Source organism: Streptomyces sp. SYP-A7185, assembly GCF_046103685.1.
In the GTDB taxonomy this organism is placed as follows: domain Bacteria; phylum Actinomycetota; class Actinomycetes; order Streptomycetales; family Streptomycetaceae; genus Streptomyces.
In genome coordinates this window covers 6,321,778-6,377,781 of sequence record NZ_CP122310.1, presented here as the reverse complement: position 1 = coordinate 6,377,781, position 56,004 = coordinate 6,321,778, and the positions used below count along the sequence as shown (strand labels likewise).

Genomic DNA, 56,004 nt, shown 5'->3' with positions numbered 1-56,004 from the left:
TGGACCCCGCCCCCCTGCTGGTACGCCCCCACCTACTCCCCCGCGGAGTTCAAGAAGTACGTCGAGCCGATCTGGCAGGCCGAGTCGACCGGCCACGAGTGGGACTTGAAGCAGCGGAAGCGGTACGTGGAGGGCGAGCCGTACAAGGACTTCAACATGGACAAGACGGGCAAGGGCTTCTGGTGGACGTCCTTCCCCAACAAGACCTATCCGCCCGGCTGGAACAGCTGTGACGAGGAGACCTTCTGGGTCGACAAGGGCGACCCGCCCCCGGCCGACATCCCCGAGGCGATCACTCCGGAGATGCTCGCCAAGCTCGCGTACGCCGAGATCCGCGTACCCGGCACCGAGGTCACCCTCGCCCCCGAAGGCGAGACGAAGGTCAATCTGCCGACCTGGGCCTGGCTGGACGCGACGGAGTTCAAGCCGGTGTCGGTGACGGCCTCCGTCCCCGACATCGGCATCGAGGCGACGACCACGGCCCAACCGGTGTCGCTGAAGATCGACCCCGGGACCAAGGACGCCGAGACCTACCCCGCCTCAGGTGCCTGCCCCATCAAGGACGGCAAGATCGGCGAGCCGTACGCCAAGGGGAAGTCGGAGCAGGACCCGCCCTGCGGCGTGAAGTACCTGCGCTCCTCCGGCAACGGCTCGTACCCGCTCAAGGCGACCGTCACGTGGGAGATCAGCTGGACCGGCACGGGGGTGGACGAACCGGTGGCGCTCCCCGACGGCGAGTTCGGCGCGGACCAGGACGTGGTGGTCGAGGAAGTCCAGTCGATCAACCGATGACAGACACCGCCACAGCCGCCACTGCCGCTACCGCATGAGCCGTCACTGCGACCTGGACCCCAACTACCCGGGGTCCAGGTAGGCGGAGGAGATCAGACCCAGGCGAGCACCCCAAGGCACCCCACCTGGGACACCCCCAGGAAATCCTCGCCCGTTCGGTCTTCGGCCACTCGGCTACCTGCGCGAGCACCCCGTGGAACCGCCGAACCTCCTGCTCTGGTCCTCGAGATACGAGGACGTGCGGGGCCCGCCGGACGCACCCGACGCCGTACGCCGCATGACCCGTCCGGGCGCAGACCTACAGCTGACCCGCCTCCTCCAGGCCTTGGTCAACGCCGCCATCGCCCGTGGACCGGACGTCACGCGGGGCGCCGCGCCGAGCGCCGAGGCACTGCGGATCGCGGTCGGTCTCGTCGGTGCAGCCCTGGACGAAGACCCCGGCTCCCGGCGGGGCGCCCGCACCGTTCTCCGGATGTGGCGCGTCGCCCACCTCGCCGACCTCCATTGCACTACGGGAGTGAACGTCATGATCTCAGTGCTGCTGAACGATGCCGACCGTCTGATCGCCGACATCATCCACGACCCCCGCCAAGGGAACGACCTCCTTTGGGTATGCGTGAGGTCCGGAAGCCGGACAGCGGGGAAGGGCTGGCTGGGCTGCTGGAGCAGCGGACAAGCGGCCCAAGAGGACGCTGGGGTCAGAGAGTTCCTGTCAGCCCTGGGCAGAGACCTGACCGACCACGTGTCGAAGGGCCCCAACGGACCCGTGCTGACTGCTCACTACTTCCACGAGGGTTGGCAGTCCTGGGGTCCGGGCACCCCTGGGCCCCTGCTCGATGTCGCGGGAGAACCGTCCCCGACCGACGATTCTCTTCGTGGTGTCCACGATCTGCGTCTCGACGCGGAAGGGTAGAGCGTGCACGTCCCGGTGTACGACTAGGTGGGGCCTCCTGAAATAAGGGAGGAGGTTGCGTTGCGCGGCGGGAATCCGATTCGGTCCGCGCGAGACCTGGCGGAATTTCTCGCTTCGCGCGATCAGGACGAACTGGATCAGCCGTTCACCTTCGTCGTCGACACGTCGCACACCCTGCTGCTCGCACCACGCCGGTCGGAGCATGTGGCGTGCGCGGGTGGAAGCGCGGTCCTGGCCGCCGGAGAGATCGGCTTCCCCGCCGGCCCCGAGCCCCGCCCCGTAGCTTCGCACCAATACGCAACCTCGTATGAACGCACCGTAGTCGCCAGGGCTTCGCGCCCATACCGTGTGCCCGTGCAACCGAGCCGATCGCCGCACCAGCCCACACCCCCGTTCAACTTCCCCGCCGCCCGGCGTCTCCGCGAGGCCCTGGGGATGGCGCACGGGCACGTCGCCTATGGGATGCGGGCGAGCTATGGGCTCGCCTACATCACCCCGGAGACCATCGCCGCCTGGGAGCGCGGGCTCGCCGCGCCCACCTCCGCCGAGCTCACCGCCCTCGCCGGGACCCTGTGGTGCTCCCCCGGCGAGCTCATGGGCGCCGCGACCACCCTGCGCGAGCACCGGCTGGCCCGAGGGCTCGCCCCGGAGGACGTGGCCCGGGGGTCCGGGGTCGAGATCCAGGCCTATCTGCACATGGAGGAGACCAACAGCTGGCGGGGCAACGAGCGGCAGTCCGCCGCCCTCGCCGAGGTGCTCCAGCTGCCCCTGCCCGACTTCATCAACGTCATCGGGCGCGCCGACGAGCTCGCCGAGCTGCTGCGCAGCGCGGTGACCTCCCGCTGGCAGGGGTACGTGCGGCCGGTCGGCAAGATGCTGCCCGTGCAGAAGCGGCACCTCGAAGACGTGCTCCAGCAGCTCCACGCCGACTACCAGTCACGCATGGTGCGCACGCTCAGCTGGGGCGGCGGGGCCGGGGCCGACGCGTCGGGGAGCGCCGGGAAGGACTTCCTGGACAAGATCCTGGAGCACTTCTGGACCCAGGTCCGGGGCAGCTCGGCGAGGGGCTGACCAGCGTTCAGCCCTGCCGGCGCGCAGCCCTGCCGGCGCGCAGCCCTGCCGGCGCGCCGCCCCGCCGTTCACCGCGCAGCCCTGCCGGCGCGCCGCCCCGCCGGCGTTCAGCCCCCGGCGCGCCGCCCCGCCGTTGACCGGGCAACCCGCCGGGCCCCGGGAACCCGTATCCCCGGAAAACCGACTCCCTAGAAAACCGACTCCGCCTCGTCCATCCGGTCCTTCGGCACCGTCTTCAGCTCCGTGACCGCCTCCGCCAGCGGCACCATCGTGATGTCCGTGCCCCGCAGGGCCGTCATCCGGCCGTACTCCTCGCGGTGCGCCGCCTCCACCGCGTACCAGCCGAAGCGGGTGGCGAGGACGCGGTCGTACGCCGTCGGGGTGCCGCCGCGCTGGACGTGGCCGAGGATGACCGGCTTGGCCTCCTTGCCGAGGCGGGTCTCCAGCTCGTACGCGAGCGCCGTGCCGATGCCCTGGAAGCGCTCGTGGCCGAACTGGTCGATCGCGCCCTTTCCGTAGTTCATGGTGCCCTCGGCCGGGTGCGCGCCCTCCGCCACGCAGATCACGGCGAACTTCTTGCCGCGCGAGAACCGCTCCTCGACCATCTTGACCAGGTCGGCGGGGTCGAAGGCGCGCTCGGGCAGGCAGATGCCGTGGGCGCCGCCCGCCATGCCGGACTCCAGGGCGATCCAGCCCGCGTGGCGGCCCATGACCTCGACGACCATCACGCGCTGGTGGGACTCGGCGGTCGTCTTGAGGCGGTCCATCGCCTCCGTCGCCACACCCACGGCCGTGTCGAAGCCGAAGGTGCGGTCCGTGGAGGAGATGTCGTTGTCGATGGTCTTGGGGACGCCCACCACCGGCAGGCCCGCGTCCGACAGCATCTTCGCGGCCGTGAGCGTGCCCTCGCCGCCGATGGGGATCAGCACGTCGAAGCCGATCTCCTTGGCGAGCGCGGGCGCGTTCTCGCAAGCGGCGCGGAAGCGGTCGCGCTCCAGGCGGGAGGAGCCGAGAATCGTTCCGCCACGGGCCAGGATGCCGCTGACCTCGTTCAGGCCGAGGGAGCGGTAGCGGCCGTCGAGCAGGCCCGCGTAACCGTCCTCGAAGCCGATGACCTCGTCGCCGTAGTGCGTGACGGCTCGGTGCACGACCGACCGGATCACTGCGTTGAGGCCGGGGCAGTCGCCGCCTGCGGTGAGAATTCCGATGCGCATCGTGCTGTGTCTCCTGCTCGCTGTTGATACTTGTGAGCCGGTCCGATTGTTCCACGGCCGCGCGGGGGTCGCTGCTCGCACAGGAACCACCCCCGCCCGACGGCTGCACGGCCAGATCCTGGGGAGGAGGGCTTTGGGCCCGCTCCACAGGGCCTTTCGTCGGCGGGCGACCTAGCCAGCCGCAGAGGTATTGTCAAGAGGGCACGGCAACCATATCGGGTCATTTGTCCGGCCCTGACGGAAGTCGCCCGGTCTCGCCGGTCGGCGAGGGAAACCGCAGCGGAGAAGGGAAGAGCACGCGTGACGCGCAGCGTGTACGTGACCGGGATCGACCGGGGCGACGGCCGCCAGGTCATCGAGCTGGGAGTCATGGAGCTCCTGACCCGCCAGGTCGACCGGGTGGGGGTCTTCCGTCCGCTCGTCCACGACGGGCCCGACCGTCTCTTCGATCTGCTGCGGGCCCGCTACCGCCTCGCGCAGGACGCGGCGTCCGGCTACGGCATGGACTACCACGAGGCCTCCGCGATCCAGGCCGAGCAGGGCACCGACGAGCTGGTCTCCCGGCTCGTCGACCGTTTTCACCGGGTGGCGCGGGACTACGAGATCGTCCTGGTGCTCGGCACGGACTTCGCCGACACCCAGCTCCCGGACGAGCTGTCGCTCAACGCGCGCCTCGCCAACGAGTTCGGCGCCTCGGTGATACCCGTCGTCGGCGGCAAGAACCAGACCGCCGAGTCCGTCCGCTCCGAGACGCGCAACGCCTACCGCGCCTACGAGAGCCTGGGCTGCGACGTCCTGGCGATGGTCACCAACCGGGTGGCGCCCGCCGACCGCGACGAGATTCACGACAGTCTCGCGGCCGGCCTCCCCGTGCCCAGCTACGTCCTGCCGGACGAGCCGGCGCTCGCCGCCCCCACGGTCGCCCAGATCACCCACGCGCTCGGCGGCCGTGTCGTGCTCGGCGACGACGCGGGCCTGGCCCGTGACGCGCTCGACTTCGTCTTCGGCGGCGCGATGCTGCCGAACTTCCTGAACGCCCTGACCCCGGGCTGCCTGGTGGTCACCCCCGGCGACCGCGCCGACCTCGTGGTGGGCTCGCTCGCCGCGCACAGCGCCGGTACGCCGCCCATCGCGGGCGTCCTGCTCACCCTGAACGAGCAGCCGGGCGAGGCGATCCTGAAGCTCGCCGACCGCCTCGCGCCCGGCACCCCGGTCATCGCGGTCTCCGGCGGCTCCTTCCCCACCGCGGGCGAACTCTTCGCCCTGGAGGGGAAGTTGAACGCCGCCACACCCCGCAAGGCGGAGACCGCCCTCGGCCTCTTCGAGCGGTACGTCGACACGGCCGGCCTGCTCAGCCGCGTCCAGGCGCCCAGCAGCGACCGCGTCACGCCGATGATGTTCGAGCACAAGCTCCTGGAGCAGGCCCGCTCCGACAAGCGCCGCGTGGTCCTGCCGGAGGGCACCGAGGAGCGCGTCCTGCGCGCCGCCGACGTGCTCCTTCGCCGCGGCGTCTGCGACCTGACGCTGCTCGGTCCCGTCGAGCAGATCCGCAAGAAGGCCGCGGACCTCGGCGTCGACCTCGCCGACTCGCAGCTCATCGACCCGCAGACCTCCGAGCTGCGGGACGCGTTCGCCGCCAAGTACGCGGAGCTGCGCGCCCACAAGGGCGTCACCGTCGAGCTGGCGCACGACGTCGTCGCCGACGTGAACTACTTCGGCACCCTGATGGTGCAGGAGGGCTTCGCCGACGGCATGGTGTCGGGGTCCGTGCACTCCACGGCGGCCACCATCCGGCCCGCCTTCGAGATCATCAAGACGAAGCCCGACGCCTCGATCGTCAGCTCGGTCTTCTTCATGTGCCTCGCCGACAAGGTGCTCGTCTACGGCGACTGCGCGGTCAACCCGGACCCGGACGCCGAGCAGCTCGCCGACATCGCCGTCCAGGCGGCGGCCACCGCCGAGCAGTTCGGCGTGGAGCCGCGGATCGCGATGCTCTCGTACTCCACGGGCACGTCCGGTTCGGGCGCCGACGTCGACAAGGTGCGCGAGGCGACCGAGCTGGTGCGCCGCAGCCGCAGCGACCTGAAGATCGAGGGCCCGATCCAGTACGACGCCGCCGTGGAGCCCTCGGTCGCGGCGACGAAGCTGCCGGGCTCGGAGGTCGCGGGCCAGGCCAGCGTGCTGATCTTCCCGGACCTGAACACCGGCAACAACACGTACAAGGCGGTCCAGCGCTCGGCCGGCGCGATCGCCGTCGGACCGGTCCTCCAGGGGCTGCGCAAGCCGGTGAACGACCTGTCCCGCGGCGCCCTCGTCCAGGACATCGTCAACACCGTCGCGATCACCGCGATCCAGGCCCAGGGCCGGCCCGCCACCTCCGCATGACCACTACAGAAAGCGCCGCACCCGTGACAGCCACCCGTGTCCTCGTCCTCAACTCCGGCTCGTCGTCGGTGAAGTACCAGCTGCTCGACATGCGCGACAGCTCCCGTCTCGCGGTCGGCCTGGTCGAGCGCATCGGCGAGGAGACCTCGCGGCTCAAGCACACCCCGCTGACGGGCGGCGGCCGGGCGCGCGAGCGCAACGAGCCGATCGCCGACCACGAGGCTGCCCTGCGGGCGGTCTCCGACGAGCTGAGCGCCGACGGTCTTGGCCTGGACTCCCCCGACCTGGCGGCGATCGGCCACCGCGTGGTGCACGGCGGCCTGAAGTTCACCGCGCCGACGGTCGTCACGGACGAGGTGCTCGCGGAGATCCAGCGGCTCGTCCCGGTCGCGCCGCTGCACAACCCGGCCAACGTCACCGGCATCCGCACGGCCCGGGCCCTGCGCCCCGACCTGCCGCAGGTCGCCGTCTTCGACACGGCGTTCCACACGACGATGCCGGAGTCGGCGGCGCGCTACGCGATCGACGTGGCCACCGCGGACGCGCACCGGGTGCGCCGCTACGGCTTCCACGGCACCTCGCACGCGTACGTGTCCCGGGAGACCGCCAAGCTGCTGGGCAGGGCGCCCGAGGACGTGAACGTCATCGTGCTGCACCTGGGCAACGGCGCGTCCGCGAGCGCCGTGCGGGGCGGCAGGTGCGTGGAGACTTCGATGGGGCTCACGCCGCTTGAGGGACTCGTGATGGGTACCCGTTCCGGTGACGTGGACCCGGCGGTCGTCTTCCACCTGGCCCGCGTCGGCGGGATGTCGATCGACGAGGTCGACACCCTGCTCAACAAGAAGAGCGGTCTGGTCGGTCTCTGCGGTGACAACGACATGCGGGAGATCCGTCGGCGGATCGACGAGGGCGACGAGGCCGCCTCGCTCGCCTTCGACATCTACATCCACCGGCTGAAGAAGTACATCGGCGCCTACTACGCCGTGCTCGGCCGGGTGGACGCCATCGCGTTCACGGCGGGGGTCGGCGAGAACGCGGCGCCGGTGCGGGAGGCTGCCGTCGCGGGCCTGGAGGAACTGGGACTCGCGGTCGACGGAGAGCTCAACGTCGTACGTTCCGACGAGGCGCGGCTGATCTCGCCGGAGTACGCGCGGGTCGCGGTCGCCGTCGTCCCCACCGACGAGGAGCTGGAGATCGCGCAGCAGACCTACGCGCTGGTGGCGGCGCTCGGCGACCCGTCGTGACCGCCACGCCTGAGCGCGCTTCCGCCCATTTGTAGATTCCACCAGACGGAATATTCCGAAGCGAAACAAACCGATAGGATCGCCCCCATGCGCCGTTCCAAAATCGTCTGCACGCTGGGCCCCGCCGTCGACTCCGAAGAGCAGCTCGTCTCGCTGATCGAAGCCGGTATGAATGTGGCCCGCTTCAACTTCAGCCACGGCACGCACGCCGAGCACCAGGGGCGGTACGACCGCGTCCGTGCGGCTGCCGACAAGACCGGCCGTGCCGTCGGCGTCCTCGCCGACCTCCAGGGCCCGAAGATCCGTCTGGAGACCTTCGCCGAGGGCCCCGTCGAGCTGGTGCGCGGTGACGAGTTCACCATCACCACCGAGGACGTCCCCGGCGACAAGTCCATCTGCGGCACCACCTACAAGGGTCTGCCCGGTGACGTCTCCAAGGGCGACCAGATCCTGATCAACGACGGCAACGTCGAGCTGCGCGTCGTCGAGGTGGACGGCCCGCGCGTCAAGACGATCGTCGTCGAGGGCGGTGTCATCTCCGACCACAAGGGCATCAACCTGCCCGGCGCGGCCGTGAACGTGCCCGCGCTCTCCGAGAAGGACGTCGAGGACCTGCGCTTCGCCCTGAAGATGGGCTGCGACATGGTCGCCCTGTCCTTCGTGCGCGACGCCGGCGACGTCAAGGACGTGCACAAGGTGATGGACGAGGAGGGCCGCCGGGTCCCCGTCATCGCCAAGGTGGAGAAGCCGCAGGCCGTCGCCAACATGGAGGGCGTCGTCGCGGCCTTCGACGCCGTCATGGTCGCCCGCGGCGACCTGGCCGTCGAGTACCCGCTCGAAAAGGTCCCGATGGTGCAGAAGCGCCTCGTGGAGATGTGCCGCCGCAACGCCAAGCCGGTGATCGTCGCGACCCAGATGATGGAGTCGATGATCACCAACTCGCGCCCCACGCGCGCCGAGGCGTCCGACGTCGCCAACGCGATCCTGGACGGCGCGGACGCGGTCATGCTGTCCGCCGAGTCGTCCGTGGGCGCCTACCCGATCGAGACCGTCAAGACGATGTCGAAGATCGTCGTGGCGGCCGAGGAGGAGCTGCTCTCCAAGGGCCTCCAGCCGCTCGTGCCCGGCAAGAAGCCGCGTACGCAGGGTGGTTCGGTGGCCCGTGCCGCGTGCGAGATCGCGGACTTCCTGGGCGGCGAGGCGCTGATCGCCTTCACGCAGTCCGGTGACACGGCCCGCCGCCTCTCCCGCTACCGCGCGGCCCAGCCGATCCTGGCCTTCACCACCGACCAGGCCACCCGCAACCAGCTCACCCTGAGCTGGGGCGTGGACTCGTACGTGGTCCCGCACGTCGACAACACCGACGCGATGGTCGAGCTCGTCGACGCCGAGCTGGTGAAGCTGAACCGCTTCAACGACGGCGACACCGTGATCATCACGGCCGGTTCGCCCCCCGGCGTCCCCGGCACCACCAACATGGTCCGGGTGCACCACCTGGGCGGCTGACACCGCCTCCCCGCACAGCGCCGAGGGCGCCCCCTGACACAGGGGGCGCCCTCGGCGCTGTGCGGCTCCCGGTGGTCCGTGCTGCCGGGCGGTGGCCGTGAGGTCAGTCGGTGATCGTCTGGCTCAGGCCGGGTACGTGCAGGTTGCCGCCGAACTGGCCCGCCTGCTTGACCTTCACGTCCGTGAAGTAGATCAGCGGGATGTTCAGGGGCGGCGGGTGCTCCGGGTCGAACGTGATCGGGATCAGACCGAAGAGCTTGCCGGAGATCGACTCGGTGTACATCGTCGTCTCGCCGCCACGGATCGTGGAGGTCGAGCCCTTGGCGGCCTGGACGTGGTACTTCTTCCCGGCCGGGCCGTCGACGATCTGGTGCAGGTCGCCGATGTCCGTGTTCTGGATGACGTACTTCAGCGCCTGCTTGCCCTCGCCGTTGGGCATCGTCAGGTTCACGACGCCCTGGTAGTCCGCGCCCTTGAGGGTGAGCGAGCTGGCTTCCAGGTACCACGGCTGGTTCGGGATCGGCGCGGGCGTCTGCTCGGCCTTTCCGTCGACCTTCTTCTCGACCACGCACGGGAACGGCTTCTTGCCGTCCTCGTCCGGTGCCATCGGGTCGGCGGACTCCTCGGCCCCGGCCTTCTCGGCGGCCTCTTCGGCGGCCTTCTCGGCTTCGGCCTTGGCCTTCTCGGCCTCGTCCTTCGCCTTGTCGGCACCGTCCTTGACGCCGTCCGTGACCCCGTCGACGGTGTCCTCGACGGGCTTGGTGACGTCGTCGACCGCGTCCTTCGCCGCGTCCCCGGCCTTGTCGCCGTCCGACTCGGGTGTCTTGCTCTCCTCCGAGGCGGAGGGGGTGGGCGTGGGGCTCTCGGTCTTCTTCTCGTCGGGCGTGAAGATGTCCTTGAGCGCGTCACCGACACCCAGCGGGTCCAGCGGGTTCTTGGTCTCGGAGGGCTCCGGAGCGGGCTCGTCGGCCTTGTCGTCCTCGGATGCGGACGGGGCGGGCTCGGCCTTGCCGGAGTCGTCGGAGTCCTCGGAGCCCGCCTTGTCACCGGCGGACGGCGCGGGCGTCGGCTCGGCGGTGGCCTTGCCGGACTCGTCGTCGCCGCTCGTGCCGGACTTCTCGTCGGCCTTGTCGGCCTTCTCCTGCTCGGCCTTCTCCTTCGCCGCCTTCTGGGCGGCGGCCTCGTCGGCTTCCTTCTCGGTGTCCTTGGAGGCGTCGTCCGGCGCCGTGACGCACGGGCCGTCCTGGAAGGGGTTCTTCGGCAGCGGCTTGGCCTGCGCGAGCTGGGGGGTCAGACCCATGCCCATGAGGACCGCGGTCGGCATGGCCGCGATGGCTATCGCCTTGCCCGCCGGCACGTGCAGGCGGGTGAGGAGCGGCTTTCTGGGTGCCGCGTGGCGCGGCCCGGATCTCGCGCGGGGCTCCCCCGCGGAGTCCTCATGGTGCACCTCGTCAGCCGGCACGGTGCCTCCCGTTCGTCCCGTTGTCCGGGCTCGTTCCTGACAGATCGTCCGTAGTGCCGCTCACCCCGTTCGCGGCCCCCGCGGCCGCGGGCTCCGGCGCCCCGTCGTCGGAGCCTTCGGTCCGCTTCCTCGCGGACTCCTTCACGGGCTTGGCCGCCGCCCAGGAGATGCCGAGGGCACCGCCGAGCAGAGCGAGCAGGAAGCCGATGACGAAGCCGCCGAAGTTGGAGACCACCAGAGAGACCAGGGCGAGCAGAATCGCCGCGACACCCGCGAAGATCCGGGAATGCGGCTGGAACCACATGGTCAGGCCGAGCACGACAAGCAGGACGCCGATGATCAGCGAACCGGCACCGGCGGTCGTCGCCATCCGGATCGTCATCGTGCCGATCGTGAGGTTCGCGTACGGGAAGTACATGATCGGGATGCCGCCGAGCAACGTCAGCAGACCACCCCAGAACGGGCGCTGACCGCGCCACCCTCGGAACGATCGGCGCATCCGGCCGAGCTTGTCGCCCAGCCCCACTTGCGCTTCGGCGCTCATGTCGTACAGCTCCTCGGGGAATGGCGTTGGTTCTGTGTCCTGCGGATTCGGGCACGGGGACGGTTGAGTGGAGATCCGTGCGCCCCCGCGCCCGGCCGTTTCTTCGCGACAAGTACCGCTGCTAAGGCGTCAGTCGCCTCAGTAGCACTCGTGCTTGCCCTTCTTCACCGACATGCCCAGACCAGAGAGCTTGAAGGTGCCGGCGGTGGTCGCCCACGCACGCTGCTTGACGTCGGTGAAACGCACCTTGTCAGCCTGCTGCGCGAACGAGTCGGGGGCGTACTTGTCGCCCTTCGACGGACCCGGGCCCTTGGTGGTCTGGTCGACCGAGACGCCGATGTCGACGTTGGTGAACGTCGCGTCGGCCTTCAGGTCATCGGCGTCGATGTAGAGCTTCTTCGCCTCGACCCTGGGGCCGCCCTTGGCGCCGGCCTTGAGGGTCATCGACACATCGCCGAAGACGGGGACCGGAACGACGACGGACTGACACAGGTTGGTGATCTTGGCCGATTCGAGGCCGACGACGGCGACCGGGTGGTTACCCGACTTACCGCTGTCAAGCGCCCCGTACTGGACGAAACCCGTACCGTCGAGCTGGTCGGCAGTCACCTTGAACTGCTGACCGGACACACTGAACGATGCCGCGAGTGCACCCTGCGAGAGGGCCACGCCTATCGCGGCAGTCGCCGCGACGCTCGGCACCATGACTACGGCGAACCGCTTCCATCTGGTTCCGCCACGAGCCACGGACTCCATGACTTTCCTCCTTCTCGGACGTACATCTCCGGCCCTGACTGGTCCCTTTCGGGCGGCTCAGCCGGGCAGGGATGGGAGAAGCGCTACGTCCTCGGGAAGGAGAGCGCCCGCATGGGAGGCGCGCAACGAACTGCGCCACTCAGCACCGGCGATCACCCCCGAGCGACAACCACTGGTCGCACGCGACACGCACAACCTGCCGGACAGGCCCTGCCGGACTGGCAGAGACCCCCCTGTCCAAGGCCGGCGGCGGGGTGCCTCCGGCCTGCTCGGTGGGGACCCAGAAACCCCGCTCCCGTCTGGCTTGCGGGCTGCGGGTTATTGGACCGAGCGTCGCCGATCGTGGTGCATTCTCGGCCCCCGCACAAGGGGGTTCGTTACTCGCTAGTAACGGCGCGATAACCGAAGCACGACCGCCCGGTATCGACCGGGCACGGACGGTGCACCCATGGGCAGGGGCAGAACGGGATGTTGAAGGGCACACCAGGACAGAAGTCCGACCTGGGCTTACTCCAAGTAACAGTGGCCGCGTTTACCAAGTTTTGGTAAAGCGCGGCCACTGTGACGCCTGAGCGGCAAATTTTCACTCGGGCAACACAAGCCCCGGCGTTTAGGGACTGGTCAGCGAACGGCCCGCGAAGGGGCGAACGGCCGAGTCCGGGTCGAACGTCTGAACAGGGTCGGAAACCGGTCAGAAAAGCACGCGCGCGAGCTGCGTGCGCGCCGCGGTCACCCGCGGATCGTCCGAACCGACCACGTCGAGGAGTTCGAGCAGCCGCACCCGGGCGGCGTCCCGGTCCTCGCCCGCCGTGCGCCGGACCGCGTCGATGAGCCGCCCGAAGGCGTCCTCCACATGACCGCCCACCAGGTCGAGGTCGGCGGCGGCGATCTGCGCGGCCACGTCCGCGGGCCGGTCGGCGGCCTCCTTGCGGACCTGCTGCGGGTCGAGGCCCTGGACGCGCTGGAGCAGTTCGGCCTGGGCCAGGCCGAGCTTGGCCTCGGTGTTGCCCGGGTCGTCGTTCAGGACGTTGCGGTACGCCTGGACCGCGCCGCCCAGGTCACCCGCGTCCAGCGCCTGGACCGCGGCTTCGAGCAGGGCGTCGTACGGGCCTGCCGGGACCTCGGCGACGGGCGCCTCCTGGCCGTCACCGCCGGCGGCCGGGTCGACGGCGAGGCCGGTCAGGCCGAAGCGCTCCTCGCCGACCTGGATCAACTGGTCCAGGGTCTGGCGGATCTGCTCCACCGGGGCCGCGCCCTGGAAGAGCGGCAGGGCCTGCCCGGCCACCACCGCGAAGACCGCCGGGATCCCCTGGACCCCGAACTGCTGCATCAGCATCTGATTGGCGTCCACGTCGATCTTGGCGAGGACGAAACGGCCGTTGTACTCCCGCGCGAGGCCTTCGAGCAGCGGGCTCAGCTGCTTGCACGGCTCGCACCACTCGGCCCAGAAGTCGATGACGACGGGTACTTCGGAGGAGCGCTGAAGGACGTCGCGCTCAAAACCGGCCTCGTCGACGTCGATGACCAGGCTCGACGGGGAGACGCCGGAGGCCACGCCCCCGCCCTGCCGCGCCGCTTCGGCGCGCGCCTGCTCCGCTTTCGCCTTGGCCTCTTGGGCCGCCTTCACGGCGGCGAGGTCGACGACTCCGCTCATGGACATGTTCCGTGGCTGCATGAGTACATCCTCCCCCAAGCCGTGCGGGAACCGCGCCCGTCCGAGGCCCCCCGCCGGATTGCGGGGCCGCGGACGGCCGTGGCGCCAAGGTCCCGAGGAGGACCGATGGTTGTGGCGCGGGGTCCCCACCCCGTGCCGGTGCTTGCCGCTGTGGTTGTCGCTCTGGTTGTCGCTGTTCGTCCGCCGCGAAAGAACGTGGGCGCCGAGGAGTTGCCGTTCGTCTCGCCCACCGCTCTTTCGCTACGAGTCGTAGCGTAACTCCACGGCACGGCCGCGTGGGCGGCGGGCCTGCGCGAATACCGGTGATCTGCCTCACTCGCCGCCGCCCGGAACCGTTCCGTACTGGCCGGTATGGTCACGGGATGCAGAGCCGCACCCCCGCCACCGCCCGCACCGGCGGCCGCCCCCGCAGCGCCGCGGCGGACACCGCGATCCTGGAGTCCACCCGGCAGGCCCTGGTCGAGCTCGGCTGGTCCAAGCTGACCCTGGGCGACGTCGCCACGCGGGCGGGCGTCGCCAAGACGACCCTGTACCGGCGCTGGGCGGGCAAGAGCGAGCTGGTCGTGGACGCGGTGGCGGAGCTGTTCGACCAGCTGGAGCTGCCGGACCGCGGCAGCCTGGCGGCGGACATCGAGGGCGTGGTCCTCCAGTTCGCGGCGCTGCTCTGCCGCCCCGAGACCAAGACCGCCCTCATGGCGGTGGTGGCCGAGTCGACGTCGGACGAGCCGCTGCGGGAGCGGATCCGCACCTCGATCGTGGACCGCCAGAAGCGGCTGGTCCTCGCCGGGCGCAAGCGGGCGCAGGAGCGCGGGGAACTGCCGCCGGAACCCGACCCCGTGGCCGCCGGGCGCACCGCCGACCTCATCTTCGACGTGATCGCCGGTGCCGTGGTGCACCGCGCCCTGGTCAGCGCGGAGCCGGTGGACGAGGACTGGGCCCGCCGCTTCACGCTGCTCCTGCTGGGCGGCCTCGCGGCAGCCGCGGGTCAGACCTGGTAGCGGTCCGGCGCGAACAGCCGGAGGTTGTCGGCGACCCACTCGGACGTGCGCTTCAGGCCCTCGGCCAGACCGACTTCCGGAGTCCAGCCGGACCACGCGCGGGCCCGGGTGTTGTCCGAGAGCAGCCGCTGGACCTCGCTGCCCGAAGGCCGCAGGCGGGACGGGTCGACGACCACCTCCGCCGCCCGTCCTGACGCCTCGATCAACGCCTCCGCCAGGTCGCCGACCGAGATCTCCTGGCCCACCCCGAGGTTCACCGCGTGCCCCAGGGCCGCGTCGCACGTCGCCAGGGCCAGGAACCCCCGTGCGGTGTCCGTGACGTACGTGAAGTCCCGCGTGGGCGTGAGGGAGCCCAGCTTGATCTCGCGGGCGCCGGAGTGCAGTTGGGCCAGGATCGTGGGGATCACCGCGCGGGCGGACTGCCGCGGGCCGTAGGTGTTGAAGGGGCGGACGACCGTCACCGGCAGCTCGAAGGCGTGCCAGTGCGAGAGCGCCATCATGTCGGCGCCGATCTTCGATGCGGAGTACGGGGACTGGGGCTGGAGCGGGTGGTCCTCGGAGATGGGGGCGGTCAGCGCCGTCCCGTACACCTCGCTCGTGGAGGTGTGCACGAGCCGCCGCACGCCGTGCCGCCGGCACGCCTCCGCCACGTTCTGCGTGCCGACGACGTTCGTCTGCACGTACGCCCCCGGGGAATCGTACGAGTACGGGATGCCGATCAGCGCGGCCAGGTGGAAGACCGTGTCGCAGCCCTCGACGGCGTCCGTCACGCGCCCCGCGTCCCGGACGTCGCCCGCGAGCATCTCGACCCGCGGGTCCCCCAGCAGATGCGCGAGGTGCCCCTTCTCCGCGTACGGCTTGTAGTGCACGAAGGCGCGGACCTTCGCCCCCTGTTCCAGGAGCAGGTCGACCAGCGTCGAGCCGATGAAGCCCTCGGCCCCGGTGACCAGGACCGTGCGGCCGGCCCAGCTGAACGTCGTGCCGTCGGTGCTCATGCGTACTCCAGGTGAGAGGTGTGGTGGGTGTGGTGGGCGAGGCGGATGACGTGTTCGGCGAGCAGGTCGGCCGCCCGTGCGTGCGGGCCCGGGTCGGCCGCCCCGCTCATCGCGGCCAGCCGGGCCGGATCGGCGAGCAGCGGTCCGACGAGCTCCGCGAGCCGCGCGGCCGTCGTCTCGCCGTCGGGCAGGAGCAGCCCGGCGCCCGCGTCGGACAGGACCCGCGCGTTGTGCGTCTGGTGGTCGCCGGGGGCGTGCGGGTAGGGGACGAGGACGGCGGGCACGCCGGTGGCGGCGAGTTCGGCGACGGTCGCCGAACCGGCGCGACAGACCACCAGGTCGGCGGCGGCGTACGCGAGGTCCATCCGGTCGAGGTAGGGCACGGCGCGGGCGATCGACTCCACGCCCGCCTCCGTCAGGCGCCGCCGCGTCTCGTCGAGCGCGGCGGGCCCGGTCTTGATCAGCAGCTGGACGTCGCCGCGGTGCCGCCAGCGCTCCGCGAGCCCCACCGCCGCCTCGGTCAGCCGGGCCGCGCCGAGACTGCCGCCGTTGAAGAGCAGCAGCCGGGCCTCGTCCGCGACCCCGTACTCCCTGCGGGCCTCGGCCCGCAGCGCGGCCCGGTCGAGTGCGGCGAGCGGCGCCGCGATGGGCATCCCGGTGGTGTACGCGCGCTCGCCGCCCGGCAGATGCTCCCGGCTGCGGTCGAAGGCGACGGCGATGTTCGGGGTGAGGCGGGCCGCGAACCGGTTGGCCCGGCCCGGCACCGCGTTGGACTCGTGGATCAGGCTGGGCAGGCCCGCCATGCGGGCGCCGACGATGACGGGGGCGCTGGGGTAGCCGCCCATCCCCACGGCGACCCGCGCGCCCTGCTCCCGCAGGATCGCCCGGCACTGGGCGCCGGACTTCACCAGGGCCGCGGGCAGCAGGAACCGCTTGGCGCCGAGCGACGGATCGAACGGGATCATGTCGACGGTGTGCAGGCGGTACCCCGCGTCGGGTATCAGCCGGGTCTCCAGGCCCCGCTCGGTGCCGACGAAGGAGACGACCGCGCCCGGCACGGCACGGCGCAGGGCGTCGGCGAGGGCGAGCCCGGGATAGATGTGCCCCCCGGTGCCGCCCGCGCCGATGACGACGGAGAGAGGGGCGCGCACGTCGGCGCGGGGCCCTGTCCCGGAAGCTCGCATATCGGGTGTTCGCATGGCAATGGAGCATCACGAGCAGGTCTAAGAGGGTTTTAAGAGCCGTGTTTGGCACCTTGGGTCCATGAGCTTCACGAGCAGGCCGGGACCCCCCGCGACCGGCGGCGGTCCGCCGCCGGCCAGGATCCTCGTGGTCGACGACGACCCGGAGGTCCGCGCGGCGGTGCAGGACGGCCTCACGATCGAGGGGCACCTCGTGCGCGGCGCCCCGGACGGGCAGCGCGCGCTGAGCGCCGTCGCCCGGTGGGAGCCTGACCTCGTGGTCCTCGACGTGATGATGCCGGTCATGGACGGCCTGGCCGTCTGCCGTCAGATGCGGGCCCTCGGCGACCGCACCCCGGTCCTGGTGCTCACCGCCCTCGGTTCCGTCAGCGAACGCGTCGACGGCCTCGACGCGGGCGCCGACGACTACCTGGTGAAGCCCTTCGCCCTGGACGAACTCGTCGCCCGCGTCCGCGCCCTCCTGCGCCGCGCCGCCCCCGAGCAGCACTCCCCCGCCGAGGGCGACGGCCTGGCGTACGGCGACCTCGTCCTCGACCCGTCGACCCGCACCGGCCACCGCGGCCACCGCTCGGTCGAGTTCAGCCGCACCGAGGCCGCCCTGCTCGAACTGCTCCTGCGCAACGCGGGGCAGGTGCTGCCCCGCGAGCTCATCCAGGAGTCGGTCTGGGGGCGCGACTTCGGCCCCGACTCCAACTCCCTCGCGGTGTACGTCGGCTATCTGCGCCGCAAGCTGGAAGCGGGCGGCGAACCGCGCCTCGTGCACACCGTGCACGGCGTCGGCTACCGCCTGGGCAGCCCGTGAGCGCCCGGCGCAGGCTCGGCGCGCGGTGGCGGCGCAGGCGTCCGCTGCGCACCCGCCTCGCGCTCGCCGCGGCGGCGGCCGTGGCGCTGGTGGCGGTCGGGGTGTGCGTGGCCGCTTTCCTCGTCATCCGCTTCAAGCTCTACCAGCAGCTCGACCAGAACCTCGCCCAGTCGGCGGGCCTCATCTCCCAGCAGCGGCACTACGACGGCGATCCGGGCGTCGTCACCGGTGAGTGCCGCTTCCTGGGCGCCCCGGCCTGCTCGCAGATCGTCCCCGCCGACCCGGCGGCCGACCCGGCCAAGCCGTACCTGCTCCCGGTGACGGGGTCCACCCGCGAGGTCGCGGCGGGGAAGGCGGGCCCGTACTACACGAGCCTCACGTTCCAGGGGCGGCCGACGCGGATGTACACCACCAGGTTCGACGACGGGAAGGCCGTGCAGGTCGCCCTGCGGGCCGACATCGCCGAGCGCGGGGTGCGGCAGGCCGCCGGGCTGCTGTCCGCGGTGGGCGGCGCCGGAGTGCTCCTTTCCGGGCTTGGCGGCTACTGGGTCTCGCGCACCGGCCTGGCCCCGGTCGCCCGGCTCACCGCCACCGCCGAACGCATCGCGGCCACGCGTGACGCCCGCCACCGCATCGAGCTGCCGCCGGGTCCGCCCGGCCGCGAGGACGAGGTGACCCGCCTCGCCGCGGCGTTCAACGCGATGCTGGCCGAGCTGGAGGAGTCGGTCGCCGCCCGCCGCCGTCTGGTCGCCGACGCCTCGCACGAGCTGCGTACGCCGCTGACCGCGCTGCGCACGAACGCCGAACTCCTCGCCCGGGCCGACCGGTTGAGTCAGGCTCAGCGCGAGCGGGCGTCCGGCGCGCTGGCCCGCCAGCTCCGCGAGGTCACCGGCCTGGTCAACGACCTGATCGAGCTGGCCCGCGACGAGGAGCCGCAGCCTCTCCTGGAGGAGGTGCGGCTCGCTCCCCTGGTCACGCATGTCGTGGACGCGGCATGCGGCCACTGGCCGCAGGTGCCCTTCACGCTCCAGGTGGCGCCGGACGCCGTCGGCGCGAGCGTCCCCGGGGTCCCCGCGCGCCTGGCGCGGCTGGTCACCAACCTCCTGGACAACGCGGCCAAGTTCAGCCCGCCGGGCACGCCCGTGGAGGTCTGCCTGACCCCGGCCGCCCTGACGGTCCGCGATCACGGTCCCGGCATCGCGGAGGAGGACCTGCCGTACGTCTTCGACCGCTTCTACCGCGCCGAGAAGGCCCGCGCCCTGCCGGGTTCGGGCCTCGGTCTCGCGATGGCCCGCCAGATCGCCCGCGCGCACGGAGCCGAGCTCGCGGCCGAGCGGGCGCCCGGCGGGGGCGCGCTGTTCCGGCTGACGCTGCCCGGCTAGTCGTTCTTCCAGGCGCAGCTGCCCAGCGTGGCCTTGCCCTTGGCGAGCAGCCGGTCGGCCTCGTCGGCGGGGAGCACGCGCGTGTGCTTGCCGCGGCAGACGACCGTGCGGTCGCCGTGCCCCGCCAGGTCGACCAGGATCTGGTCCCAGTGGCGGTACTGCACGTCGTGCCCGGAGTCCGCGTACGTACGGACCGTCGCCTTGCCCGGCAGCTCGTCCTGCCAGGTCTTGAGCGTCGCCGGCGGCACGGTGGTGTCCTTCTTGCCGCCGTAGAGGTAGACCGGGGCGTCGAGCCCGGAGAGGTCAGGGCCGGGACGGCCGCAGTACAGCTTCTGCTCGTGCACCTGCGGCGCGGGGTCCGCCTGCTGGCCGCGCTGGTTGTAGGTGCGCGCGCCTTCCTCGTACGCCGTGTCGGCGAAGCCCGGTATCGACTTCACGGGGCTGTCGTCGGGGAACGCCCACCACTTGCGCGGGTCCCTGATGGAGTCCCGCACGGTGTCGGCGAGCTGGTCGTCGGACATCGAGCAGTACGCGGGCTGCGCGCCGTAGGGCGGCAGGGCGGCCGCCAGGTGCAGGGCCGAGATCCGCTCGGGGGCGCGCCCGGCGAGCTCCGCCGCGTAGGGACCGCCGCCCGAGATCGCGATCACGCTCACGTCGTCCACGCCGAGGTGGTCGAGGACCTCCAGGGTGTCCTGCGCGAAGTCGGCCTTGCCGAGCGTCTCGTCGTACTCGGTGTCGCCGAAGCCGTTGCGCTCGACGGAGATGAGGCGCAGGCCCAGGTCTTCGCGGGTCGTGCGGAAGAAGTCCGTCATGTGCGCCGCGCGGGCGCTCGTGCCGGTGCCGCCGATGAACAGGACGGGCTTGCCCTTCTTGTTCCCGGTGTCGGAGTAGTGGGCCGTCCGGCCGTTCGAGAGCTTCGCGGCGTGCACGTCGGGGCCGAGAGAGTCGAAGGTGTCCTGGACCTTCGGCTCGGCGGGCGGGCTCGCGCTGACCTCACCCGAGCCGTACACCGTCAGCGCGCCGAGCAGCGTGAGCGTGGCGGCTCCGATGGCGATCACAGCGGTACGAGTGGGGCCGGGCAGGCTCACGGGTGACACAGGGTGACTCCAGGGGCAGGGCGTCGGGACGGGCGGCGCCTACCCAGCCACTTGCATCTGACACCCACAATTTTCGGCCGGGCTCCGAAGGGAGCCCCGCAAGGGGCGCGGGGAACTGCGCGACCAGCCAGAACGGCCCCGCAGATCCCCACGCACCCAAAGATCCCGAACTAGAACCCCGGCGGTTCGGTGTAGATCCCCCACTCGTCCCGCAGAACTCCGCAGATCTCCCCGAGCGTCGCCTCCGCACGCACCGCCTCCAGCATGGGGGCGATCATGTTCGACCCGTCCCGCGCCGCCGCCAGCATGGCGTCGAGCGAGGCCCGGACCTTCGCGTCGTCCCGTGCCGCCTTGCGCGCGCCCAGGACCTTGACCTGCTCCCGCTCCACCTCGTGGGAGACGCGCAGGATCTCCAGGTCGCCGGTGACGGACCCGTGGTGGACGTTCACGCCCACGACGCGCTTGTCGCCCTTCTCCAGTGACTGCTGGTACTGGAAGGCCGACTCGGCGATCTCCCCGGTGAACCAGCCGTCCTCGATGCCGCGCAGGATGCCCGAGGTGATCGGCCCGATGGGGTGCTGGCCGTCCGGGTGGGCGCGGCGGCCCCGCTCCTTGATCTGCTCGAAGATCTTCTCGGCGTCGGCCTCGATGCGGTCGGTGAGCTGCTCGACGTACCAGGAACCGCCCAGCGGGTCCGCCACGTTGGCGACGCCCGTCTCCTCCATGAGCACCTGCTGCGTGCGCAGCGCGATCTCGGCGGCCTGCTCGCTGGGCAGCGCGAGGGTCTCGTCGAGGGCGTTCGTGTGCAGGGAGTTCGTGCCGCCGAGGACCGCGGAGAGCGCCTCGACCGCGGTGCGCACGACGTTGTTGTACGGCTGCTGGGCCGTCAGGGAGACCCCGGCGGTCTGCGTGTGGAAGCGCAGCCACTGGGCCTTGTCGGTCTGCGCGCCGTACACGTCCCGCATCCAGCGGGCCCAGATGCGGCGCGCGGCACGGAACTTGGCGATCTCCTCGAAGAAGTCCAGGTGGGCGTCGAAGAAGAAGCTCAGCCCCGGCGCGAACACGTCCACGTCCATGCCGCGGCTCAGGCCGAGCTCGACGTACCCGAAGCCGTCCGCGAGGGTGTAGGCAAGCTCCTGCGCGGCCGTCGCCCCGGCCTCGCGGATGTGGTAGCCGGAGACCGACAGGGGCTTGTACGCGGGGATGTCGCGCGCGCAGTGCTCCATCAGGTCGCCGATGAGGCGCAGATGCGGCTCGGGCTGGAAGAGCCACTCCTTCTGCGCGATGTACTCCTTGAAGATGTCCGTCTGGAGCGTGCCGTTCAGGACGCCCGGGTCGACGCCCTGGCGCTCGGCGGCCACCAGGTACATGCAGAAGACGGGGACGGCCGGTCCGGAGATCGTCATCGACGTCGTGACGTCACCGAGCGGGATGCCCCCGAACAGGACCTCCATGTCGGCCGCCGAGTCGATGGCGACCCCGCAGTGCCCGACCTCGCCGAGGGACTGGGGTTCGTCGGAGTCGCGGCCCATCAGGGTCGGCATGTCGAACGCCACGGAGAGACCGCCGCCGCCGGCGGCCAGGATCATCTTGTAGCGCTCGTTCGTCTGCTCGGCGTTGCCGAAGCCGGCGAACTGGCGGATGGTCCAGGTCCGGCCGCGGTAGCCGGTGGGGTGGAGTCCGCGTGTGAAGGGGTATTCGCCGGGCCATCCGATCCGCTCGAATCCCTCGTAGGCGTCGCCGGGCCGCGGCCCGTAGACGGGCTCGACCGGGTCGCCGGAGAGCGTGGTGAAATCCGCGTCGCGCTTCTTCGCGGTGTCGTACCGGGCCTGCCAGCGACGGCGGCCCTCCTCGATGGCGTCAGCGTCCATACCCTCGAATTTACTTGGACGTCCTAGTAAATGTCGATGGCTCACCGCCACGGACCTCTCCGTGGCGGTGCGGTTACGCCTTGGCGGTGACCGGGGAGCCGTCGTCGATCAGCGGCTCGACCTCGCGGACGACCTTGCGCTCGACGAAGAAGGCGGCCGTCGGGATGGTGCCCGAGACGAGCACCCACAGGAGCTTGCCGAACGGCCACTTCGCCTTGGAGCCCAGGTCGAAGGCGAAGATCAGGTAAATGATGTAGAGGATGCCGTGGGCCTGGGAGACGACCAGCGTCAGGCCCTCGCCCTTGTCGAAGCCGTACTTGAAAATCATGCACGTGCACAGCACGAGCAACATGACGGCGGTGACGTAGGCCATCACCCGGTATCGGGTCAGCACGGATCGCTTCATGCCCACGAGCGTATCGGCCCGTTTTGCGCGATCTTCGGGCGGCCCCGGCACAACCGGAACAGCAGCCTCACTGCTCTTCGAAATCCTCCGCCGCCACCCGCAGGGGCCGCAGCATCGCGAAGATCTCCGCGCACTCCTCGGCGTCGTACACGCCGAGCCCGAAGTCCATGGCCATCAGCTCGCGGGTGGCCGCCTCGACGACCTCCCGGCCCTTCGCCGTGATGGCGGCCAGGGTGCCGCGCCCGTCGTTCGGGTTGGGGCGCTTGTCGACCAGGCCGGACTTGACCAGGCGGTCGACGGTGTTGGTGACGGAGGTGGGATGGACCATCAGCCGCTCGCCGATCTTGGACATCGGCAACTCACCGGCCTGCGAGAACGTGAGCAGGACCAGCGCCTCGTACCGCGCGAAGGTCAGGCCGTACGGCTTGACGACCGCGTCGACCTCGCCGAGCAGGATCTGGTGCGCCCGCATGATCGAGGTGATCGCGCCCATGGCCGGTACGGATCCCCAGCGCTGCTTCCAGAGCTCGTCGGCGCGGGCGATGGGATCGAAGGGAAGGCTGAGCGGCTTCGGCACGCCAAAGACCTTACCCGCCGGTCACATGGTGGTCAGCCCCGTCTCGCGATTCGGTCGCCTGTTCCCCTGGGTTGGCGGGTTCGGCCCCGGCCGTACGGCCCGGGGCGGGTTCGGCCCCGGCCGTACGGCCCGTGGCGCGGACCTCGGCCGCGAGCGCGAGGCAGCAGACCGTGCCGAGCAGGCCCGCCGCCGTGACGACGGTGCTCACCGCGCAGAACTCCGCCGCGAGCCCGGCGAGCGCCATCCCGACCCCCTGGATCGTCATCAGACCCGCCGTGTGCACGGTCATGGCCCGCCCGCGCAGCTCCTCGGGGACGGCGTCGACGAACCACCGGTCGACGCCCAGCGTGTACGCGGAACCGGCGCCGGCCAAGGCGAGGGCGAGCATCGCCCACAGGAGGCCGGGCGTGACGGCGTACACGGTCAGCGGCAGCAGCGTGACCGAGGCGAGCGGCAGGGCGATGCGGGCCCGCCCCGCGGCGGAGAGCGCGGAGCCCGCGAACAGCTCCGAGGCGATCGTGCCGACCGGCAGCGCGCACATCAGGAGGCCCACACCCTCGACGCCCACCCCGATCTGGTCCGCGTACGGGGCGGCGAGCGCCTCCGGGGCGACCATGAACAGGGGCGGCGCCCACAGCAGCAGGAGCAGCGCCCTGGTGCGCCGGTCGCCGAGCACCTGCCGGGCGCCGCTGAGCGAGTACTTCAGCAGGGCGCTGCCGCCGCCCCCGCGCGCGGGCCTGCGCTTGGTACCGCACCGCAGGAGCAGCGCCGACGCGGCGAACGTGCCGACGGTGATGACGAGTGCCCCGCGCGGGGGGACGACGGTGAGCAGGACGCCGCCCAGCCCGAAGCCGACGAGCACGGAGCTCTGCGAGACGATCCGGAGCAGGGAGCGCCCGAGGACGAACAGGTCCCCGTCGCCCAGGATGTCGGTGAGGGTGGCCATCCGCGTGCCGTTGAAGACCGGCGACACGAGGGCGATGAGGCAGCGCAGCGCGAGCAGTCCGAAGACGGGCGTGGCGGGCAGGGCCATCAGGGCCGCGCACCCGGCGCACACGACGTCGCACAGCACGAGCACCCGGCGCGGCGGGTAGCGGTCGGCGATCCCGGAGAGCAGGGTGCCGCCGACGAGGTAGGGCAGCATCCCCAGCGCGAAGGTGAGCGCGCCGAGGAGCGGCGATCCGGTGAGCCCGTACACGAGGACGGTGAGCGCGACCTCGCTGATGATCACGCCGAGCAGCGAGAGGGCGTGGGCGAGGAAGACGGCACGGAACTCGCGGATCGTGAAGAGGCGGAGGTAGCCGGCGGGTTCGGGGGCACGTTCGGGGGTGCGTGCCTCGGAGGTGGGTGCCTCGGGGGTGGGTGCCTCGGGGGTGGGCTCGTCAGACATGTGCGCACCCTGCACGCGCGCGGGCCCGTCGCCCTAGAGTTTCGGTTCCAGGCGAATGTTGGGGGGTGGCGGCGCGTGCCGGACCGGTTGCACTTCGGGCCCGACGATCTTCTGCGGTGCCGCTTCGCCGTGTCGCCGCTGTGGGAGACGCAGGAGGCCGTGCGCACCCTGAAGCGGCCCGACCGGCACGGCTACCACCCGCAGTGGCTGCGGCGGATCCGCGGCGCGAGTGCCGGACTCGACCTCGCGGCGCTGTGGCTCCTGATGCCGGCGCGCGGGTACTGCCCGGACTTCATCGGCCCGCCGCCCATCGGCCCGGCCGCCACCTTCGAGGAGGAGATCGCGGCCGTGCGCGCGGCCGATCCCGGGGCCGCGCGGGAGGAGTTGGTGCGGGCGCTCGCCTCCACCCCGGGGGCCGCGGACTCCGCGCTCGGGCGCACGCTGCTTGCCGATCCGGCGCGCGCGGTGCGGGACCTCGCGGACGCCATGGAGGCGGCCTGGCACGCACTGGTCGAGCCGGACTGGCCCCGGCTGCGCGCCCTCCTGGAGGCGGACGTCGCCTTCCACTCGCGGCGGCTCGCGGAGATCGGCCTCGGGGCGCTGGTGGCCGAGCTGGACCCCCGGTTCACCTGGGAGTCGGAGACGCTGACCGTCGAGCGGTCGGCCGGTCACGTACGGCATCTGGCGGGGCAGGGCCTGGTCCTGATGCCCAGCGTCTTCGCCTGGCCCGACGTGGTGGGCGGCCACGACCCGCCCTGGCAGCCGACCCTGGTCTATCCCGCCCGCGGGCTCGCGGGCCTGTGGGCCGAGCCGAGCGACCGTACGTCCGAGGCCCTGGTGCGGCTGCTGGGGCGCGGCAGGGCCACGGTCCTCGCCGCGCTCACCGATCCGGCCACCACGTCCGCCCTCGCCCACCGTCTGGGGCTCGCGCCCTCGTCCGTCTCCGCGCACCTCGGCGCCCTGCGCGACGCGGGACTGCTGGTCTCGCGGCGGTACGGACACCAGGTGCTGTACGCACGCACGCCGCTCGGCATCGCGCTGGCCGGCGGCGGCATCTGAGGGGCCGTCCGGTGTCGTAACCGAGGGCGATTGGGCCGCTATGTAACGATTGCCCGGTCACCGTCGCCCAAGGGGGCTGGATGCACCGGCTGCTCCGCACGTTCACCGCACTCACGGCCCTGACGGCCCTCGGGCTCACGGCAGGGTGCTCCTCCGAATCCGGCAAGGGCGAGGAGCGGGCGGCCACCGAGGCCGGCCCCTCCACCGACGCCGGCCGCACGGCCTCGCAGAGCGCCTTCTGGGTCGACCCGCAGAGCGCCGCGGCCCGGCAGGTCAGGCAGTGGGAGCAGGAGGGCCGCACCCAGGACGCCGCCGCCCTCAAGCGGATCTCCGAGCGGCCCATGGCCGTGTGGCCGGCGGGCGACGACCCGGCCCCGGACATCAAGGCGGCCGTCGACGGCGCCGCGCGGGACGACCGCACCGCCGTGCTCGTGGCGTACAACATCCCGCACCGCGACTGCGGCCAGCACTCCGCGGGCGGCGCGCACAGCTCCGACTTCTACCGGCAGTGGGTCGACGCGTTCGCGGGCGCCATCGGCGACCGGCCCGCGGTCGTCATCCTGGAGCCCGACGCCATCCCGCACATCGTGGACGGCTGCACTCCCGCCGAGTACCACGACGAACGCTTCTCGCTGCTCTCCGGAGCCATCCAGCGGCTCAAGGAGCAGCCCCGGGTGAAGGTCTACCTCGACGCGGGCAACCCCGGCTGGATCAACCGGGCGGACAAGCTCTCCGAGCCGCTCCAGCAGGCGGGCATCGACCGGGCGGACGGCTTCTCGCTGAACGTGTCGAACTTCCAGGACGACGCGACCATCAAGGCGTACGGCCGCAGCCTCTCGGGGATCGTCGGCGGCAAGCACTTCGTGATGGACACCAGCCGCAACGGCAAGGGGCCGCTCGCCGGTGACCGCGCCGACGCCTGGTGCAATCCGCCGGGCCGCGGCCTCGGCACCCCGCCCACGGACAAGACCGGCGAGGAGCTGCTCGACGCGGTCCTGTGGATCAAGCGGCCGGGCGACTCGGACGGACCGTGCCGCGGCGGCCCGGCGGCCGGTCAGTGGTGGCCCGACTACGCACTGGGCCTCGCGCGCAACGCCAAGGACGCCTGACGCGGCTGACCCGCCTGACCTGCCTGACCTGCCTGACCTGCCTGACCCGGCGGAACCGATGGTCCCGCCGGGGGGCTCCGGCCAGTGCACGTGGCTGCGCTGCGGCTAGTTCACGTGGATCCACTTCGCCACGGACGACGCGCCGTCCTGGTCCGTCACGAAGAGCATGTACCAGCCCGGCGGCACCAGCGCGGTGTCGCCCCTGGGCACGTCCACCGTCACCTCGCCCTTGCCCTTGGTGAGGCCGAGCGCGATCGACCGCTGCTCCACGTCCGTCGTGTGCGTCACCGCGCTGGGGCGCATCAGACGGGCCGAGGCGATCTTCCCGGGGTCCTTCGTGCGGAACGTCGCGCGGCCGTCCGCCGCGAGCTGCTCCGGGCCCTCGCCGAGGACCGGGCGGCGGTCGCCCGCCTTGTGCAGCGTGGGCGGCGTGAAGACCTCCATGCGCTGCTCGAAGTGGCCGAGCTTGGTGTTCTGATGGTCGTCGAAGAGCGGGTCCGAGCCAAAGGTGACGACCCGTCCGTCGGGCAGGAGCAGCGCCTCGGAGTGGTAGTTGCGGCCCACCTTGGGGGACGCGGCCGAGCGGAAGCTGTTCGACTTGGGGTCGTAGAACTGCGCCTTGAGGATGTTGCTCCCGCCGCGACCCCGGTAGTCCTTGGAGCCGTTGGACGTGAACACCGAGTCGTCCGGCAGGATCACGCTGTTCAGGTACCGCGTGCCCTGCGGCAGTTCGGGCCCGGTCCTGAAGGCGGGGCTCTTCTCTTTGAGGTCCACCACGGCCGTGCGCCGGGTCGCCTTCTCGGACTCGCCGACGCCTCCGCCGCCCAGGATCATCACCTTCTGGTCCTGCGCCGGGGGCAGCAGGAGGGACGCGGACGTCTCGGTCTGGTCGAGGTCGACGAGGCCGGGGATCTTCTCGAACTTGTTGGTCTTCAGGTCCCACAGGCCGGGGTCACGGCCCTTGTCGGCGGGCCCGTAGCCCGCGTTCGACGCCGGGTAGAAGAGCTTGCCGCCCTTGGTGAGGAAGAGCGCCGGGTAGGTCGGGAAGTAGCGCTTGGGGCCGTCGGTCCACTTCTTCGTCTTCGGGTCGTAGATCTCGTTGTCGCCCGGGTCGATCATGCCCACGTCGTCGAGGCCGGAGACCGCGAGCACCTTGCCGTCGTCGAGACCGACGAGCGTGGGGTACCACCGGGCCTTCTCCATCGGCTCCACGGGGACGTACTTCTCGGCCTTGGGGTCGAACTCGTAGGCCGCCTTGATCCCCTGGAAGTCCTGCTTGTCCATGGTGATCTTCTCGGCGATCCCGTACGCGTTGTCCGCGTCCTTGCCGGTGAGGCCCTCGATCTCGTACTGGGCGGACTTGCGCGTGACGAACTCCCGGCCCTCCTCGGCGGCCTCGACGAAGACGCGTGCCTCGCTCGCCTTGACCGTCGTCTTCCAGGGCTGCATCACCCCGCTCTTGGAGTACGTGATCTTGTAGTCCCGCTTGGCCTTGGGGACCTTCACGTCGAACTTGCTCACGTACTCGACGCCCGACGGGGAGCGGAAGCGGGTGCCCTTCTTGAGGACCATCGCCTTGTCGGGGTTCTCGTTCTTGACGCGCATGCCGCCGCCCGCGCGGTTGACCTCGCCGTCGAGGAGTTCGTAGCGGGCCGTGCCGCCCGCGACCAGGAGCCGGCCGTCGGGGAGCTGGGCGTGGCCCGAGCAGAAGAAGTCCTCCGGGGTCCTGACCTTCTTGAAGGTGTCCGTCTTCGGGTCCCAGAGGATCGTGTCGAACGAGCCCGCGTCGAACTTCTTCTGCTCGTTCCCGGAGCCCGCGACGATCAGGACCTTGCCGGTGTGCAGGAGCGCGGCGTGGATGGCGTTGGTGCGGAACTCCTCGGGGATGCCGATCTGCTTCCAGGAGCCGTACTTGGCCTTGTAGCCGGGCTGAGCGATCTTGTACTCGTAGTACCGCTCCTCGGCGAAGGAGACCGCCGCCGGTGCGTTGAGTCCTACGAGCAGCGCGCCCGCGCCGACGCCGAGCAGCGTCTTCTTGGTGCGCTTCGAGGGCCGGTAAGCCATGGGTCAGTTCCCTCCTGTCGTCGTACCGGTGGCGAAGGCCGGCTCCGGCTCGCCCTCCGCACCGGCGGTTGCCCTGTTCCCGGCGTTCTCGGCGTCCTGCCTGCCGAGGCGGCGCGCCTTCTGGCGGGCCTGCCCGCGGACCCTGCGCTCCTTGAGGAGCGTGAAGCTCCAGATCGCCACCGGGGCGAGCGAGATGACCATCGCCAGGACGGCCCAGGTCCGCATCGCCACGTGGGTGTGGCCGAGCACGAACGAGGCGACCAGGGAACTGGAGAGGACCGCCGCCCAGAAGAGGTGGATGCGGAAGGTCATCACCCGGTCCGGGCTGGCGTCGCCGCCCTTGGGCGTGACCACGAAGCGGCTCGGGCGGCGCACGACGGCGGCGCCGAGCGACTTGGCGTAGATGGGCGCGGAGAGCGCGGACATCGCCATGCCGGCGAGGCCTCCGGAGCCCTCCGGTTCGTGCGGGGAGACGTTGTGGCGGCGGTTCCACAGGTAGAGGCCGACCTGGAGGGCCGCCGCGTCGCTGTAGAGCATCAGCCAGACGGATGCGGCGACCTGCGTGCCGGACGCGCCGAACCAGAGGAACAGCACGCAGCTCAGCACGCCGAGCAGCCAGTTGACGGCCGTCATGGGGTAGTAGACGAGCATCATCGTGTACGAGAAGAGGCGGCCGGGCGGCATCGTGAACGGTGCCTTCCAGTACTGCTTGAACAGCGTCTCGTACGTCCCGCGCGACCAGCGCATCTGCTGGGTGAAGAAGTCCGTCCAGGAGGCGGGGCCCTCGCCGACGGCGAGCACGTCCGGGGTGTAGACGGACCGCCAGTGCCGCTTGGTGAGCGGGTTCTTGTGCCGGTGCAGCTCGAATCCGGTGGCCATGTCCTCGGTGATGGAGTCGTACAGACCGCCGACCTGGCGCAGCGCCTGGATGCGTACGACGTTGTTGGTGCCGACGAACATGGGGGCGCGGTAGCGGTTGCCCGCGCGCTGGATCAGCGCGTGGAAGAGGAACTGCTGGGACTCGGCGGCCTTGGTGACGGGGGTGTCGTAGTTCCCGTAGACCTGGGGTCCGACGACGAAGGCGACGTCCTCGTCCCGGAAGTAGCCCATCATCCGCTCCAGGAAGTTGGGGAGCGGGACGTGGTCGGTGTCCACGGAGGCGAAGAACTCGTACTCGCCGCCGTGCATCGCGAGCCAGGCGTTGTAGTTGCCGTGCTTGGTGCGGGCCTTGTGGACACCATTCTTGCGGTTCCACTCGGGCACGCCGTTGCGGGTGAAGTGGCGTACGCCGAGTTCGGCGCAGAGTGCCTTGGCGTCCGCGTCGTCGCCCTCGTCCAGGAGCCAGACGTCGAGGGGGCCGGTGTGGTGGACGCGCTTCGCGCCTTCGAGGGTGGCGCGGACCATGCTGAGGGGTTCCTTGCCCGGGACGTACGTCGTGAGGAAGGCGACGCGGGTGCCGGGCTCGGGGGTGACCGGTATCGGGTCCCTCGCCACCATCGTCGCGTGGGCGATCGAGATGACGTTGACGAGCATGAAGATCTCGATGAGGCCGATGGCCACGAGCATCGTGACGTCGAGCCCGATGAGCCAGCGGTCGGCGCCTTCACGTTGCGTCCAGTGCGTCGGCCACACGAGGTAGACGAGGAGGAGGCCGGTGAGGACGGGCGCGAGCGTCATCAGGATGACGGCCCGTATTCGGTGGGGCTCGCTGGAGAGAAGCTTGTTGTACTGCACCCGATAGCGGCCGCCTTCGCCGCTGCCGCCGCCGTCCGGCTCCGTGAGCGGTCCGGCGAGTGTGCTGTGGGTGTCGTAGTCGTAGCCCTCCGGCCGCACAGCGCCCTCCAGGTCGTGGGTGAACTGGCTGTGGCAGGTTCAGGTGCGAACGAGCCGATACCCACACAAAAGTGGAGTTTCCCCGGCGTGTCGAACCGGACGCGTCCGTGCGAGGGGTTTTAGGGTGATCGGTTCACCGCTGGTCCGTCCGGGGGGCGCGCCGCGGGGGCACGGACGGGTGGGCGGGAAACGCTTGTTCGGCAGGGATGAACCGCAGGGCAAACGGGCGGGCGGGAAAGGCCCGTTCGCAGGAGCCACCGCCGGGAGCAAGCCCGCCCGGCGGGGCAAGCGCTAGGACCGCACGGCCCGCCGCAGGCGGTGCCGCATGGCCCGCTGCGCAAGGGGGCCCAGCTCCTCGACCGCCGTCACCAGGACGGACAACTGCTCCAGGGCGTCCAGCGCACTGCCGGCCCCCTCCGCGTCCACCCCTTCGTACAGCTCCAACCCTACGAAGGACGCGGCCACCGCACGCGCCAGCCCCGCGGGATCCGCGAACTCCCCCAGCGGAGACGTGGCGAAGACCCGCACCAGGACCTTCTCGATCTCCTCGATCCACAGGGCGAGCCCCGCCGCCGTAGCGGGGGCGAGGCGGGGCTGCGTCTGGGCGCCCGCGAGCAGCTGGCCGAGCACGGCGACATGCCCCTCGGCCCGCTCCTCCGCGTGCATCTCACGCCCGAATTCGAGGAGCTCGGCCAGCGAGGACACCGCGTCCAGCCGCTCCCGGTAGCGGGAGACCCGCTGCTCCGAGCCGTGGCGGCAGGCCGCGGCGAGGAGTTCGTCGACCGAGCCGAAGTGGTAGAAGACCAGCGCCTGGTTGACCCCGGCGGCAGCCGCGATCGTCCGGGCGGACGTCTTCGCGATGCCTTGCTCCGTGAGCGTGCGCAGCGCTCCCTCCAGGAGCTTGCGTTTCGTGTCGGCGCTCACGCCCTCGCCTCCTCGCGCACGGGCCGCAGTCCGGGCCGCACCCCATGGCTGCGGACGTCCGCGTACTGCGCGGTGAAGGAACCCTCGTACCCGAAGAGCGGTCCGAAGTGGCGGTTCACCACCCTGACCTGGATGCGGAAGCGGCCGGTGGAGTCGTCGTAGGACTCCCGCACCTCGGCGTCGCCGCCGATCAGGCCGGGCACGTCGACGTCCACCGGCCCCTCCCGGAAACGGTGCCGCCCGGAGCGGATCAGGAGGGAGCCGTCCGGCTCCGCCCGCGGGTGGAGGTCGCTGGCGAGGTGCTGATGGGTGCCCAGATAGTCGAGGATCCGGTCCCCCTCGGGGCCCAGGACCATCTGGGCGTCGAAGCGGCGGGACCGGCCGGGAAGATCGAAGGTGCGCACGAAGCTCACCGTCTCACGGCCGAACGTGTCGACGTACGGCACGTTCTCGATGACGAAGGGCACGTGGCGTCCCGCGCGCGAGACGAGGATGTTGCGGGTTCCGCCCAGGGCGAGGAACGGTTTCACGAAGCCCCTGCCGTGCCAGATGCGGTCCATGACGCCCCGGCCCGTGCACGTCTCGCCGCTCGCCAGGCCCACCGAAAAGCGGCGTCGCAGCTGGGGGTGGAGACGGTCGAAGTCGGCGCCCATGACCGTACGGAAGATCGACGAGGTCATGAGCGCTCCTGAAGGGTCGCCAGAACGCGCGGCGCACGCGTGCGTGGCGGCGGTTTCCGGAGGCAGCGGCGTGCCGCCGGCGTCGTGGGCAGGGGCGGCAGGACGAAGGCAAGCGCCAGGACCGCGGGCGCCAGCATCGGCGCGGCGAGGGCGGCGGCGATCAGGCAGCCGGCGCGGACGCCCGCCTCGGCCACGGCGTGCAGCAGCAGGCGCTCGGGGGTGATTCCCCGCTCCAGCCAGAGCCGCAGCCGGTCGAAGGACCAGGCGGTGGCCCAGCCCATCAGGGGGCGGAAGACGGCCCGGTCGGCGAGGGCGCCGAAGCGGCCCCAGCGCGGCCGGTAGTCGTAGCCGGTGAGGAAACGGATGCCGCCGTCCGGGTCCGGGACGTAGCGCCAGTACCCCGAACCCTCCCGCAGGAGCGACAGGGGGTGCGGGGACGCGAAGCGCAGGGCCGATGTCCTGGTGCCGTCCGCGCGGAGCTTCTCGCCCGCGGAGACGCCGGTTCCGGCGAGGGTGAGGAAGGGCAGTACGCGCGTGCCGTACCGGAAGTGCTGCGGCTCGCCCGGCACCCGCGGCAGGTAGTCGATCTCGGTGAAGCGGAGGTCCCAGCGCTGATGCCGGGACGGCTCCTGGGTGTACGCCCAGAGCGCGTCGAGGTCGGCGTCTATTCGCGCTTCGACATACAGACTCACGGCATACCCCCAGGTCAGTGCACTTTGAGCGACTGCTCAAGAAGAGGGTAGGGAGTTTTGAGCGATCGCTCAAGTCTGGGGGCGGCAGAAAGCCCCCGCCGGATTCCGGCGGGGGCTTGCGGCAGTGCGGGGCCCTACGAGGGCGTTCGCGGGCGTACGAGGACGGGGCGGGGACGGCTGCGCGGAGGAGCGGGGGCGGCTACGCGGAGAGGTGCCGCTCCACCGTCTCGACCTTCGACGTCATCCCGTCCGTCACACCGGGGCGGATGTCCGCCTTCATGACGACGGACACCCGCGGCGCCCGCGCCTCGACCGCGGCGACGGCACGCTTGACGACGTCCATGACCTCGTCCCACTCACCTTCGACGGAGGTGAACATGGCGTCGGTCCGGTTGGGCAGCCCGGACTCGCGGACGACGCGGACCGCGTCGGCGACGTACTCCCCCACGTCCTCGCCGACGCCGAGCGGCGTCACGGAGAAGGCGACGATCATGCGCCGACCACGCCTTCCTTGCGGGCACGGGCGGCGATCACGCCGGCCTCCTCGTCGCGCTTGAGGAGCCGGTCCCCGTACAGCCCGCCGAAGGGCAGGACCGCCAGCACGAAGAACAGGGCCACCCGCTTGAACGGCCACTTCGCGCGGTTCCAGACGTCGAGGAGCAGGACCACGTAGATGGTGAAGAGGACACCGTGGATCAGGCCGAGCGGCAGGACCAGGGAGTCGTAGTCGAGGACGATCCGGAAACCAGTACCGAAGATCAGCAGCGCCGGGAAGGAGAGCGCCTCGGGAATGGAGGCCAGGCGCAGTCGGTGCAGGGCGGAAGCGGTCTTGATGTCCACGGATCACCTTCGGTGGGAGGCGGGAGCGAGGGGCGGGGCGGCTCGGCGGCATGGATCTTGTGAATGCGCGCACAAGCGACCCCCATTGTGACATCGGGGTGTTCTCGGGGTTCGCTCAGGGGCCGTTGCCCTGTTCCGACCCCATATCCGACGGCTACCGTCGATGCGTGGCAACGTTCCGACTGCAAGGCAGCAGGGTGCTCGCCGTGGACATGTCCGGCGACGCCGTCAAGGCGAAGAACGGCTCGATGGTCGCGTACGACGGCCAGATGGCCTTCAAAAAGATGACGGGCGGGGGCGAGGGGATTCGGGGGATGGTGACCCGCCGCCTCACCGGCGAGCAGATGACGGTGATGGAGGTGAAGGGGCACGGCACCTGCTGGTTCGCCGACCGCGCGACGGAGATCAATCTGGTGCAGCTGCGCGGCGAGACGCTCTTCGTCGAGGCCGGCAATCTCCTGTGCACGGACGGCGGACTGCGCACAGGCACCCACTTCACGGGCGTCCGCGGCGCCTCGCAGGGCAACGGCCTGTTCACCACGACCGTCGAGGGCTCGGGCCAGGCCGCGATCATGTCCGACGGCCCCGCGGTGGTGCTGCGCGTGAGCCGGCAGTATCCCCTCACGGTGGACCCGGGCGCGTACGTGGCCCACCAGGGAGACCTCCGGCAGAACCTCCAGTCGGGGGTCACTTTCCGTACGTTGCTGGGCGAGGGCGGCGGCGAGGCCTTCCAGATCCGCTTCGAGGGCGAAGGCCTCGTCTACGTCCAGCCCAGCGAGCGCACCACGATCGCGGGGGACGTCTGACATGCCCTTCCGGGAGATCAACTCGAAGATGGTCGAGGCGACCGTCCTGCCGGGCCAGCGCCTGTTCAGCCAGCGCGGCGCGATGCTCGCCTATAAGGGCGACGTGGCGTTCACGCCCAACATCCAGGGCGGCCAGGGCGGCCTGGCCTCCATGATCGGCCGCCGCGTGGCGAACGAAGCGACGCCCCTGATGACCGTGGAAGGCAGCGGCACGGTCCTGTTCGGACACGGCGGCCACCACATCCAGGTGATCACCCTCACCGGGGACACCCTCTTCGTGGAGGCGGACCGGCTGCTCGCCTTCGACGGGACGCTCCAGCAGGGCACGATGTTCATGGGCTCGCAGGGCGGCGTCATGGGCATGGTCCGCGGACAGGTCACCGGCCAGGGCCTCTTCACGACCACCCTCAAGGGACACGGCGCGGTCGCCGTCATGGCGCACGGCGGGGTCATCGAGGTGCCGATCACCCCCCAGCGCCCGGTCCACGTCGACCCGCAGGCCTATGTGGCCCACCACGGCGACGTGCGCAACAAACTCTCCACGGCACTCGGCTGGCGCGACATGGTGGGACGCGGCTCGGGCGAGGCGTTCCAGCTGGAGCTGTCGGGCAGCGGTGCGGTGTACGTCCAGGCGTCGGAGGAGAAGCTGTGAACCCCTCAGTCCCCACCGGGCCCGCGGGGGCGCCCGCGCCCCTCGACCCGATGACGCTGCCGAGCGACGACAGCGTGAACGCGTACACCTTCTGCGTGGAGCTCAAGGGGAGCCAGTGGTTCCTCCAGAAGGGAAAGATGATCGCCTACTACGGGTCGATCGAGTTCAACGGCATCGGGCACGGCCGCCTGGACCGCCTGGTGCGCACGAGCTTCCATTCGCCCCTGCACGCCAGCGACTGGGTGGTGGCCGACGGCCAGGGCAAGATGCTCCTCGCCGACCGGGCCTTCGACGTGAATTCGTACGACCTCGAAGACGGCAACCTGACCATTCGCTCCGGCAACCTCCTCGCTTTTCAGCCAACTCTCGCGCTCAAGCAGTCCATCGTTCCGGGCTTCCTGACCCTGATCGGGACGGGAAAGTTCGTGGCCGCGTCGAACGGCCCGGTGGTGTTCATGGAGCCGCCGATCCGGGTCGATCCACAGGCCCTGGTGGGCTGGGCCGACTGCCCCTCGCCCTGCCATCACTACGACCACGGATATCTGACCGGGGTCATCGGTGGCGTGCGGGCACTGACCGGCATCGGGGGAACCTCAGGCGAGGAGCACCAGTTCGAGTTCGTGGGCGCCGGCACGGTGCTCCTCCAGTCCTCCGAGGCGCTCATGACCGAGCAGGCGACGGGTGCGGTCCCGCACCAGGCGGGCGTGCCGGGCGGCCATGGCACACCGGGCCAGCAGGGACAGCAGCCGGGACAACCGCGCCTTCCCGGACAACTGGGGGACCTCCAGCGTCGCTTCGGCCTGTGAGCGGTAGTCTGCGGAGTGTGACGGCGAACGCCTGTGCCCCTCTGTCACCTGGAGGGTGAGAGGTGCGCGTCACACACCGACATTCGTTCACCTTTCAACTTCTTAGGTAGAATCGATTCCATGGAGACCGAGACGGCCCCGCAGTGGCTGACCAACGAGGAACAGTGCGCCTGGCGCACCCACGTGGAGGTCAACAGGATGCTGACATATCAGCTCGAGAAGGACCTCCAGCCGTTCAACCTGACCATGAACGACTACGACATCCTCGTGCATCTCTCCGAATCGGAAGAGAAGAGGATGCGCATGAGCGATCTGGCGGCCGCCACACTGCAGTCCAAGAGCCGCCTGTCCCATCAGATCACCCGCATGGAGAACGCGGGCCTGGTCCGCCGGGAGAACTGCGAGTCCGACCGGCGCGGGCTCTACACCGTCCTCACGGACGAGGGCATGGAGACCATGCAGCGGGTCGCCCCGCACCACGTGGCCTCCGTCCGCCGGCACTTCGTCGACCTGATCTCACCCGAGGCGCTCGGCGAACTCCACAAGGCCCTGACCCCGATCGCGGAACACCTCCGCGCCCAGCGGGGCAAGCCCTGACCCTCACCGGGTGGCGGCAGGGACCCTGAGCTCGAAGAGCGCTCCCCCACCGGGGGCCTCCTTGACCACGAGCGTCCCGCCGTGGCGTGCGGCGACATCGCGCGCGATGGCCAGGCCCAGCCCCGCCCCGCCGTCATCCCTGGTGCGGGCGTCGTCGAGACGGACGAAGCGCTCGAAGATCCGGTCGCGCTCGCCCTCCGGCACGCCGTCCCCGTCGTCGGACACCTCAAGGACCGCCCACGCGCCCTCGGCGCGGGTGGCGACCGTGACGTACGAGCGCGCGTGCCGCTGCGCGTTGTTCACGAGATTGCCGAGCACCCGGGCCAACTGGCCCCGGGAGCCGGTGACCTCGACGCTCTTCAGCTCCATCCGGACGTCGGCGCGGTCCCGCGTGCGCTGCGAGAGCTCCTCGCGGGCCAGGGCCGCCAGGTCCACGAGAGCCTCGCCCGGCTTCTCGCCCGCGTCGAGGCGGGCCAGGAGCAGCAGATCGGCGGCGAGTTCCTGAAGTCGTACGGTGTCCTCGACCGCACCGTCCACGTCCAGCAACTCCGGGTGGGCCGCGCCCACTTCGAGCTGGGTACGCAAGGAGGCGATGGGGCTGCGCAGTTCGTGCGAGGCGTCGGCCACGAAGCGGCGCTGACGTTCCACCGAGTGCTGGAGGGCGGCGAGCGTCTCGTTCGTGGTCGTGGCCAGGCGGGCGATCTCGTCGTGCGTGTCCGGCTCGGGCACGCGGCGCGCGAGGTCCTCGGAGGCGGTGATCGCCGCCATCTCGGAGCGGATCGCGTCCACCGGACGCAGGGCGCGGCGCGTCACCAGCCAGGTCACCAGGGCGATGACGGCCAGGAGCAGCGGGAAACCGATGAGCATGGACGTCAGCGCCGTGGAGACCGCGCTCTGCCGGGCGGCGAGCGAGGCGCCCGCGTAGACGGTGAGGTCGCCCTTCTTCTCGACGTTCACCTCGACCGCGGCGAAGCGGTAGTCCCGCGTCTCGCCGTCGACGGTGGCCGATCCTGTGGTGACGGCCGCCGGGTCCTCGGAGATCTCCCCGGCTTCCGGCGATTCACCGTCGCCCTCGTCGTCGTCCTCACCGTCGCCCCGGGGCGGCGCGGACGCCGGCCGGGGCTTCACGGCGTCGGTGCCCGTGCCGCTGACGCGCTCCAGGTCCTCGCTGGCGGCGACGAGCCGCCCCTTGCCGTCGACGACCTGGACGGGATGGTCCTCTCCGTCCAGATCCAGATCGTCGTACGGCACGTTCGTGGCGAGCTGCGTCGCCACCCCGCGGGCGGCGGACTCGGCCTGGCCGCTCGCCTGGTCGGTCAGGCTCGCGCGCAGCGAGAGCAGGACGGCCGCGCCGGCGGCGACCAGCGCGACGGCCACGACGAGGCTGGCGCCGACGGTGGCGCGGGCCCGTACGGAACTGAAGAAGCGCTTCATCGGGGGGTCTCCAGGCGGTATCCGGCGCCGCGCACGGTCTTGATCAGGGGTGCGCCGAGCTTGCGGCGCAGCGCGCTGATGTACACCTCGACGATGTTCGGGTCGCCTTCATAGGCGAAGTCCCACACGTGCTCCAGGATGTCTCCCTTGGAGACCACCTCGCCCGCGCGCAGGACGAGCTGCTCCAGGACGGCGAACTCCTTCGCGGTGAGCGTCACTTCACCGTCGCCGTTCCCCTCGCCGTCGCCGTCGCCGCGGAAGACGCGCCGCGCCGCCGTGTCGACCTTGAGGTCGCCGAGGGTGTGCACGGGGGAAGGGCCCGCGTTGCCGCGGCGGCGCAGCAGCGCCTTCACCCGGGCGACCAGGACGACGTACGAGAAGGGCTTGGTGAGGTAGTCGTCGGCGCCCGTGTCGAGCCCCTCGGCCTCGTCGTACTCGCCGTCCTTGGCGGTGAGCATCAGGATCGGCACGTCGTGGCCGGCGGCGCGCAGGGTGGAGCAGACGCGGTAGCCGTTCATGCCGGGCAGCATGATGTCCAGGATGACCAGGTCGTACGTCCCCTCGCTCGCCCGGTGCAGTCCGTCGAGGCCGTCGTGCACGACGTCCACGGCGAAGCCCTCGGCCGTCAGTCCCTTGGCGAGCGACAGGGCGAGCCGCTTTTCGTCCTCCACGATCAACAGGCGCATGCGTTCAGGGTGGCAGAGCGAACCTGAAGAGTTCTTCAGGCGGCTTCAGGCTGGCTTCAGGGTCGTTCAGCCAGATTGGTCCTTGTCGAAAGCGAACGGCAGCGGCCCACCGGCCGCGAGGCCAACGACTCGGGAGGAACCCCCTTATGAAGCGCAACATCGTCATCGCCACCGTCGCGGCCATGGCCCTCGTCGGGGGCGGCACCGCGACAGCGCTCGCCGTCAGCGGCGACGACGAGTCGTCGGCCGCCGCGAAGAAGTCGAGCGTTCAGCTGAAGGACAACGACCGGGACGACCGCGACGACCGCGACGACCGCGACGACCGGGCGGACGACCGGGCGGACGACCGGAACGACGACCGTGACGACGCCGCGGAGAACACCGCCGAGGTGAAGGCCGCGAAGGTGACGGCGGCCGACGCGATCAAGGCGGCGCTCGCCGGCACGTCCGGCACGGCGGTCTCCGCCGAGCTGGACGACGAGGACAACGGTGGCCTGGTCTGGGACGTCGACGTGCTCAAGGGCGACACGTGGCACAGCGTCCAGGTCGACCCCGGCACCGGCAAGGTGCTCGGCTCGCACACCGAGAAGGACGACGACGGCGACGCGAAGCGGGTGGCCGCGACCCTCAAGGGTGCCTCCGTCAACGCCGAGGACGCGGCGAAGGCCGCCGCGGGCAAGGGTGCGGTGACGTCCGTGGACCTGGACGACGACGGTACGGCCAAGGCCTGGGAGGTCGAGACCTCCGGTGCCAAGGGTGCGGAGTCCGACTGGAAGGTCGACCTCGGGTCCGGCAAGGTCACCGCCGACAAGTCGGACGCCGCGGGTGACTCCGAAGACGACTCGGACGACAACGACTCCGACGACTGATCCCCCGTCCCCCCGGGAAACCGGCCCCGCAGGGCACCCCCTGCGGGGCCGACCCGCGTCGCCGGTCACCCCGGAGCAGCGAAACCCCCTCAGGCCCCGCCAAGGCCCCTCACCCAGAGGTCAAGTTCTCCACCAGTTCGTCCGCCGCCGCGTACGGGTCCAGTTCGCCCAGGACGATCCGCTCCGCCAGGGCCGAGAGCCGCGCGTCGCCATGGAGATCGGCAATTCGCTCCCGCAAAGCCGTGACCGCGATGGTCTCCACCTCACGGGCCGCCCGCGCGGTACGCCGCTCGGCGAGGACACCCCGCTCCTCCATCCAGGCCCGGTGCTTCTCCAGGGCCTCGACGACCTCGTCGATCCCCTCGCCCCGCGCGGCCACCGTCTTCACGATGGGCGGCCGCCAGTCCCCCGCCGCGCGGGACTCCCCGAGCCCCAGCATGTGGTTCAGCTCGCGCGCGGTCGCGTCCGCGCCGTCCCGGTCCGCCTTGTTGACGACGTACACGTCGCCGATCTCCAGGATCCCGGCCTTCGCCGCCTGGATCCCGTCCCCCATGCCGGGGGCGAGCAGCACCACCGACGTGTCCGCCTGCGAGGCGATCTCCACCTCGGACTGGCCCACGCCGACCGTCTCCACCAGGATCACGTCACAGCCCGCCGCGTCGAGCACCCGGATCGCCTGCGGCGCCGACCAGGCGAGGCCGCCCAGATGGCCGCGCGTGGCCATGGAGCGGATGTAGACCCCGGGGTCGGACGCGTGCTCCGACATCCGGACCCGGTCACCGAGCAGCGCGCCCCCGGAGAACGGGGACGACGGGTCGACGGCGAGGACGCCGACCCGCTTGCCCGCCCTGCGGTACGCGGAGACCAGCGCCGACGTCGACGTCGACTTGCCGACACCGGGCGATCCCGTGAGGCCCACCACGTACGCACGGCCCGCCAGCGGAGCCAGCGCCGCCATGACCTCGCGGAGCTGCGGTGACGCCCCCTCGACCAGTGAGATCAGCCGGGCCACGGCCCGTGGCCTGCCCTCGCGGGCCTGCGCCACCAGGGAGGGGACGTCCTGCATGTCAGACAGCTCCGTTCCAAGCAGTGGAGGGAAGGTTCAGACGCACGACGGCGTCAGGCCTTCGCCACCTTCACGATCAGTGCGTCACCCTGTCCGCCGCCACCGCACAGCGCGGCGGCGCCCACGCCGCCGCCCCGCCGCTTCAGCTCCAGGGCGAGGTGCAGCACGACGCGTGCTCCGGACATCCCGATCGGATGCCCCAGGGCAATGGCACCACCGTTGACGTTCACCTTTTCCGAGGACACCCCGAGGTCCTTCATTGACTGCACCGCGACCGCGGCGAAGGCCTCGTTGATCTCGATGAGGTCGAGGTCCGCGACGTCCAGGCCCTCCTTCTTCAGCGCGTGCCGGATGGCGTTCGAGGGCTGCGACTGGAGCGAGTTGTCCGGGCCCGCGACGTTGCCGTGCGCCCCGATCTCGGCGATCCAGTGCAGGCCGAGCTCCTCGGCCTTGGCCTTGGACATCACCACGACCGCAGCGGCGCCGTCGGAGATCTGCGAGGACGTGCCGGCCGTGATCGTGCCGTCCTTGGTGAAGGCGGGGCGCAGCTTGCCGAGCGACTCGGCGGTCGTCTCGGCGCGGATGCCCTCGTCCTTGGAGAACAGGACCGGGTCGCCCTTGCGCTGCGGGATCTCGACCGGGGTGATCTCGGCCTCGAAGATGCCGTTCTTCTGGGCGGCGGCCGCGCGCTGGTGCGATGCGGCGGCGATCTCGTCCTGCTCGGGGCGGCCGATGCCCAGGCGGGTGTTGTGCTTCTCCGTGGACTCGCCCATGGCGATGTTCTCGATGGAGTCGGTCAGACCGTCGTACGCCATGGAGTCGAGCATTTCCACGGCGCCGTACTTGTAGCCCTCGCGGGACTTGGGGAGGAGGTGCGGTGCGTTCGTCATCGACTCCTGGCCGCCGGCGACGACGACGTCGAACTCGCCCGCGCGGATCAGCTGGTCGGCGAGCGCGATCGCGTCGAGCCCGGAGAGGCACACCTTGTTGACGGTGAGTGCGGGGACGTTCATGGGGATGCCCGCCTTGATGGCGGCCTGACGCGCCGGGATCTGCCCTGCCCCGGCCGTGAGGACCTGCCCCATGATCACGTACTGCACCTGGTCGCCGCCGATGCCGGCCCGGTCGAGCGCGGCCTTGATCGCGAAACCGCCCAGGTCGGCGCCGGAGAAGGACTTCAGCGAGCCGAGCAGGCGGCCCATGGGCGTTCGCGCGCCCGCGACGATCACTGAGGTGGTACCGGTCGTTCCAGACATGTGCCACGGCCCCTTGGGAGGAGGAGTTAATGAGGGTTTACTTGAATGTACTGAGCGGTACGCCGCGCGTCATCGGGCGTTCGGTGTGATCGCGCGCACGTTGCGTAATCACTGCCGGAAGGGCTGCACTGAAAACATGCTGACGCGAATCGATCACATCGGGATCGCCTGTTTCGACCTCGACAAGACCGTCGAGTTCTACCGGGAGACATACGGCTTCACGGTGTTCCACACCGAAGTCAACGAAGAGCAGGGCGTGCGCGAGGCCATGCTCAAGATCAATGAGACGAGCGACGGCGGCGCCTCCTACCTGCAGCTCCTCGAACCCACGCGCGACGACTCCGCCGTGGGCAAGTGGCTGGCGAAGAACGGCGAGGGCGTGCACCACATCGCCTTCGGCACCGCGGACGTCGACGGCGACGCCGCCGCCGTCAAGGACAAGGGCGTACGGGTCCTGTACGAGGAGCCCCGCATCGGTTCCATGGGGTCCCGCATCACCTTCCTGCACCCCAAGGACTGTCACGGTGTGCTGACCGAACTCGTCACCTCGGCAGCTCAGGAGTCACCGGAGCACTGACCTCCGCATACTTGGGCCGGTAGGGTTGGGCTCGGCCGTCCGAAGTTCGGGCGGCCGGTCGTCCGTACGCTGGGCGGCCGCTTGCCGGGGTCCGGGTTTCGGGGGACGAGCGTCGGGGCAGCAGCCCGTGCTCTGCTGTTGATCTGACACCATTCCCCGTGGGCCCCGTTCGGCGGATGGACAGGGCTCGTAAGAAGAGACTTGCGACCAGGGGACGGATGGGACCGCGCAGTGCGGGGCTACGAACGCCAAGAGAGCTCGCGGGCTGAGACGGACCATCTTTCGCGGTTCGAGGCCGAGATGGACCGGCTGAAGACCGAGCGAGAGAAGGCTGTTCAGCACGCCGAAGACCTCGGCTACCAGGTCGAGGTGTTGCGCGCCAAGCTGCACGAGGCGCGCCGCAACCTCGCGTCCCGCCCTGCCTATGACGGCGCGGACATCGGCTACCAGGCCGAGCAATTGCTCCGTAATGCCCAGATCCAGGCCGATCAGCTGCGCCAGGACGCCGAGCGGGAGCTGCGCGACGCCCGTGCGCAGACCCAGCGGATCCTCCAGGAGCACGCCGAGCAGCAGGCCAGGCTCCAGTCCGAGCTGCACTCCGAGGCGGTGTCCCGGCGCCAGCAGCTCGACCAGGAGCTGTCCGAGCGCCGCCAGACCGTCGAGTCGCACGTCAACGAGAACGTGGCGTGGGCCGAGCAGCTGCGGGCGCGCACCGAACAGCAGGCGCGCCGCCTGCTCGACGAGTCGCGCGCCGAGGCCGACCAGGCCCTGGCCGCCGCCCGCGCCGAGGCCGAGCGCGTGGCCGAAGAGGCCCGCCAGCGGATGTCGAGCGACGCCGAGTCCGCCCGCGCCGAGGCCGAGGCCATCCTGCGCCGGGCCCGCTCGGACGCCGAGCGCCTCCTGAACGCCGCGTCCACGCAGGCGCAGGAGGCCACCGACCACGCGGAGCAGCTGCGCTCCAGCACGGCCACCGAGTCCGAGCAGGCGCGCCGCCAGGCCTCCGAGGCGAGCCGGGCCGCCGAGCAGCGCATGGCGGAGGCCGAGACGGCGCTGCGCGAGGCGCGCGCCGAGGCCGACAAGGTCGTCGCCGAGGCCAAGGAACTGGCCTCCAAGCAGCTCTCGGCCGCCGAGGGCGCCAACGAACAGCGCACGCGTACGGCCAAGGAACAGGTCGCGCGGCTCGTCGGCGAGGCCACCAAGGAAGCCGAGGCCACGAAGGCCGAGGCCGAGCAGCTCGTCGCGGACGCCCGTGCCGAGGCCGAGAAGCTGATCAAGGACGCCGCCGAGAAGGCGCGCACGATCACCGCCGAGGAGACCGCCGGCCAGCTCGCCAAGGCCGCCCGCACCGCGGAGGACGTACTCGACAAGGCGTCCAAGGACGCCAAGGAGACGACGAAGGCCGCCACCGAGGAGGCCGAGCGGATCCGCACCGAGGCCGAGTCCGAGGCGGACCGGCTGCGCGCGGAGGCGCACGACATCGCCGAGCAGCTCAAGGGCACGGCGAAGGACGACACCAAGGAGTACCGCGCCAAGACCGTCGAGTTGCAGGAGGAGGCGCGCAGGCTGCGCGGCGAGGCCGAGCAGCTGCGGGCCGACGCGGTCACCGAGGGCGAGCGCATCCGCGGCGAGGCCCGGCGCGAGGCCGTCCAGCAGATCGAGGAGGCGGCCAAGTCCGCCGAGGAGCTGCTCGCCAAGGCCAAGGCCGACGCCGAGGAGCTGAAGTCCGCCGCGGCCACCGAGAGCGACCGCGTCCGCACCGAGGCCATCGAGCGCGCCACGACGCTGCGCAAGCAGGCCGAGGAGACGCTGGAGCGCACCCGCGCCGAGGCCGAGCGGCACCGCGAGGAGGCCACCGAGCAGGCCGAGGCCACGAAGTCCGAGGCCGAGGCCGCCGCGCGGGCCCTGCACGAGGAGACCGAGCGGGCGATAGCGGCACGTCAGGCCGAGGCGGCCGACGAGCTGGCGCGCCTGCACCGCGAGGCCGAGGAGCGTCTCGCCTCCGCCGAGCAGGCGCTGACCGACGCCCGCGCCGAGGCCGAGCGCATCCGCAAGGAGGCGTCGGACGAGACCGACCGCCTGCGCTCGGAGTCCGCCGAGCGGATCCGCACCCTTCAGTCGCAGGCCGAGACCGAGGCCGAGCGGCTGCGCACCGAGGCCGCTGCCGACGCCTCGCAGGCGCGCGCCGAGGGCGAGAACGTCGCCGTGCGGCTGCGTTCGGACGCCGCCGCCGAGGCCGAGCGGCTCAAGACCGAGGCCCAGGAGTCGGCCGACCGCCTCCGCTCGGAGGCCGCAGCCGCCGCCGAGCGGGTGGGCGCGGAGGCCGCCGAGGCGCTGTCCGCCGCCCAGGAAGAGGCCGCCAGGCGCCGCAGGGAGGCCGAGGAGACCCTAAGCTCCGCGCGGTCCGAGGCCGACCAGGAGCGCGAGCGGGCCCGCGAGCAGAGCGAGGAGCTTCTCGCCTCCGCCCGCAAGCGCGTCGAGGAGGCGCAGGCCGAGGCCGTGCGCCTCGTCGAGGAAGCCGACCGCAGGGCGACCGAGATGGTCTCCAGCGCCGAGCAGACCGCCCAGTCCGTACGGGACGCGGTGGCGGGCCTCCAGGAGTCCGCGCAGGAGGAGATCGCGGGCCTGCGCAGCGCCGCCGAGCACGCGGCGGAGCGCACCAGGACCGAGGCGCAGGAGGAGGCCGACCGCGTCCGCTCCGACGCGTACGCCGAGCGGGAGCGCGCCGCCGAGGACGCCGGCCGCACCCGCCGCGAGGCGAGCGAGGAGTCCGAGGCCGCCAAGTCCCTCGCCGAGCGCACGGTTTCGGAGGCGATCGCGGAGGCCGAGCGGCTGCGCTCGGACGCCTCCGAGTACGCCCAGCGGTCGCGTACGGAAGCCTCGGACGCGATCGCGTCGGCCGAGCAGGACGCGTCCCGCACGCGGGCCGACGCCCGTGAGGACGCCAACCGCATCCGCGGCGACGCGGCGAGCCAGGCCGACCAGCTGATCGGCGAGGCGCGCAGCGAGGCGGAGCGGCTCCAGAACGAGACGGTCGCGGAGGCCGAGCGGCTGCGGACCGAGACCGCCGCGGAAGCCGAGCGGGTGCGCGGCGAGGCGGCTTCGGAGGCCGAGCGGGTGCGCTCGGAGTCCGTGGCCAAGGCCGAGAAGCTCATCTCGGACGCGACGGGCGACGCCGAGCGGCTGCGCGCGGACGCCGCCGAGACGGTCGGCTCCGCCCAGCAGCACGCCGAGCGGATCCGGTCCGACGCCGAGCGCGTCAAGGCGGAGGCCGCGGCCGAAGCCGAGCGGGTCACCTCGCAGGCCCGGGAGGAAGCCGAACGGACCCTGGACGAGGCGCGCCAGGCGGCCAACAAGCGCCGCTCGGAGGCGGCCGAGCAGGTCGACACCCTCATCTCGGAGACGGCGGCCGAGGCCGACAAGCTGATCAAGGACGCGCAGGAGAAGGCCCTCAAGGCGACCACGGACGCGGAGGCCCAGGCCGACACGATGGTGGGCGCGGCCCGCACGGAGGCCGACCGGCTGGTCTCCGAGGCGAGGGTCGAGGGCAACTCCCTGGTGGAGAAGGCCCGCACGGACGCGGACGAACTGCTCGTCGGCGCCCGCAGGGACGCCACGGCCATAAGGGAGCGCTCCGAGGAGCAGCGCGACCGCCTCACCGCGGAGATCGAGGAGCTGCACGAGCGTGCGCGCCGCGAGTCCGCCGAGGCGATGCGGTCCGCGGGTGAACGCTGTGACGCTCTGGTGAAGGCCGCGGAGGAGCAGCTCGCCGAGGCCGAGGCGAAGGCCAAGGAGATGGTCTCGGACGCGAGTTCCGAGGCCGGCAAGGTGCGGATCTCCGCCGTGAAGCGGGCCGAGGCGCTGCTCAAGGAGGCCGAGACGAAGGTGGCCGAGCTGGTGCGCGAGGCCGAACGCGTCAAGGCGGAGGCACAGGCCGAAGCGGAGCGTACGGTTGACGAGGGCAAGCGAGAACTGGAGGTCCTCGTCAGGCGCCGGGAGGACATCAACGCCGAGATTTCCCGTGTCCAGGACGTGCTGGAGGCGTTGGAGTCTTTTGAGGCCCCGCCGATCCCCGGCGCGAAGGACGGTGGCGTCAAGGCCGGTGCAGCCGCGGGGTCAACTCGATCGGGTGGCAAGCCGTCTGAGGGCTAGCCAAAGAACATCTCGCGTGCTTTGTAAGGACCTTCGGCACTGTCGCTGGCAAGTGCTCCGGCGGTTAGCCACTCAAAAGGGGTGTCATTCTCCAGATCAAACGGGCATCTGCTCGATGACACGCCGCTTGGACCCCTAGGATTCCCCCTATCACCTCACCGGTCTCATTCGACAGGAACCCCATGAGCGACACTTCCCCCTACGGCTTCGAGCTTGTGCGGCGTGGGTACGACCGCGCTCAGGTGGACGAACGTATCTCCAAGCTCGTCTCCGACCGTGACAGCGCTCTTGCTCGTATCACTGCTCTGGAAAAGCGCATTGAGGAGCTGCACCTCGAGACGCAGAACGCGCAGGCGCAGGTAGCCGACGCCGAACCGTCGTACGCGGGCCTCGGTGCCCGTGTCGAGAAGATCCTCCGCCTCGCCGAGGAGGAGGCGAAGGACCTGCGCGAGGAGGCTCGTCGCGCAGCCGAGCAGCACCGCGAGCTCGCCGAGTCGGCGGCCCAGCAGGTGCGCAACGACGCCGAGTCGTTCGCGGCCGAGCGCAAGGCCAAGGCGGAGGACGAGGGCGTCCGGATCGTCGAGAAGGCCAAGGGCGAGGCGGGCGCGCTGCGCAGCGAGGCGCAGAAGGACGCCCAGCAGAAGCGCGAGGAGGCGGACGCCCTCTTCGAGGAGACCCGCGCCAAGGCCGCCCAGGCCGCGGCCGACTTCGAGACGAACCTCGCCAAGCGCCGCGAGCAGTCGGAGCGTGACCTGGCCTCGCGTCAGGCCAAGGCCGAGAAGCGCCTCGCGGAGATCGAGCACCGTGCGGAGCAGCTGCGCCTCGAGGCGGAGAAGCTGCGTACGGACGCCGAGCGTCGCGCGCGCCAGACGGTGGAGACCGCTCAGCGTCAGGCCGAGGACATCGTCGCCGACGCCAACGCCAAGGCGGACCGGATCCGGAGCGAGTCCGAGCGCGAGCTGGCGGCGCTCACCAACCGCCGGGACTCGATCAACGCTCAGCTCACCAACGTGCGCGAGATGCTGGCCACCCTCACGGGTGCGGCCGTGGCCGCCGCCGGTTCGCCCGCCGAGGACGAGCCGGTCTCTCGCGGGGTTCCGGCCCAGCAGACCCGCTGAAGCGTCCGGGAGAACCGCGGGCCGGCCGAGGCCGAGCGTGCGGTTCCCCGCGCCCCTGAAGGGGTGCCCGCGGAGCCCCCTGCCCAAGTGGCAGGGGGCTCTGTCCCGTTTTAGCGTGGCCGCATGATCGAGCTCGAGGGGCTGACCAAGCGGTACGGCGAGAAGCTGGCCGTCAACGACCTCACCTTCACCGTGCATCCGGGCATCGTCACCGGCTTCCTCGGACCCAACGGCGCGGGCAAGTCCACGACGATGCGGATGATGCTCGGGCTCGACAACCCCACGGCGGGCGCCGCACGCATCGACGGCAAGCGGTACGCCCAGCTGAAGGACCCCCTGAAGTACATCGGCGCCCTGCTCGACGCCAAGGCCATGCACGGTGGCCGCAGCGCCTTCAACCACCTCCTGTGCCTCGCGCAGAGCAACGGCATCCCGCGCGCCCGCGTCCACGAGGTCCTCGACACCGTGGGCCTGACGCAGGTCGCCAAGAAGAAGGCCAAGGGCTTCTCGCTCGGCATGGGCCAGCGCCTCGGCATCGCGGGCGCGCTGCTCGGCGACCCCGAGATCCTGATGTTCGACGAGCCGGTCAACGGGCTCGACCCCGAGGGCATCCACTGGATCCGGAACCTGATGAAGTCGCTGGCCGCGCAGGGCCGCACGGTCTTCGTCTCCTCGCATCTGATGAGCGAGATGGCGCTGACCGCCGACCACCTCGTGGTCATCGGACAGGGCCGGCTCCTCGCGGACACCTCCATGGCGGACTTCATCCAGCAGAACTCACGCAGTTACGTACGGCTGCGCTCCCCGCAGCGCGAACGGCTCCTCGACGCGCTGCACCAGGAGGGCGTCACCGCCGTCGAGGCGGGCAACGGCACCCTGGAGGTCGACGGGACCAGCGCGGAGGACCTCGGTGAGCTCGCGGCCCGCCATCAGCTCGTCCTCCACGAGCTGAGCCCCCAGCGGGCCTCGCTCGAAGAGGCCTTCATGCAGCTCACCGCGGAGTCGGTGGAGTACCACGCGCACACCGACCACGCGGGCCCCGCCGCCGCCCAGCCGCCGCCCGCGCAGGGCGCCGGCTGGGGCGCGAGCTGGCAGCAGCCGAAGAAGGGGGCCTGAGCGATGGCCGCGACACAGGTACTGAAGTCGGAGTGGACCAAGATCCGCTCGGTCTCGTCGACCGTGTGGACGCTGGGGCTCGCCCTGGTCGTCACCGTCGGGCTCGGCCTGCTGATCAGCATCCTGGCGAAGAACGACTACGACAACCTCGACGCCCAGGACCGCAGCGTCTTCGACCCGACCTACACCAGCTTCGCCGGCACCAGCCTCGGCCAGCTCGCGATGATCGTCTTCGGTGTGCTCGTCGTCTCGAACGAGTACAGCACCGGCATGATCCGCACCTCGCTCTCCGCCGTCCCGCAGCGCGCGGCCTTCATGGCGGGCAAGGTCACGGTCGCCACCCTGCTCAGCCTGGTGGTGGGCCTGGTCACGAGCTTCATCTCGTTCTTCGTGGGGCAGGCGATGCTCGGCGAGCACAAGGCGCTGATCAGCGATCCGGGCGTGCTGCGCGCGGTGATCGGCGGCGGGCTCTACATGACGCTCATCGCGATGTTCTCGATGGGCGTCGCGATGATGCTGCGCAGTCCGATGCTCTCGCTCGGCATCCTGATGCCGTTCTTCTTCCTCATCTCCAACATCCTGGGCAACGTCTCGGCGACGAAGAAGATCGGCCGGTTCCTGCCGGACCAGGCGGGAAGCAAGATCATGCAGGTGAAGACCCCGCTGGACGACGACACTCCGTACGGCCCCTGGGGCGGGCTGGCGATCATGCTGGTCTGGGTCGTGGTGGCCCTGATCGGCGGCTATGTGCTCCTGAAGAAGCGGGACGCCTGACCCGTCGGCGGGACGTCCGGGGCGGCCGGGAGTTTTACCCGCTCTTGGCTGGAACCGTCAGCTCACCGATATCCTCCTAACCCTTACGGGGGCGTCTGCCCCGACGTCCTGAACCATTCGATGGGTGCGGAGAATGATCGAGGCAGTCGGCCTGACGAAGCGCTACGGCGCCAAGACAGCCGTGTACAACCTTTCCTTTCAGGTGCGGCCCGGCACGGTCACCGGCTTCCTGGGCCCGAACGGCTCCGGCAAGTCGACGACCATGCGCATGATCCTCGGGCTCGACAACCCCACCACGGGTCAGGTGACGATCGGCGGCTACCCGTACCGCAAGCTCCCCAACGCACCGCGCCAGGTCGGCGCGCTGCTCGACGCCAAGGCGGTGCACGGCGGCCGGCACGCCCGCAACCACCTCCTGTGCCTCGCGCAGCTCTCCGGCATCCCGGCCCGCCGCGTGGACGAGGTGCTCGGCGTCGTGGGCCTCCAGGAGGTCGCGAAGAAGCGCTCCAAGGGCTTCTCGCTCGGCATGGGCCAGCGGCTCGGCATCGCCGCCGCGCTGCTCGGCGACCCCCAGGTGCTGCTCTTCGACGAGCCCGTCAACGGCCTCGACCCCGAGGGCATCCTCTGGGTCAGGAACCTGATGAAGTCCCTGGCCGCCGAGGGCCGCACGGTCTTCGTCTCCTCGCACCTCATGAGCGAGATGGCCCTCACCGCCGAGCACCTCATCGTGATCGGCCGCGGCCAGCTGCTCGCCGACATGAGCGTGAAGGACTTCATCTCGCACAACTCCGCCGACTTCGCGCGGGTGCGGGTGCCGGACGGCGAGACCCAGCAGCGCGAGAAGCTCTCGGCGGCGCTGAGCGAGGCGGGCGGCCAGGTCATGCCCGAGCAGGACGGCGCGCTGCGCGTCACGGGTCTGCCGCTCCCCCGCATCAGCGACCTCGCGCACGGCGCGGACGTGCGCGTGTGGGAGCTCTCCCCGCACCAGGCCTCGCTGGAAGAGGCGTACATGCGGATGACGCAGGGCGCCGTGGACTACCGCTCGACCCACGACCAGCGCGCGGGCCTCCAGCAGCAGCTGCCGCCCGGCGCGATGCCGCAGCCGCAGATGCCGGTGCCCGGCCAGGGCCAGCCCGGGTGGTACGCACCGCCGCCGCCCCAGCAGGGCGGTCAGCCGTTCGCGATGCCGCAGGGCGGGCCCCAGGGCGCCCCGCAGCACACGCCGAACCCGTACGCGACCCCGCAGGCACCCGCCCCGCAGGCACCCGCCCCGCAGGCTCCCGCCGGCGCTCCGGCACCGGCCGCGGCTCCTGCGCCCGCCCCCGCCCCCGACATGACCAAGCGCGACAGCGAGGACCCGCGATGACCACGCCTCCGACTCCGCAGCCGCAGGCGCAGCCCCAGCAGGCACCCCACCAGGCTCCCGCGCAGGCGCCCCACCAGGTACCGGCCCCGGTCGGCGCTCCCGGGCCGCAGGGCGGTCCGGTGCCGCCGGGTGGCGCCCCGACGGCTCCCCCGCCGGCCGCCCCCGCACCGCCGTCCGCCTGGCAGCAGGCGATGAACAACGCCTACACCTCGCCGATCCCGGTCAAGAAGACCCACCTCGGCAACGCCCTGGCCTCCGAGTGGACGAAGATCAAGTCGGTCCGCTCGACGATGTGGACCCTCGGCGTCTTCTTCCTCCTGGTCGTCGGCATCGGCCTTCTCGTGGCCGGGAACACGCAGGACCGCGACTACGCGGACGTGCCGTTCACGATCCCCGCGTTCTTCGGTCTCGTGCTCGGCCAGATCTGCCTGATCACGCTCGGCGTCCTGGTGACCTCGTCCGAGTACGGCACGGGCATGATCCGTACGACGTTCACGGCCTCGCCCCAGCGCTACCGCGTGCTCGCCGCCAAGATCATCGTCTTCTTCGTCATCGCCTTCGTCGTCGCGGCGGGCTCCATCCTCCTGGTGGGCCTGATGACCTCGGGGATGCACAGCGGCCCCGAGGCCGGCGACGTGGACTGGGCGGGCACGGTCCTCAAGGGCGGGCTCTACGTCTCGCTCCTGGGCGTCCTCGCGCTCGCCGCAGGATCGATGCTGCGCCACTCGGCGGGCGCGATCACCGCGATGCTCGGCGTGGTCCTGGTGCCCGCGATCCTGCCGGTGTTCCTGATGATCTCCGAGGGCACGCGTCCCCTCGGCGAGAAGATGATGGACTACAACGCCATCAACTCGCTCGCCAAGATCTTCGAGATGGACGGCGAGGGCGGCGGCACCTCGCAGCTCGGCCTGCTCGTCGGCCTGACGGCGGCCGCCGTGGCCGGCGCCTTCGTCCTGCTGGAGAAGCGCGACGTGTAGCCGTGGGGCCGTCAGTACCTCGGCGCGTTACGGGACCGCTGCACCCGCGTGGTGCGGCGGTCCTTCGCGTTCCAGCACGCCTTGTGCCAGTGCCTGCGCTCGTCCACGCCCGAGTGCTCGGGCCAGGCCACCACGTGCGCGACCCCGGAGGGGATCTCCTGGTCGCAGCCGGGGCATCGGTAGCTCTTGCCGGCCGCGCTCGCGCCCGCCACGTGGCGCAGGCTCCACTGCTCGCCCTGCCAGCTCTCGGTGGGCTGGAAGCCGCCGTAGCGGCCCGCCGGTTCCCCGCCCGGGCGCGGGCTGTCTTCTCCGGCGCCCTTCGGGCGGTTGCGACGCGGGGACACGGGACACCTCACGGGATGTACGGGGCCAGGGGCATGTCCAGCCTACGCGGCACGGACAGGGGTAGGCGTCCGTCACCAACCCCCACAGATCTCCCCTGCATTTCGCAGAAAATCCGTCAATCTTCATGCCAAGCCGTGCCTTTGGCACGTGTCATGCGTTGTTGCCCGTAGGGGGAGTGCCTGCGTCGGCGCCAAGGAGGCAGGAGTGCGATGCGTGTAGGTAGTTTTGTTCTGGCCGCCCAGTTCCCGGGACAGGGGCAGGGGGAGGCGCTGCACCGCGCGGTGCGGTCCGCCGAGGTGGCCGAGGAGGCGGGCCTGGACTCGGTCTGGCTCGCCGAGCACCACTTCGTGCCGTACGGCACGTGTCCGTCCGCCGTGACCCTCGCCGCGCTCCTTCTCGGGCGTACGCGGCGCATCCGGGTCGGCACCGCGGTCAGCGTCCTGCCGACCGTGCATCCCGTGGCCCTGGGCGAGCAGGCGGCCCTGCTGCACCTGACGTCCGGCGGGCGCTTCTCGCTGGGCGTGGGGCGGGGCGGGCCGTGGGTCGACCTGGAGGTCTTCGGATCCGGCCTCGACGCGTACGAGAAGGGCTTCCCGGACTCGCTCGACCTGCTGCTGCGGTGGCTGAACGAGCCCCGGGTCGCGAGCGACACCGACCGCTTCCCGTTCCGCGAGGTCGCCGTGGTGCCCCGGCCGCAGGAGGCCCTGACCGGCACCGGCCCGGACTCCGTGGACGCGGCGGACGGGCCGGAGGTGATCGTCGCCTGCACCTCGCCGTCCAGCGTGCGACTCGCGGCGGAGCGCGGTCTGCCGATGCTGCTCGGCATGCACGTCGGCGACGAGGAGAAGGCCGAAATGGTGGCGTTGTGGCGGAGGCACGCGCAGGCCGCGGGGCGTACGCCGGAGGAGGTCCGTGGGGCCGCGCACGTCTCGGCGGGGGTCGCGCAGATCGCGGACCGGCGCCTGGACGCGGCGGAGACGCTCCAGAAGGCGATGCCGGGCTGGCTCAAGCAGGGGCTCGACGCGCACGTCACCGTGGACGGCCGCGCCCGGGCCATGCGGGACCCGCTCGCGTACACGGAGCTGCTCTGCGGACTGCATCCGGTGGGCACCCCGCAGCTGTGCGCGGACCGGATCGCGGCCACCTCGGAGCGCACGGGGATCACCCGCTTCGCGCTGCTGGTGGAGGGATCGGGCGATCTGGCGACGACGGAGGAGAACGTCCGAAGGCTGGGTGCCGACGTGCTGCCCCAGCTCGGCTAGCCGTTGGGGCGGGGGAGCTGCCGCTCCGGTACTAGAACACCTCCCGCGTACGGAGCGGCAGCAAAAGGCGTCAGCAGTCCCGCAGTTCGGGCGACTGGTTGAGCAGCTGGCCCCGGATCGAGGTGAACCGGGCGAGCCTGTCGTCCACAGAAGCATCGAGCGGGAACACCGCCACACGGTGGCAGTTCTGGAATGCGAGCCGCACTCCGAAGTGGCGCTGAAGAGCGCCGCGAATGGCGTCACTCGCCAGAGCCCGCAGGAGCTGGCCGCGCGCCTGCTCGGTGGGGGGAGGCGTCTGGTTGTCGGCGAACTCTCCGCCGTCGACCTTCAGCTGGGCCACCAGGGAGCTGATCATCTCCCATGCGTAAGGCAGGGAGGTCCGGACGCAGTCGACGAATTCCGCTTCATCGACCTCGCCTCGCTCGGCCTGTTCCAACAGCGCCGGTGAGACGTCGAGCGACATGGGTTCTCCTCTCGCACCCCCGGGGAGCGGGGGCTTCCGGACAGGGCAGGGGCCCGTGCACGCAGCGTGCATGCACGGCGACCTCCTGCTTATACGTTAAGCATCGGATCGGCCCGGCACCAGGAGATTGGGAACATAACCGGCCAGGATCGAACAGGTTCATCGATGGAGGAATCGCGCGGAGCACCTGGGGTCGAGTAGCGTTGCGCACCATGCGTCTCGTCATTGCCCGTTGCTCCGTGGATTACGCGGGCCGGCTCACCGCCCATCTCCCGTCGGCCCCCCGCCTGATCCTCGTGAAGGCGGACGGCAGTGTCTCCATCCACGCGGACGACCGGGCCTACAAACCCCTCAACTGGATGTCCCCGCCCTGCACCTTGAAGGAGGGGACGGGGGACGACGCGGGCGTCTGGACCGTCGTGAACAAGGGCGGCGAGAAACTGATCATCACGATGGAGGAGATCCTGCACGACTCCTCGCACGAACTGGGCGTCGATCCCGGCCTCATCAAGGACGGCGTGGAAGCGCACCTCCAGGAACTGCTCGCCGACCGGATCGAGACGCTCGGCGAGGGTTATTCGCTGATCCGGCGCGAGTACATGACGGCGATCGGCCCGGTGGACATCCTCTGCCGCGACGCCGACGGGCAGACCGTCGCCGTCGAGATCAAGCGGCGCGGCGAGATCGACGGCGTGGAGCAACTCACGCGCTATCTGGAGCTGTTGAACCGCGACCCGCACCTGGCCCCCGTGAAGGGCATCTTCGCCGCCCAGGAGATCAAGCCGCAGGCCCGCGTGCTCGCCACGGACCGCGGCATCGGCTGCACGGTCCTGGACTACAACGCGATGCGCGGCATCGAGGACGACAAGCTGCGGCTCTTCTAGGAGTTCCCCATACGCGGGAGTTCGCCGTACGTAGGAGTTCGCCGTACGCGAGAGGGCCGGGTCCACGGGGACCCGGCCCTCTTCCGCTTACGGGCGTCCGTCCGGCCCGTGCGTCAGGCCGTCGACGCGGAGCCGGACGCGGTGTCGCTCGTCGCCGGGCCGCCCGTGGGGCCGCTCGCCGAGTTCGACGTGTCCGGGGACGACGGCGGATCCGGCGTCGGGTCCGTCGTCGGCGGCGGGGTGGTCGGCGGCTTCGTCGTGGGCGGCTTGGTCGTCGGCGGCTTCGTGGTCGGCGGCTTGGTCGTCGGGGGCTTGGTCGTGGGCGGCTTCGTCGTCGGCTTGTCCGTGGGCTTGTCCGACGGCTTGCCCGAGGGGTCGCCGGACGGCTTGCCGGTGCCGCTGGGCTTGTCCGAGGGAGTGCCCGTGCCGCTCGGCGCGTCGTCCGCGGTGCCGGGGATGTTGTCGGGGCCGTCGTCGTCCGGGCGGCTCGTCGAGTCCTTCGCGGGCTTGTCGGCGGTCAGGCCGTCGTCGCCCTGCTCCTCGCTCGCCGACTGCTCCGTCTTGACCTTGTCGGGCGGGTTGTCGTTGTTGTCCGACGTGGCGCCGAGGGTCACCACCGTGCCGAGCACGGCGGCGAGCAGGGCTCCCGCGCCCGCCGCCACGAGGTTGCGCCGGGTGCCGTTGACGATGGAGCGGCGGGTCGGCGCCGGTCCGGCACCGGCGCCGGACGCGGCGTTGCGGGTGACCAGGGTCTCGGGCTCCGGGGGCGGTGCGGGCAGCGCGAAGGCCGCCGGTACGCCGCCGGGCGGGGACGCGGACTCCTCGTAGCGCGCGTCGGGCACCTCTTCGCCCGCGGCGGCCGTGCTCGCGCCGGGCAGCATGCCGCCCGAGCGGTCGACGATCAGGGCGAGGGCCCGGCGGCCGGAGATCATGCCCCGCTTGTCGGCGAGCGCGCCCCGCAGGCCGATGGAGGCCTCCAGCTCGACGCGGGCCCGGTCGAGGTCCCCGCCGCAGAGCGCGAGGATGCCGAGCTCGTGGTGGAAGTACGCCTCCTCGGCGACCTCGCCCGCGATCCGCGCCGCTTCCTGGCCCGCGCGCAGGGCACGCTCCCAGGAGCCCCAGTCGAGCCCTCCGGCGAAGGCGGGCGCGACCGTACGGGCGAGCAGGACCGCGGCGCTCTCCTCGCCGGCCGCGGGCTCCCCGGAAGCGGTCTGCCCCGCCACCAGGACGCCCAGCGCGGCGAGCACGGCGTCCGCCTCGGCCACGACCCGCTCCGGGCCGACCGAGGGGTGCCCCGCCCACCAGGCGTAGTGCTGGG

Annotated in this window: 51 protein-coding genes (2 of these 51 cut by a window edge); 24 read left to right on the top strand and 27 right to left on the bottom strand. The window is 71.2% G+C overall.

Annotated features, from left to right (window positions below):
• On the top strand, nt 1-792 hold the 3' portion of the coding sequence (locus QBL25_RS28165) for a hypothetical protein (RefSeq protein ID WP_409059759.1). It extends 228 nt beyond the left edge of the window; the window shows 792 of its 1,020 coding nt (coding positions 229-1,020); its start codon lies off the left edge, out of view; its stop codon occupies nt 790-792.
• Between the two features lie 298 nt (nt 793-1,090).
• On the opposite strand, the gene QBL25_RS28160 is transcribed toward QBL25_RS28165, so the two are convergent.
• Nucleotides 1,091-1,297 (bottom strand): hypothetical protein, encoded by a 207-nt coding sequence (locus tag QBL25_RS28160; RefSeq protein ID WP_409059758.1) that lies wholly within the window; start codon nt 1,295-1,297, stop codon nt 1,091-1,093.
• Between the two features lie 843 nt (nt 1,298-2,140).
• Between QBL25_RS28160 and QBL25_RS28155 the strand changes: the two genes are divergently transcribed.
• A complete protein-coding gene (locus tag QBL25_RS28155) occupies nt 2,141-2,776 on the top strand; it encodes an XRE family transcriptional regulator (protein WP_409062801.1) in 636 nt (211 codons plus the stop codon).
• 188 nt (nt 2,777-2,964) lie between these two features.
• Here QBL25_RS28155 and QBL25_RS28150 read toward each other — a convergent pair whose 3' ends face one another.
• On the bottom strand, nt 2,965-3,990 hold the full coding sequence (locus QBL25_RS28150) for an ATP-dependent 6-phosphofructokinase (protein WP_409059757.1): 1,026 nt from the start codon (nt 3,988-3,990) through the stop codon (nt 2,965-2,967).
• A gap of 300 nt (nt 3,991-4,290) precedes the next feature.
• Between QBL25_RS28150 and pta the strand changes: the two genes are divergently transcribed.
• From pta to pyk, 3 genes are all read left to right on the top strand, one after another.
• On the top strand, nt 4,291-6,375 hold the full coding sequence (gene pta / locus QBL25_RS28145) for a phosphate acetyltransferase (RefSeq protein WP_409059756.1): 2,085 nt from the start codon (nt 4,291-4,293) through the stop codon (nt 6,373-6,375).
• A complete protein-coding gene (locus QBL25_RS28140) occupies nt 6,372-7,619 on the top strand; it encodes an acetate kinase (RefSeq protein WP_409059755.1) in 1,248 nt (415 codons plus the stop codon). Before pta ends, QBL25_RS28140 begins: the two co-directional genes overlap by 4 nt.
• Before the next feature lie 87 nt (nt 7,620-7,706).
• Nucleotides 7,707-9,125, top strand: a complete 1,419-nt coding sequence (gene pyk / locus QBL25_RS28135) for a pyruvate kinase (RefSeq protein WP_409059754.1) — start codon at nt 7,707-7,709, stop codon at nt 9,123-9,125.
• A gap of 103 nt (nt 9,126-9,228) precedes the next feature.
• Here pyk and QBL25_RS28130 read toward each other — a convergent pair whose 3' ends face one another.
• The 4 genes from QBL25_RS28130 to QBL25_RS28115 form a co-directional block, all read right to left on the bottom strand.
• On the bottom strand, nt 9,229-10,587 hold the full coding sequence (locus QBL25_RS28130; protein WP_409059753.1) for a hypothetical protein: 1,359 nt from the start codon (nt 10,585-10,587) through the stop codon (nt 9,229-9,231).
• Complete coding sequence (locus QBL25_RS28125; protein WP_409059752.1) at nt 10,577-11,131, bottom strand: DUF6114 domain-containing protein; 555 nt, start codon at nt 11,129-11,131, stop codon at nt 10,577-10,579. The genes QBL25_RS28130 and QBL25_RS28125 overlap by 11 nt, the downstream gene beginning before the upstream one ends.
• Before the next feature lie 138 nt (nt 11,132-11,269).
• The gene (locus QBL25_RS28120; protein WP_409059751.1) at nt 11,270-11,887 is read right to left on the bottom strand and encodes a DUF6230 family protein; all 618 of its coding nucleotides are present in this window, start codon (nt 11,885-11,887) and stop codon (nt 11,270-11,272) included.
• A gap of 691 nt (nt 11,888-12,578) precedes the next feature.
• Entirely contained in the window at nt 12,579-13,562 is a 984-nt protein-coding gene (locus QBL25_RS28115) for a tetratricopeptide repeat protein (RefSeq protein WP_409059750.1), read from the bottom strand.
• Nucleotides 13,563-13,924: 362 nt separating this feature from the next.
• Between QBL25_RS28115 and QBL25_RS28110 the strand changes: the two genes are divergently transcribed.
• Nucleotides 13,925-14,560, top strand: coding sequence for a TetR/AcrR family transcriptional regulator (locus tag QBL25_RS28110; protein ID WP_409059749.1), 636 nt, complete (start codon nt 13,925-13,927; stop codon nt 14,558-14,560).
• On the opposite strand, the gene QBL25_RS28105 is transcribed toward QBL25_RS28110, so the two are convergent.
• Nucleotides 14,548-15,555, bottom strand: coding sequence for an SDR family NAD(P)-dependent oxidoreductase (locus QBL25_RS28105; protein ID WP_409059748.1), 1,008 nt, complete (start codon nt 15,553-15,555; stop codon nt 14,548-14,550). The genes QBL25_RS28110 and QBL25_RS28105 overlap by 13 nt on opposite strands.
• Nucleotides 15,552-16,706, bottom strand: coding sequence for a UDP-N-acetylglucosamine--N-acetylmuramyl-(pentapeptide) pyrophosphoryl-undecaprenol N-acetylglucosamine transferase (locus QBL25_RS28100; RefSeq protein WP_409059747.1), 1,155 nt, complete (start codon nt 16,704-16,706; stop codon nt 15,552-15,554). The genes QBL25_RS28105 and QBL25_RS28100 overlap by 4 nt, the downstream gene beginning before the upstream one ends.
• A 112-nt stretch (nt 16,707-16,818) precedes the next feature.
• Here QBL25_RS28100 and QBL25_RS28095 point away from each other — a divergent pair, with 112 nt between their 5' ends.
• The gene (locus QBL25_RS28095; RefSeq protein ID WP_409059746.1) at nt 16,819-17,559 is read left to right on the top strand and encodes a response regulator transcription factor; all 741 of its coding nucleotides are present in this window, start codon (nt 16,819-16,821) and stop codon (nt 17,557-17,559) included.
• The gene (locus QBL25_RS28090; protein WP_409059745.1) at nt 17,556-18,941 is read left to right on the top strand and encodes a sensor histidine kinase; all 1,386 of its coding nucleotides are present in this window, start codon (nt 17,556-17,558) and stop codon (nt 18,939-18,941) included. The genes QBL25_RS28095 and QBL25_RS28090 overlap by 4 nt, the downstream gene beginning before the upstream one ends.
• Here the strand turns inward: QBL25_RS28090 and QBL25_RS28085 are convergent.
• From QBL25_RS28085 to QBL25_RS28065, 5 genes are all read right to left on the bottom strand, one after another.
• The gene (locus QBL25_RS28085; RefSeq protein ID WP_409059744.1) at nt 18,938-19,999 is read right to left on the bottom strand and encodes an alpha/beta fold hydrolase; all 1,062 of its coding nucleotides are present in this window, start codon (nt 19,997-19,999) and stop codon (nt 18,938-18,940) included. The genes QBL25_RS28090 and QBL25_RS28085 overlap by 4 nt on opposite strands.
• A gap of 209 nt (nt 20,000-20,208) precedes the next feature.
• On the bottom strand, nt 20,209-21,909 hold the full coding sequence (locus tag QBL25_RS28080) for a methylmalonyl-CoA mutase (RefSeq protein WP_409059743.1): 1,701 nt from the start codon (nt 21,907-21,909) through the stop codon (nt 20,209-20,211).
• Between the two features lie 73 nt (nt 21,910-21,982).
• Nucleotides 21,983-22,315: a DUF3817 domain-containing protein gene (locus QBL25_RS28075; protein WP_409059742.1), complete on the bottom strand. Its 333-nt coding sequence runs from the start codon at nt 22,313-22,315 to the stop codon at nt 21,983-21,985.
• Nucleotides 22,316-22,382: 67 nt separating this feature from the next.
• Nucleotides 22,383-22,892: a MarR family winged helix-turn-helix transcriptional regulator gene (locus tag QBL25_RS28070; protein WP_409059741.1), complete on the bottom strand. Its 510-nt coding sequence runs from the start codon at nt 22,890-22,892 to the stop codon at nt 22,383-22,385.
• 10 nt (nt 22,893-22,902) lie between these two features.
• Nucleotides 22,903-24,282, bottom strand: a complete 1,380-nt coding sequence (locus QBL25_RS28065) for an MFS transporter (protein WP_409059740.1) — start codon at nt 24,280-24,282, stop codon at nt 22,903-22,905.
• 75 nt (nt 24,283-24,357) lie between these two features.
• Here QBL25_RS28065 and QBL25_RS28060 point away from each other — a divergent pair, with 75 nt between their 5' ends.
• Together QBL25_RS28060 and QBL25_RS28055 are read left to right on the top strand one after the other, a co-directional pair.
• The gene (locus QBL25_RS28060; protein WP_409059739.1) at nt 24,358-25,341 is read left to right on the top strand and encodes a DUF5937 family protein; all 984 of its coding nucleotides are present in this window, start codon (nt 24,358-24,360) and stop codon (nt 25,339-25,341) included.
• A gap of 80 nt (nt 25,342-25,421) precedes the next feature.
• Nucleotides 25,422-26,450, top strand: a complete 1,029-nt coding sequence (locus tag QBL25_RS28055) for a glycoside hydrolase family 6 protein (RefSeq protein ID WP_409059738.1) — start codon at nt 25,422-25,424, stop codon at nt 26,448-26,450.
• 105 nt (nt 26,451-26,555) lie between these two features.
• Here QBL25_RS28055 and QBL25_RS28050 read toward each other — a convergent pair whose 3' ends face one another.
• The 7 genes from QBL25_RS28050 to QBL25_RS28020 form a co-directional block, all read right to left on the bottom strand.
• Nucleotides 26,556-28,514 carry a galactose oxidase-like domain-containing protein gene (locus QBL25_RS28050; RefSeq protein WP_409059737.1) on the bottom strand — a complete coding sequence of 653 codons (1,959 nt, stop codon included), beginning with the start codon at nt 28,512-28,514 and terminating at the stop codon, nt 26,556-26,558.
• 3 nt (nt 28,515-28,517) lie between these two features.
• A complete protein-coding gene (locus QBL25_RS28045) occupies nt 28,518-30,347 on the bottom strand; it encodes a glycosyltransferase family 2 protein (RefSeq protein WP_409059736.1) in 1,830 nt (609 codons plus the stop codon).
• Nucleotides 30,348-30,638: 291 nt separating this feature from the next.
• Nucleotides 30,639-31,271: a TetR/AcrR family transcriptional regulator gene (locus tag QBL25_RS28040; RefSeq protein ID WP_409059735.1), complete on the bottom strand. Its 633-nt coding sequence runs from the start codon at nt 31,269-31,271 to the stop codon at nt 30,639-30,641.
• Complete coding sequence (locus tag QBL25_RS28035; protein WP_409059734.1) at nt 31,268-31,951, bottom strand: DUF4166 domain-containing protein; 684 nt, start codon at nt 31,949-31,951, stop codon at nt 31,268-31,270. The genes QBL25_RS28040 and QBL25_RS28035 overlap by 4 nt, the downstream gene beginning before the upstream one ends.
• Nucleotides 31,948-32,643 carry a hypothetical protein gene (locus QBL25_RS28030; protein WP_409059733.1) on the bottom strand — a complete coding sequence of 232 codons (696 nt, stop codon included), beginning with the start codon at nt 32,641-32,643 and terminating at the stop codon, nt 31,948-31,950. The genes QBL25_RS28035 and QBL25_RS28030 overlap by 4 nt, the downstream gene beginning before the upstream one ends.
• Nucleotides 32,644-32,842: 199 nt before the next feature.
• A complete protein-coding gene (locus QBL25_RS28025; RefSeq protein WP_160507269.1) occupies nt 32,843-33,136 on the bottom strand; it encodes an MTH1187 family thiamine-binding protein in 294 nt (97 codons plus the stop codon).
• Nucleotides 33,133-33,483 carry a DUF3817 domain-containing protein gene (locus QBL25_RS28020; protein WP_409059732.1) on the bottom strand — a complete coding sequence of 117 codons (351 nt, stop codon included), beginning with the start codon at nt 33,481-33,483 and terminating at the stop codon, nt 33,133-33,135. Before QBL25_RS28020 ends, QBL25_RS28025 begins: the two co-directional genes overlap by 4 nt.
• A gap of 167 nt (nt 33,484-33,650) precedes the next feature.
• Between QBL25_RS28020 and QBL25_RS28015 the strand changes: the two genes are divergently transcribed.
• The 4 genes from QBL25_RS28015 (at nt 33,651) to QBL25_RS28000 (ending at nt 36,344) form a co-directional block, all read left to right on the top strand.
• The gene (locus QBL25_RS28015; RefSeq protein WP_409059731.1) at nt 33,651-34,289 is read left to right on the top strand and encodes an AIM24 family protein; all 639 of its coding nucleotides are present in this window, start codon (nt 33,651-33,653) and stop codon (nt 34,287-34,289) included.
• A gap of 1 nt (nt 34,290) precedes the next feature.
• Complete coding sequence (locus QBL25_RS28010) at nt 34,291-34,941, top strand: AIM24 family protein (RefSeq protein ID WP_409059730.1); 651 nt, start codon at nt 34,291-34,293, stop codon at nt 34,939-34,941.
• A gap of 50 nt (nt 34,942-34,991) precedes the next feature.
• Nucleotides 34,992-35,747, top strand: a complete 756-nt coding sequence (locus QBL25_RS28005) for an AIM24 family protein (protein WP_409062800.1) — start codon at nt 34,992-34,994, stop codon at nt 35,745-35,747.
• Nucleotides 35,748-35,867: 120 nt separating this feature from the next.
• Nucleotides 35,868-36,344 carry a MarR family winged helix-turn-helix transcriptional regulator gene (locus QBL25_RS28000; RefSeq protein ID WP_409059729.1) on the top strand — a complete coding sequence of 159 codons (477 nt, stop codon included), beginning with the start codon at nt 35,868-35,870 and terminating at the stop codon, nt 36,342-36,344.
• Between the two features lie 3 nt (nt 36,345-36,347).
• Here QBL25_RS28000 and QBL25_RS27995 read toward each other — a convergent pair whose 3' ends face one another.
• Entirely contained in the window at nt 36,348-37,778 is a 1,431-nt protein-coding gene (locus tag QBL25_RS27995; RefSeq protein WP_409059728.1) for an ATP-binding protein, read from the bottom strand.
• Nucleotides 37,775-38,464, bottom strand: a complete 690-nt coding sequence (locus QBL25_RS27990) for a response regulator transcription factor (protein ID WP_409059727.1) — start codon at nt 38,462-38,464, stop codon at nt 37,775-37,777. Before QBL25_RS27990 ends, QBL25_RS27995 begins: the two co-directional genes overlap by 4 nt.
• Before the next feature lie 146 nt (nt 38,465-38,610).
• Here QBL25_RS27990 and QBL25_RS27985 point away from each other — a divergent pair, with 146 nt between their 5' ends.
• Nucleotides 38,611-39,333, top strand: a complete 723-nt coding sequence (locus tag QBL25_RS27985; protein WP_409059726.1) for a PepSY domain-containing protein — start codon at nt 38,611-38,613, stop codon at nt 39,331-39,333.
• Between the two features lie 109 nt (nt 39,334-39,442).
• On the opposite strand, the gene meaB is transcribed toward QBL25_RS27985, so the two are convergent.
• Together meaB and QBL25_RS27975 are read right to left on the bottom strand one after the other, a co-directional pair.
• Nucleotides 39,443-40,399 carry a methylmalonyl Co-A mutase-associated GTPase MeaB gene (gene meaB, locus QBL25_RS27980; RefSeq protein ID WP_409059725.1) on the bottom strand — a complete coding sequence of 319 codons (957 nt, stop codon included), beginning with the start codon at nt 40,397-40,399 and terminating at the stop codon, nt 39,443-39,445.
• 53 nt (nt 40,400-40,452) lie between these two features.
• Nucleotides 40,453-41,655, bottom strand: a complete 1,203-nt coding sequence (locus QBL25_RS27975) for an acetyl-CoA C-acetyltransferase (RefSeq protein WP_409059724.1) — start codon at nt 41,653-41,655, stop codon at nt 40,453-40,455.
• A 136-nt stretch (nt 41,656-41,791) separates the two neighbouring features.
• Between QBL25_RS27975 and mce the strand changes: the two genes are divergently transcribed.
• The 7 genes from mce to QBL25_RS27940 all read left to right on the top strand — a co-directional run bounded on the left by mce (nt 41,792) and on the right by QBL25_RS27940 (nt 51,732).
• On the top strand, nt 41,792-42,232 hold the full coding sequence (gene mce / locus QBL25_RS27970; RefSeq protein ID WP_409059723.1) for a methylmalonyl-CoA epimerase: 441 nt from the start codon (nt 41,792-41,794) through the stop codon (nt 42,230-42,232).
• 231 nt (nt 42,233-42,463) lie between these two features.
• Entirely contained in the window at nt 42,464-46,381 is a 3,918-nt protein-coding gene (gene scy / locus QBL25_RS27965; protein ID WP_409059722.1) for a polarized growth protein Scy, read from the top strand.
• Nucleotides 46,382-46,563: 182 nt separating this feature from the next.
• Nucleotides 46,564-47,499, top strand: coding sequence for a cellulose-binding protein (locus QBL25_RS27960; RefSeq protein ID WP_190081912.1), 936 nt, complete (start codon nt 46,564-46,566; stop codon nt 47,497-47,499).
• Between the two features lie 123 nt (nt 47,500-47,622).
• On the top strand, nt 47,623-48,615 hold the full coding sequence (locus QBL25_RS27955) for an ABC transporter ATP-binding protein (RefSeq protein WP_409059721.1): 993 nt from the start codon (nt 47,623-47,625) through the stop codon (nt 48,613-48,615).
• A gap of 3 nt (nt 48,616-48,618) precedes the next feature.
• A complete protein-coding gene (locus QBL25_RS27950) occupies nt 48,619-49,389 on the top strand; it encodes an ABC transporter permease (RefSeq protein WP_409059720.1) in 771 nt (256 codons plus the stop codon).
• A gap of 133 nt (nt 49,390-49,522) precedes the next feature.
• Nucleotides 49,523-50,755, top strand: a complete 1,233-nt coding sequence (locus QBL25_RS27945) for an ABC transporter ATP-binding protein (protein ID WP_409059719.1) — start codon at nt 49,523-49,525, stop codon at nt 50,753-50,755.
• Complete coding sequence (locus tag QBL25_RS27940; RefSeq protein ID WP_409059718.1) at nt 50,752-51,732, top strand: ABC transporter permease; 981 nt, start codon at nt 50,752-50,754, stop codon at nt 51,730-51,732. Before QBL25_RS27945 ends, QBL25_RS27940 begins: the two co-directional genes overlap by 4 nt.
• 11 nt (nt 51,733-51,743) lie before the next feature.
• Here the strand turns inward: QBL25_RS27940 and QBL25_RS27935 are convergent, their stop codons facing one another.
• Nucleotides 51,744-52,076 (bottom strand): ATP/GTP-binding protein, encoded by a 333-nt coding sequence (locus QBL25_RS27935; protein WP_409059717.1) that lies wholly within the window; start codon nt 52,074-52,076, stop codon nt 51,744-51,746.
• 210 nt (nt 52,077-52,286) lie between these two features.
• Between QBL25_RS27935 and QBL25_RS27930 the strand changes: the two genes are divergently transcribed.
• Entirely contained in the window at nt 52,287-53,339 is a 1,053-nt protein-coding gene (locus QBL25_RS27930; RefSeq protein ID WP_409059716.1) for an LLM class flavin-dependent oxidoreductase, read from the top strand.
• A 70-nt stretch (nt 53,340-53,409) separates the two neighbouring features.
• On the opposite strand, the gene QBL25_RS27925 is transcribed toward QBL25_RS27930, so the two are convergent.
• Nucleotides 53,410-53,802 (bottom strand): SCO5389 family protein, encoded by a 393-nt coding sequence (locus QBL25_RS27925; protein WP_361833650.1) that lies wholly within the window; start codon nt 53,800-53,802, stop codon nt 53,410-53,412.
• A 212-nt stretch (nt 53,803-54,014) separates the two neighbouring features.
• Between QBL25_RS27925 and nucS the strand changes: the two genes are divergently transcribed.
• Complete coding sequence (nucS, locus tag QBL25_RS27920; protein WP_409059715.1) at nt 54,015-54,686, top strand: endonuclease NucS; 672 nt, start codon at nt 54,015-54,017, stop codon at nt 54,684-54,686.
• Between the two features lie 113 nt (nt 54,687-54,799).
• Here the strand turns inward: nucS and QBL25_RS27915 are convergent, their stop codons facing one another.
• Nucleotides 54,800-56,004, bottom strand: partial view of an ATP-binding protein gene (locus QBL25_RS27915; RefSeq protein ID WP_409059714.1) — the 3' portion only. The gene runs 1,291 nt beyond the window's last position; 1,205 of the gene's 2,496 nt are visible here — the last part of the coding sequence; the start codon falls outside the window, past its right edge; the stop codon is at nt 54,800-54,802.

Excerpts from the sequence above, each read along its gene's own strand:
- QBL25_RS28160 (WP_409059758.1), bottom strand. The coding sequence starts at position 1,297 with ATGGAGGTCGGCGAGGTGGGCGACGCGCCACATCCGGAGAACGGTGCG.
- QBL25_RS28155 (WP_409062801.1), top strand. The coding sequence starts at position 2,141 with ATGGCGCACGGGCACGTCGCCTATGGGATGCGGGCGAGCTATGGGCTC.
- QBL25_RS28150 (WP_409059757.1), bottom strand. The coding sequence starts at position 3,990 with ATGCGCATCGGAATTCTCACCGCAGGCGGCGACTGCCCCGGCCTCAAC.
- QBL25_RS28140 (WP_409059755.1), top strand. The coding sequence starts at position 6,372 with ATGACCACTACAGAAAGCGCCGCACCCGTGACAGCCACCCGTGTCCTC.
- pyk (WP_409059754.1), top strand. The coding sequence starts at position 7,707 with ATGCGCCGTTCCAAAATCGTCTGCACGCTGGGCCCCGCCGTCGACTCC.
- QBL25_RS28125 (WP_409059752.1), bottom strand. The coding sequence starts at position 11,131 with ATGAGCGCCGAAGCGCAAGTGGGGCTGGGCGACAAGCTCGGCCGGATG.
- QBL25_RS28120 (WP_409059751.1), bottom strand. The coding sequence starts at position 11,887 with ATGGAGTCCGTGGCTCGTGGCGGAACCAGATGGAAGCGGTTCGCCGTA.
- QBL25_RS28115 (WP_409059750.1), bottom strand. The coding sequence starts at position 13,562 with ATGCAGCCACGGAACATGTCCATGAGCGGAGTCGTCGACCTCGCCGCC.
- QBL25_RS28110 (WP_409059749.1), top strand. The coding sequence starts at position 13,925 with ATGCAGAGCCGCACCCCCGCCACCGCCCGCACCGGCGGCCGCCCCCGC.
- QBL25_RS28105 (WP_409059748.1), bottom strand. The coding sequence starts at position 15,555 with ATGAGCACCGACGGCACGACGTTCAGCTGGGCCGGCCGCACGGTCCTG.
- QBL25_RS28095 (WP_409059746.1), top strand. The coding sequence starts at position 16,819 with ATGAGCTTCACGAGCAGGCCGGGACCCCCCGCGACCGGCGGCGGTCCG.
- QBL25_RS28080 (WP_409059743.1), bottom strand. The coding sequence starts at position 21,909 with ATGGACGCTGACGCCATCGAGGAGGGCCGCCGTCGCTGGCAGGCCCGG.
- QBL25_RS28075 (WP_409059742.1), bottom strand. The coding sequence starts at position 22,315 with ATGAAGCGATCCGTGCTGACCCGATACCGGGTGATGGCCTACGTCACC.
- QBL25_RS28065 (WP_409059740.1), bottom strand. The coding sequence starts at position 24,282 with ATGTCTGACGAGCCCACCCCCGAGGCACCCACCCCCGAGGCACCCACC.
- QBL25_RS28055 (WP_409059738.1), top strand. The coding sequence starts at position 25,422 with ATGCACCGGCTGCTCCGCACGTTCACCGCACTCACGGCCCTGACGGCC.
- QBL25_RS28050 (WP_409059737.1), bottom strand. The coding sequence starts at position 28,514 with ATGGCTTACCGGCCCTCGAAGCGCACCAAGAAGACGCTGCTCGGCGTC.
- QBL25_RS28035 (WP_409059734.1), bottom strand. The coding sequence starts at position 31,951 with ATGACCTCGTCGATCTTCCGTACGGTCATGGGCGCCGACTTCGACCGT.
- QBL25_RS28025 (WP_160507269.1), bottom strand. The coding sequence starts at position 33,136 with ATGATCGTCGCCTTCTCCGTGACGCCGCTCGGCGTCGGCGAGGACGTG.
- QBL25_RS28010 (WP_409059730.1), top strand. The coding sequence starts at position 34,291 with ATGCCCTTCCGGGAGATCAACTCGAAGATGGTCGAGGCGACCGTCCTG.
- QBL25_RS28005 (WP_409062800.1), top strand. The coding sequence starts at position 34,992 with ATGACGCTGCCGAGCGACGACAGCGTGAACGCGTACACCTTCTGCGTG.
- QBL25_RS28000 (WP_409059729.1), top strand. The coding sequence starts at position 35,868 with ATGGAGACCGAGACGGCCCCGCAGTGGCTGACCAACGAGGAACAGTGC.
- QBL25_RS27995 (WP_409059728.1), bottom strand. The coding sequence starts at position 37,778 with ATGAAGCGCTTCTTCAGTTCCGTACGGGCCCGCGCCACCGTCGGCGCC.
- QBL25_RS27990 (WP_409059727.1), bottom strand. The coding sequence starts at position 38,464 with ATGCGCCTGTTGATCGTGGAGGACGAAAAGCGGCTCGCCCTGTCGCTC.
- QBL25_RS27985 (WP_409059726.1), top strand. The coding sequence starts at position 38,611 with ATGAAGCGCAACATCGTCATCGCCACCGTCGCGGCCATGGCCCTCGTC.
- meaB (WP_409059725.1), bottom strand. The coding sequence starts at position 40,399 with ATGCAGGACGTCCCCTCCCTGGTGGCGCAGGCCCGCGAGGGCAGGCCA.
- QBL25_RS27975 (WP_409059724.1), bottom strand. The coding sequence starts at position 41,655 with ATGTCTGGAACGACCGGTACCACCTCAGTGATCGTCGCGGGCGCGCGA.
- mce (WP_409059723.1), top strand. The coding sequence starts at position 41,792 with ATGCTGACGCGAATCGATCACATCGGGATCGCCTGTTTCGACCTCGAC.
- QBL25_RS27960 (WP_190081912.1), top strand. The coding sequence starts at position 46,564 with ATGAGCGACACTTCCCCCTACGGCTTCGAGCTTGTGCGGCGTGGGTAC.
- QBL25_RS27955 (WP_409059721.1), top strand. The coding sequence starts at position 47,623 with ATGATCGAGCTCGAGGGGCTGACCAAGCGGTACGGCGAGAAGCTGGCC.
- QBL25_RS27950 (WP_409059720.1), top strand. The coding sequence starts at position 48,619 with ATGGCCGCGACACAGGTACTGAAGTCGGAGTGGACCAAGATCCGCTCG.
- QBL25_RS27945 (WP_409059719.1), top strand. The coding sequence starts at position 49,523 with ATGATCGAGGCAGTCGGCCTGACGAAGCGCTACGGCGCCAAGACAGCC.
- QBL25_RS27940 (WP_409059718.1), top strand. The coding sequence starts at position 50,752 with ATGACCACGCCTCCGACTCCGCAGCCGCAGGCGCAGCCCCAGCAGGCA.
- QBL25_RS27930 (WP_409059716.1), top strand. The coding sequence starts at position 52,287 with ATGCGTGTAGGTAGTTTTGTTCTGGCCGCCCAGTTCCCGGGACAGGGG.
- QBL25_RS27925 (WP_361833650.1), bottom strand. The coding sequence starts at position 53,802 with ATGTCGCTCGACGTCTCACCGGCGCTGTTGGAACAGGCCGAGCGAGGC.
- nucS (WP_409059715.1), top strand. The coding sequence starts at position 54,015 with ATGCGTCTCGTCATTGCCCGTTGCTCCGTGGATTACGCGGGCCGGCTC.